Annotated in this window: 55 protein-coding genes and 3 tRNA genes (1 of these 58 cut by a window edge); 23 read left to right on the top strand and 35 right to left on the bottom strand. The window is 66.0% G+C overall.

All coding sequences use genetic code 11. The features are described from left to right. Together IEX43_RS06375 and IEX43_RS06370 are read right to left on the bottom strand one after the other, a co-directional pair. Nucleotides 1–120: the 5' end (the start) of a MaoC family dehydratase gene (locus IEX43_RS06375; protein WP_188809578.1), read on the bottom strand. It extends 318 nt beyond the left edge of the window; 120 of the gene's 438 nt are visible here — the first part of the coding sequence; it begins with the start codon at nt 118–120; its stop codon lies beyond the left edge, outside the window. 2 nt (nt 121–122) lie between these two features. After that, nucleotides 123–584, bottom strand: coding sequence for an FAS1-like dehydratase domain-containing protein (locus tag IEX43_RS06370; protein ID WP_188809577.1), 462 nt, complete (start codon nt 582–584; stop codon nt 123–125). Nucleotides 585–722: 138 nt separating this feature from the next. Between IEX43_RS06370 and IEX43_RS06365 the strand changes: the two genes are divergently transcribed. Then, nucleotides 723–1,103, top strand: a complete 381-nt coding sequence (locus tag IEX43_RS06365) for an ArsR/SmtB family transcription factor (RefSeq protein ID WP_104184371.1) — start codon at nt 723–725, stop codon at nt 1,101–1,103. After that, the gene (locus tag IEX43_RS06360) at nt 1,100–2,764 is read left to right on the top strand and encodes a SulP family inorganic anion transporter (protein WP_188809576.1); all 1,665 of its coding nucleotides are present in this window, start codon (nt 1,100–1,102) and stop codon (nt 2,762–2,764) included. Before IEX43_RS06365 ends, IEX43_RS06360 begins: the two co-directional genes overlap by 4 nt. On the opposite strand, the gene IEX43_RS06355 is transcribed toward IEX43_RS06360, so the two are convergent. From IEX43_RS06355 to IEX43_RS06315, 9 genes are all read right to left on the bottom strand, one after another. Then, a complete protein-coding gene (locus IEX43_RS06355) occupies nt 2,761–2,985 on the bottom strand; it encodes a DUF3188 domain-containing protein (RefSeq protein ID WP_174176805.1) in 225 nt (74 codons plus the stop codon). The two genes, IEX43_RS06360 and IEX43_RS06355, sit on opposite strands and share 4 nt — an antisense overlap. A gap of 58 nt (nt 2,986–3,043) precedes the next feature. Further along, nucleotides 3,044–3,988: a DUF2797 domain-containing protein gene (locus tag IEX43_RS06350; protein ID WP_188809575.1), complete on the bottom strand. Its 945-nt coding sequence runs from the start codon at nt 3,986–3,988 to the stop codon at nt 3,044–3,046. 27 nt (nt 3,989–4,015) lie between these two features. Next, nucleotides 4,016–4,879 carry an HpcH/HpaI aldolase/citrate lyase family protein gene (locus tag IEX43_RS06345; protein WP_188809574.1) on the bottom strand — a complete coding sequence of 288 codons (864 nt, stop codon included), beginning with the start codon at nt 4,877–4,879 and terminating at the stop codon, nt 4,016–4,018. A 167-nt stretch (nt 4,880–5,046) separates the two neighbouring features. Continuing rightward, complete coding sequence (locus tag IEX43_RS06340; protein WP_188809573.1) at nt 5,047–5,988, bottom strand: aldo/keto reductase; 942 nt, start codon at nt 5,986–5,988, stop codon at nt 5,047–5,049. Nucleotides 5,989–6,022: 34 nt separating this feature from the next. Further along, nucleotides 6,023–7,735, bottom strand: coding sequence for a glycoside hydrolase family 13 protein (locus tag IEX43_RS06335; RefSeq protein ID WP_188809572.1), 1,713 nt, complete (start codon nt 7,733–7,735; stop codon nt 6,023–6,025). A 101-nt stretch (nt 7,736–7,836) separates the two neighbouring features. Beyond that, nucleotides 7,837–9,516: a glycoside hydrolase family 13 protein gene (locus IEX43_RS06330; protein WP_188809571.1), complete on the bottom strand. Its 1,680-nt coding sequence runs from the start codon at nt 9,514–9,516 to the stop codon at nt 7,837–7,839. A 50-nt stretch (nt 9,517–9,566) separates the two neighbouring features. Further along, on the bottom strand, nt 9,567–10,478 hold the full coding sequence (locus IEX43_RS06325) for a carbohydrate ABC transporter permease (RefSeq protein ID WP_188809570.1): 912 nt from the start codon (nt 10,476–10,478) through the stop codon (nt 9,567–9,569). Continuing rightward, complete coding sequence (locus tag IEX43_RS06320; protein ID WP_174176814.1) at nt 10,478–11,389, bottom strand: carbohydrate ABC transporter permease; 912 nt, start codon at nt 11,387–11,389, stop codon at nt 10,478–10,480. The genes IEX43_RS06325 and IEX43_RS06320 overlap by 1 nt, the downstream gene beginning before the upstream one ends. Before the next feature lie 23 nt (nt 11,390–11,412). Continuing rightward, a complete protein-coding gene (locus tag IEX43_RS06315) occupies nt 11,413–12,684 on the bottom strand; it encodes an ABC transporter substrate-binding protein (protein WP_188809569.1) in 1,272 nt (423 codons plus the stop codon). Nucleotides 12,685–12,904: 220 nt separating this feature from the next. Here IEX43_RS06315 and IEX43_RS06310 point away from each other — a divergent pair, with 220 nt between their 5' ends. Beyond that, the gene (locus tag IEX43_RS06310; protein WP_188809568.1) at nt 12,905–14,131 is read left to right on the top strand and encodes an ROK family protein; all 1,227 of its coding nucleotides are present in this window, start codon (nt 12,905–12,907) and stop codon (nt 14,129–14,131) included. A 12-nt stretch (nt 14,132–14,143) separates the two neighbouring features. Here the strand turns inward: IEX43_RS06310 and IEX43_RS06305 are convergent, their stop codons facing one another. The 8 genes from IEX43_RS06305 to IEX43_RS06270 all read right to left on the bottom strand — a co-directional run bounded on the left by IEX43_RS06305 (nt 14,144) and on the right by IEX43_RS06270 (nt 21,813). Next, nucleotides 14,144–14,800 carry an SDR family oxidoreductase gene (locus IEX43_RS06305; RefSeq protein WP_188809567.1) on the bottom strand — a complete coding sequence of 219 codons (657 nt, stop codon included), beginning with the start codon at nt 14,798–14,800 and terminating at the stop codon, nt 14,144–14,146. A 63-nt stretch (nt 14,801–14,863) separates the two neighbouring features. Beyond that, complete coding sequence (locus IEX43_RS06300; RefSeq protein ID WP_188809566.1) at nt 14,864–15,421, bottom strand: dihydrofolate reductase family protein; 558 nt, start codon at nt 15,419–15,421, stop codon at nt 14,864–14,866. 62 nt (nt 15,422–15,483) lie between these two features. Further along, on the bottom strand, nt 15,484–16,290 hold the full coding sequence (yidC, locus tag IEX43_RS06295) for a membrane protein insertase YidC (RefSeq protein ID WP_188809565.1): 807 nt from the start codon (nt 16,288–16,290) through the stop codon (nt 15,484–15,486). A gap of 128 nt (nt 16,291–16,418) precedes the next feature. Beyond that, entirely contained in the window at nt 16,419–17,741 is a 1,323-nt protein-coding gene (locus IEX43_RS06290; protein ID WP_377102817.1) for a YjiH family protein, read from the bottom strand. Nucleotides 17,742–17,935: 194 nt separating this feature from the next. After that, nucleotides 17,936–18,009 (bottom strand) — tRNA-Met (locus tag IEX43_RS06285). Between the two features lie 61 nt (nt 18,010–18,070). Next, a tRNA-Thr gene (locus tag IEX43_RS06280) sits at nt 18,071–18,142 on the bottom strand. 429 nt (nt 18,143–18,571) lie between these two features. Continuing rightward, the gene (locus IEX43_RS06275) at nt 18,572–20,752 is read right to left on the bottom strand and encodes a DEAD/DEAH box helicase (protein WP_188809564.1); all 2,181 of its coding nucleotides are present in this window, start codon (nt 20,750–20,752) and stop codon (nt 18,572–18,574) included. Nucleotides 20,753–21,156: 404 nt separating this feature from the next. After that, nucleotides 21,157–21,813 carry an MOSC domain-containing protein gene (locus IEX43_RS06270; protein WP_188809563.1) on the bottom strand — a complete coding sequence of 219 codons (657 nt, stop codon included), beginning with the start codon at nt 21,811–21,813 and terminating at the stop codon, nt 21,157–21,159. Between the two features lie 181 nt (nt 21,814–21,994). On the opposite strand from IEX43_RS06270, the gene IEX43_RS06265 reads away from it, so the two are divergent. The 4 genes from IEX43_RS06265 to IEX43_RS06250 are packed head-to-tail and all read left to right on the top strand — an operon-like array spanning nt 21,995 to nt 26,517. Beyond that, nucleotides 21,995–22,612 (top strand): Tat pathway signal protein, encoded by a 618-nt coding sequence (locus IEX43_RS06265; RefSeq protein WP_188809562.1) that lies wholly within the window; start codon nt 21,995–21,997, stop codon nt 22,610–22,612. A 2-nt stretch (nt 22,613–22,614) separates the two neighbouring features. Next, nucleotides 22,615–23,826, top strand: coding sequence for a glutathionylspermidine synthase family protein (locus tag IEX43_RS06260; RefSeq protein WP_188809561.1), 1,212 nt, complete (start codon nt 22,615–22,617; stop codon nt 23,824–23,826). 13 nt (nt 23,827–23,839) lie between these two features. Continuing rightward, nucleotides 23,840–25,345, top strand: coding sequence for an APC family permease (locus tag IEX43_RS06255; protein ID WP_188809560.1), 1,506 nt, complete (start codon nt 23,840–23,842; stop codon nt 25,343–25,345). Next, nucleotides 25,342–26,517, top strand: a complete 1,176-nt coding sequence (locus tag IEX43_RS06250; RefSeq protein ID WP_188809559.1) for an acyl-CoA dehydrogenase family protein — start codon at nt 25,342–25,344, stop codon at nt 26,515–26,517. The genes IEX43_RS06255 and IEX43_RS06250 overlap by 4 nt, the downstream gene beginning before the upstream one ends. 81 nt (nt 26,518–26,598) lie before the next feature. Here the strand turns inward: IEX43_RS06250 and IEX43_RS06245 are convergent, their stop codons facing one another. Both IEX43_RS06245 and IEX43_RS06240 read right to left on the bottom strand, forming a co-directional pair. Continuing rightward, nucleotides 26,599–27,366 (bottom strand): SDR family oxidoreductase, encoded by a 768-nt coding sequence (locus tag IEX43_RS06245; protein WP_188809558.1) that lies wholly within the window; start codon nt 27,364–27,366, stop codon nt 26,599–26,601. A gap of 4 nt (nt 27,367–27,370) precedes the next feature. Next, a complete protein-coding gene (locus IEX43_RS06240) occupies nt 27,371–28,033 on the bottom strand; it encodes a TetR/AcrR family transcriptional regulator (protein WP_188809557.1) in 663 nt (220 codons plus the stop codon). A gap of 146 nt (nt 28,034–28,179) precedes the next feature. On the opposite strand from IEX43_RS06240, the gene IEX43_RS06235 reads away from it, so the two are divergent. Genes IEX43_RS06235 through IEX43_RS06225 form a run of 3 tightly spaced genes read left to right on the top strand, consistent with a single transcriptional unit; the run spans nt 28,180 to nt 31,396 of the window. Beyond that, nucleotides 28,180–29,520, top strand: coding sequence for an ABC transporter substrate-binding protein (locus IEX43_RS06235; protein WP_188809556.1), 1,341 nt, complete (start codon nt 28,180–28,182; stop codon nt 29,518–29,520). Next, nucleotides 29,517–30,482 carry a carbohydrate ABC transporter permease gene (locus tag IEX43_RS06230; RefSeq protein WP_188809555.1) on the top strand — a complete coding sequence of 322 codons (966 nt, stop codon included), beginning with the start codon at nt 29,517–29,519 and terminating at the stop codon, nt 30,480–30,482. The genes IEX43_RS06235 and IEX43_RS06230 overlap by 4 nt, the downstream gene beginning before the upstream one ends. Continuing rightward, nucleotides 30,479–31,396 carry a carbohydrate ABC transporter permease gene (locus tag IEX43_RS06225; protein WP_188809554.1) on the top strand — a complete coding sequence of 306 codons (918 nt, stop codon included), beginning with the start codon at nt 30,479–30,481 and terminating at the stop codon, nt 31,394–31,396. The genes IEX43_RS06230 and IEX43_RS06225 overlap by 4 nt, the downstream gene beginning before the upstream one ends. Nucleotides 31,397–31,483: 87 nt before the next feature. On the opposite strand, the gene IEX43_RS06220 is transcribed toward IEX43_RS06225, so the two are convergent. Continuing rightward, entirely contained in the window at nt 31,484–32,647 is a 1,164-nt protein-coding gene (locus tag IEX43_RS06220; protein WP_188809553.1) for a cystathionine gamma-synthase, read from the bottom strand. A gap of 42 nt (nt 32,648–32,689) precedes the next feature. Continuing rightward, nucleotides 32,690–34,075 carry a cystathionine beta-synthase gene (locus IEX43_RS06215; protein ID WP_188727321.1) on the bottom strand — a complete coding sequence of 462 codons (1,386 nt, stop codon included), beginning with the start codon at nt 34,073–34,075 and terminating at the stop codon, nt 32,690–32,692. A gap of 124 nt (nt 34,076–34,199) precedes the next feature. On the opposite strand from IEX43_RS06215, the gene IEX43_RS06210 reads away from it, so the two are divergent. Then, a complete protein-coding gene (locus IEX43_RS06210) occupies nt 34,200–35,387 on the top strand; it encodes an ArsB/NhaD family transporter (RefSeq protein WP_229666339.1) in 1,188 nt (395 codons plus the stop codon). Between the two features lie 2 nt (nt 35,388–35,389). Here the strand turns inward: IEX43_RS06210 and IEX43_RS06205 are convergent, their stop codons facing one another. Further along, nucleotides 35,390–35,797 carry a VOC family protein gene (locus IEX43_RS06205; RefSeq protein WP_174176884.1) on the bottom strand — a complete coding sequence of 136 codons (408 nt, stop codon included), beginning with the start codon at nt 35,795–35,797 and terminating at the stop codon, nt 35,390–35,392. A gap of 239 nt (nt 35,798–36,036) precedes the next feature. Here IEX43_RS06205 and IEX43_RS06200 point away from each other — a divergent pair, with 239 nt between their 5' ends. The 3 genes from IEX43_RS06200 (at nt 36,037) to IEX43_RS06190 (ending at nt 38,927) form a co-directional block, all read left to right on the top strand. Continuing rightward, on the top strand, nt 36,037–37,020 hold the full coding sequence (locus tag IEX43_RS06200) for a DNA-3-methyladenine glycosylase family protein (RefSeq protein ID WP_188809552.1): 984 nt from the start codon (nt 36,037–36,039) through the stop codon (nt 37,018–37,020). Nucleotides 37,021–37,149: 129 nt separating this feature from the next. Further along, a complete protein-coding gene (locus IEX43_RS06195; protein WP_188809551.1) occupies nt 37,150–38,118 on the top strand; it encodes an ATP-binding cassette domain-containing protein in 969 nt (322 codons plus the stop codon). Then, a complete protein-coding gene (locus IEX43_RS06190; protein ID WP_188809550.1) occupies nt 38,118–38,927 on the top strand; it encodes an ABC transporter permease in 810 nt (269 codons plus the stop codon). Before IEX43_RS06195 ends, IEX43_RS06190 begins: the two co-directional genes overlap by 1 nt. 2 nt (nt 38,928–38,929) lie before the next feature. Here IEX43_RS06190 and IEX43_RS06185 read toward each other — a convergent pair whose 3' ends face one another. Then, nucleotides 38,930–40,606, bottom strand: a complete 1,677-nt coding sequence (locus tag IEX43_RS06185) for an AMP-binding protein (protein WP_188809549.1) — start codon at nt 40,604–40,606, stop codon at nt 38,930–38,932. A gap of 103 nt (nt 40,607–40,709) precedes the next feature. Between IEX43_RS06185 and IEX43_RS06180 the strand changes: the two genes are divergently transcribed. Further along, nucleotides 40,710–40,988: a putative quinol monooxygenase gene (locus tag IEX43_RS06180; RefSeq protein ID WP_066278079.1), complete on the top strand. Its 279-nt coding sequence runs from the start codon at nt 40,710–40,712 to the stop codon at nt 40,986–40,988. Nucleotides 40,989–41,051: 63 nt separating this feature from the next. Here IEX43_RS06180 and IEX43_RS06175 read toward each other — a convergent pair whose 3' ends face one another. Next, entirely contained in the window at nt 41,052–41,477 is a 426-nt protein-coding gene (locus IEX43_RS06175; protein WP_104184401.1) for a thioredoxin family protein, read from the bottom strand. Nucleotides 41,478–41,634: 157 nt separating this feature from the next. Between IEX43_RS06175 and IEX43_RS06170 the strand changes: the two genes are divergently transcribed. Both IEX43_RS06170 and IEX43_RS06165 read left to right on the top strand, forming a co-directional pair. Beyond that, complete coding sequence (locus IEX43_RS06170; RefSeq protein WP_188809548.1) at nt 41,635–42,558, top strand: ABC transporter ATP-binding protein; 924 nt, start codon at nt 41,635–41,637, stop codon at nt 42,556–42,558. Continuing rightward, on the top strand, nt 42,555–43,352 hold the full coding sequence (locus IEX43_RS06165) for an ABC transporter permease subunit (protein ID WP_188809547.1): 798 nt from the start codon (nt 42,555–42,557) through the stop codon (nt 43,350–43,352). Before IEX43_RS06170 ends, IEX43_RS06165 begins: the two co-directional genes overlap by 4 nt. A 4-nt stretch (nt 43,353–43,356) precedes the next feature. Here IEX43_RS06165 and IEX43_RS06160 read toward each other — a convergent pair whose 3' ends face one another. Then, on the bottom strand, nt 43,357–43,905 hold the full coding sequence (locus IEX43_RS06160) for an acyl-CoA thioesterase (RefSeq protein WP_188809546.1): 549 nt from the start codon (nt 43,903–43,905) through the stop codon (nt 43,357–43,359). 69 nt (nt 43,906–43,974) lie between these two features. Between IEX43_RS06160 and IEX43_RS06155 the strand changes: the two genes are divergently transcribed. Then, nucleotides 43,975–44,706, top strand: coding sequence for a potassium channel family protein (locus tag IEX43_RS06155; protein WP_188809545.1), 732 nt, complete (start codon nt 43,975–43,977; stop codon nt 44,704–44,706). A gap of 368 nt (nt 44,707–45,074) precedes the next feature. After that, nucleotides 45,075–46,100: a LysM peptidoglycan-binding domain-containing protein gene (locus IEX43_RS06150; RefSeq protein WP_188809544.1), complete on the top strand. Its 1,026-nt coding sequence runs from the start codon at nt 45,075–45,077 to the stop codon at nt 46,098–46,100. Between the two features lie 200 nt (nt 46,101–46,300). Here the strand turns inward: IEX43_RS06150 and IEX43_RS06145 are convergent, their stop codons facing one another. The 3 genes from IEX43_RS06145 to IEX43_RS06135 all read right to left on the bottom strand — a co-directional run bounded on the left by IEX43_RS06145 (nt 46,301) and on the right by IEX43_RS06135 (nt 47,526). Next, nucleotides 46,301–46,732 (bottom strand): CBS domain-containing protein, encoded by a 432-nt coding sequence (locus IEX43_RS06145; protein ID WP_188809543.1) that lies wholly within the window; start codon nt 46,730–46,732, stop codon nt 46,301–46,303. A 289-nt stretch (nt 46,733–47,021) separates the two neighbouring features. Further along, nucleotides 47,022–47,103, bottom strand: a tRNA-Tyr gene (locus IEX43_RS06140). 168 nt (nt 47,104–47,271) lie between these two features. Further along, the gene (locus IEX43_RS06135; protein ID WP_104184408.1) at nt 47,272–47,526 is read right to left on the bottom strand and encodes a hypothetical protein; all 255 of its coding nucleotides are present in this window, start codon (nt 47,524–47,526) and stop codon (nt 47,272–47,274) included. Between the two features lie 186 nt (nt 47,527–47,712). Between IEX43_RS06135 and IEX43_RS06130 the strand changes: the two genes are divergently transcribed. After that, nucleotides 47,713–48,204: a YajQ family cyclic di-GMP-binding protein gene (locus IEX43_RS06130; protein WP_188809542.1), complete on the top strand. Its 492-nt coding sequence runs from the start codon at nt 47,713–47,715 to the stop codon at nt 48,202–48,204. A gap of 49 nt (nt 48,205–48,253) precedes the next feature. Here the strand turns inward: IEX43_RS06130 and htpX are convergent, their stop codons facing one another. After that, complete coding sequence (gene htpX, locus IEX43_RS06125) at nt 48,254–49,123, bottom strand: zinc metalloprotease HtpX (protein ID WP_188809541.1); 870 nt, start codon at nt 49,121–49,123, stop codon at nt 48,254–48,256. 32 nt (nt 49,124–49,155) lie between these two features. Then, entirely contained in the window at nt 49,156–50,427 is a 1,272-nt protein-coding gene (locus tag IEX43_RS06120; RefSeq protein ID WP_188809540.1) for an MFS transporter, read from the bottom strand. A gap of 95 nt (nt 50,428–50,522) precedes the next feature. Here IEX43_RS06120 and IEX43_RS06115 point away from each other — a divergent pair, with 95 nt between their 5' ends. From IEX43_RS06115 to IEX43_RS06105, 3 genes are all read left to right on the top strand, one after another. Beyond that, nucleotides 50,523–51,008: a Fur family transcriptional regulator gene (locus IEX43_RS06115; protein WP_104184769.1), complete on the top strand. Its 486-nt coding sequence runs from the start codon at nt 50,523–50,525 to the stop codon at nt 51,006–51,008. 16 nt (nt 51,009–51,024) lie between these two features. Then, nucleotides 51,025–52,521, top strand: a complete 1,497-nt coding sequence (locus tag IEX43_RS06110; protein ID WP_188727288.1) for a catalase — start codon at nt 51,025–51,027, stop codon at nt 52,519–52,521. Nucleotides 52,522–52,663: 142 nt separating this feature from the next. Continuing rightward, nucleotides 52,664–53,299: a DUF2461 domain-containing protein gene (locus tag IEX43_RS06105; RefSeq protein ID WP_188809539.1), complete on the top strand. Its 636-nt coding sequence runs from the start codon at nt 52,664–52,666 to the stop codon at nt 53,297–53,299. Between the two features lie 26 nt (nt 53,300–53,325). On the opposite strand, the gene IEX43_RS06100 is transcribed toward IEX43_RS06105, so the two are convergent. From IEX43_RS06100 to IEX43_RS06090, 3 genes are all read right to left on the bottom strand, one after another. After that, complete coding sequence (locus IEX43_RS06100; protein ID WP_188809538.1) at nt 53,326–54,171, bottom strand: ABC transporter ATP-binding protein; 846 nt, start codon at nt 54,169–54,171, stop codon at nt 53,326–53,328. After that, nucleotides 54,161–54,934 (bottom strand): ABC transporter permease, encoded by a 774-nt coding sequence (locus IEX43_RS06095; RefSeq protein WP_188809537.1) that lies wholly within the window; start codon nt 54,932–54,934, stop codon nt 54,161–54,163. The genes IEX43_RS06100 and IEX43_RS06095 overlap by 11 nt, the downstream gene beginning before the upstream one ends. Further along, nucleotides 54,931–55,719 (bottom strand): ABC transporter permease (locus IEX43_RS06090; protein WP_229666338.1); only part of this gene is annotated, 789 nt, incomplete at its 5' end. The genes IEX43_RS06090 and IEX43_RS06095, both read right to left, overlap by 4 nt.

Genomic DNA, 55,719 nt, shown 5'->3' with positions numbered 1-55,719 from the left:
GTGGATGGGGTTGAAGTCGCCGGAGGCGCCGGCGTACTTGACCAGGTCGGTGCGCGTGACCTCGATGGTGCGGCTGCCGATCTCCTGGCCGGCGCTGAGTTCGTGGATGCTGAGGCTCATGGTTACTGTCCCTCTCCGCGGACCAGGATGGACGACGACGTGGTGGTGACGGGTTCGCGGGAGTCATCCGCGCCGAGGGCGAAGATTTCCGACCGGGTGGTGATCATCGCACCACCGCCCATGGCCCGGACGCCGTCCACGTGGAGCTCCGCGACGAGGCGGTCTCCGGCGAAAATCGGCCGGTGGTGGATGAAGCGCTGGTCTGCGTGGACCACGCGGGAGAAGTCGATGCCGGCTTCCGGATCCTCGATGAGCTGGGCGTCGGCACGCTGGGCAATGATGATGGCGAAGGTGGGCGGAGCCACCAGGTCGCCGTGGCCCAGGGCCTTGGCGGCGTCGACGTCGAAGTGTGCGGGGTGGGTGGCTTTCACGGCGCGGGCGAACTCGCGGATCTTCTCACGGCCAACGTCGTACACCTCTGCGGCAGGGTAGCTTCGGCCCTGCAGGTCCGGATAGATAGTCATGGCCTCAAGCCTATCGTTGCGCACCCGGCAGGGGGCTTGCTTAGCACTGATATGATGAATTTATCAATCCATCAATTCACAGTGCTTTGATTCACCCTGACTAAGTCCACACGTCACTGTCACGTTGAGGAGCTTCCCATGCTGCCTTCCGCCCAGGCTCCGCTGTACGAGATCAAGGCCAACCTCTTCAAGGGGCTGGCGCATCCTGCAAGGATCCGCATCCTTGAGCTGCTGGCGGCGGCGCCACAGGAAACCGCAGCAGTGAGCTACCTCCTGGCGGAGACCGGGCTTGAAGCCTCGCACCTCTCCCAGCACCTGGCCACGTTGCGCAAGCACAAGGTGGTGACCTCTGTGCGTACCGCCAATGCCGTGACCTACCGGCTGGCGCACCCCGGGATTTCCCAGCTGCTTGCCATCGCGCGGACGTTCCTCCTGGACACCCTTGCCGATTCAAACGAACAGCTCCGGCTGGCGCAGCAGCTGCCTGCAGAACACCTGGCCGGCGGGGCCGCCTCGTGAACCCGGGCGTCAGCACCGCCAGGCGGCGCCCCAACCGATTCCTGCCCTCGAAACTGGATTACGCGGGACTTGGAACATCGTGGCGGACCGACCTGCTGGCCGGCATCACGGTGGGCATTGTGGCCCTGCCGCTGGCCCTCGCGTTCGGCGTCAGCTCGGGAGTGGGTGCGGAGGCCGGGCTCATCACTGCGATCGTCGCCGGTCTGGTGGCAGCCGTGATGGGCGGATCACCCGTCCAGGTCTCCGGCCCCACCGGTGCCATGGTTGTGGTGCTGGCGCCCGTGGTGGCAGTCCACGGCGCCGGCAGCGTGGCCCCGTTGTCACTGATGGCGGGGCTGCTGGTCTGTGTCCTGGGATTCAGCGGCCTGGGCCGGGCGGTCGCCTTCATCCCATGGCCCGTGGTGGAAGGCTTCACCCTGGGGATCGCCGCCATTATCTTCCTGCAACAGGTTCCGCTCGCCACCGGAACGTCCGGCGTCCCGGGACACAACACCCTTGTCGCCGCCGTTGAAGCGGCGTCCGCCGCAACTCTTCCGACAGCCCTGCTGACACTCGCGGTCGTGGCGGGAGTCGCCGTCGTAATGGTCCTGGTGCAAAAGCTGCTCAGGGCACTGCCGGCCAGCCTGATCGCGGTGCTCCTCGCCACGGCGGCCGCCGAGCTGTTCCGGCTGGACATCCCCAGGATCGGCCCCCTGCCGCATTCCCTGCCCGCTCCGGCGGTTCCCGCCTTTGACCTGGATCTGCTGGGCAGCCTGGCCATGCCCGCGGTGGCGATCGCCTGCCTTGCGTCCATCGAGTCGTTGCTGTCTGCCCGGGTTGCGGCAGGAATGACCGGGCCGGACGGCAGACCGAGTGGACCGTACAGCCCGGACCGGGAGCTGACAGGCCAGGGCCTGGCGTCAATCGCTGCGGGCCTCTTCGGCGGCATGCCTGCCACCGGGGCCATCGCACGGACAGCCGTGAACGTCAGGTCCGGTGCAAAAACCCGCCTGGCTGCCGCTGTCCACGCCGTGGTGCTGCTGGCGATTGTCTACCTCGCCTCAGGCATGGTCAGCCGGATTCCGCTGGCAGCCCTCGGCGGGGTCCTGATGGTCACTGCGGTGCGGATGGTGTCCCGGCGGACCGTCGCGGCGATCCTCCGCTCCACCAGGTCCGACGCCGCCGTCTTCATCCTGACGGCGATCATCACGGTGGCGTTCGACCTGATCATTGCCATCCAGATAGGGCTCGCGGCGGCGGCCCTCTTTGCCCTGCGCACGTTCGCCTCGCTGAGCAGCGTGCAGCGGGAGCAGATCCCCGGACCGCCTTCCGAGGGTGACGAGCACATAGCCGTCCTCCGGCTGGACGGGGCCATGTTCTTCGGCGCCGCCGAACGGATCCTGCAGGAGATCAGCCAGGTTAAGGACGTCCAGGTGGCCATCATCAGGCTTTCCCAGCTGCGGATGCTCGACGCCACGGGCGCGCATGCACTGGTGGAGGTGGTCTCCGCGCTTGAGCTCCGGGGCATCACCGTATTACTCAAGGGTGTCCGGCCGGACCACCTGCAGCTGGTGACGAACGTGGGAGTGATCCGGTCCCTGCGGCACCACAAGCACCTCTTCGAGCACCTCGGGGACGCGGTGGAACACGCCCGCAGCCACGTCCGCCGTAACGCCGCCTAGCGCTTGTAGCCTTTCCTGATCGCCTGGCCGCGGACCACAATCCCGGCGATGTGCAGGACCAGGCCCAGGCCGATTACCGGAAGGGACGCAGTGGCGAGTCCTGAGTTGCCGCTGGTGTTGCCTACCAGGTTGAGGATAATTCCGACGGCGATCAGGCCCATCGCACTGAAAACCAGGACTTTGTAGCGGGTTGGCGCGGTGGCCCAGAATTCGTTCAGCACCCTGCCAGTCTACCGGGGGCCGCACGGGCAGCTGCAGGCTGGTCGCCGGGACGCAGGCTCAGAACAGCGCCTCCTGGACGGCAGGCACCTCGGAAGTGAACTGGCCCAGTTCGATGCTCCGGCCCTTGAGCTGGCCGAGATCCACCACGAACTCCAGCCCGGTGCCATCGATGGTCGCCAGGGCGAAGCTGCCGCACAGTGAAGTTATGGTGAAGCCGTGGGAGCCGGCCGCGAGGGCGTGCGGATACAAGTGCCGGCGGCTCGCGGAGCACAGCAGGCCGGCCAGGTCCGGCCTGCTCCAGGCCTCCTCCACCACTTGGAATCCTTCAGCGCCGGACCGCGAGACTACTCCGCGGGCGGAAGCGGCGAGGGCCGCGTTATGGCCTCTGAGCCAGCCTGCCGGGGCCGGGGAAGCCAGCGCCGCAGCCTTGGCTGCGGACCGGACCTGCTGCGGAAGCCCCGCCTCGCGCGTGACCAGGTCCTCGAGGATCCGCACCACGCGGCCGTCTGCGGCGTGGGCAACATAGCCCGCCGCCACGGCTCCCTGCTCCGCGAGGCGTTGCCATTTGCGGAGTTCCGCGGCCGTGCCCACCTTGCTGGCACCGTTGGCGAAGGTGGCGACGTAGAGCCAGTGGGGCTGCATCAGGTAGCTGCGCAGCCCGGGCGGGACCCGGCCGCCCCGGTGGAAGTCGTGGATGAGCCGGGAGTCGTCCACCACGAAGCACCGCTCGCACTGGTGTCCGCGGACTGCGGAGGCCCGCCTGGCGCAGAGGACGTGGTCCCGGTGGGCGGGGCCGTGCACCACATGGTGGCCGAGGCAGTGCTTCCCCTCGCCGGCGAGCCGGAAGCCCAGGCGCGTCCCGGCGTCGAGCGTTACCTCGCGGAAGGTGCCGTCCGGCGCCTGGAGGCGGAGGTACGGGCTCGGGCCGGCACTTCCGCCCGCTGCCGCCTCCGGAGGCGCAGGCCAAAAGACCCCGTGGACCAGATAACGGGTATCGGTCACGGGGTCTCCTGAAGTGAAAGCGGTGGACTACAGCGCCGGCTGCACCCCAAAGGCTACCGCGAGCTTCATGATCTTTTCGGCGCGGCCCAGGCGGGGCAGGTCGGAGCCGTCACGGATAACGCGGCCGTTGGCCTCGAAGTCCGCCATGAAGTCCGTGGCCCAGGCGACGTCCGAGGGCGTGGGGCTGATGACCTCGTTGATCACAGGGGTCTGGTCGATGGCCAGGCAGAGCTTGCCGGTCATGCCCATCATCACGGTGATGCCCGTCTGCTCTCGCAGGATGGGGTGGTTGGTGCCCACAGTGGGCCCGTCGATGGGGCCGGGAAGGTTGCCCACGCGGCTGGCGACGACGAGCTTGGCGCGGGGGTAGGCCATGGCCTCGGGCGTGGCTGCCATGCCCGTGTCGCGGCGGAAGTCGCCGGAACCGAACGCCAGGCGGAAGGCGCCCTGTGCCTTGGCGATGTTGTTTGCTTCCTCGATGCCCAGCGCGGACTCCACCAGCGGGATGACCGGCGTCTTGCCGTCCATCCGGTGGAAGCTCTCCGTCACCTGGTCGGCGGACTCGGTCTTGGCCAGCATGACACCCAGGAGCCCCGGCATGCCGCGGAGGCCTGCCAGGTCATCAGCCCAGAAACGGCTGGTGGCATCGTTAATGCGGACCCACGCCTTGCCGCCGGCGGTCAGCCAGTCAACCACGTTGTTCCGTGCGTGGTCCTTCTGCGACGGGTCCACGGCATCTTCAATATCCAGGATGATCGAGTCAGCACGCGACACCGCGGACTGATCGAACAGCTCTGTCTTCATGGCATTGACCAGAAGCCAGGAACGGGCGATTTCTGCTGGGATATTGCGTTCCGGCCTTACGGTCTCGGTGGCGATGGTAGACGTCATGTATCTACCGTATCCGCCCCGCAACCCCGACGCCGAAGAAAATGGCCTGCTTGTGGGGATCAATACGAACTAAACCCCATATGACCGGACCTTGCCGGAAAGTAGGTAGCAGCAGGTGTCGTTTTGAGCGCTCAAAACGACACCTGCTGCGACTTAGTTGGGATGGGTCAGGGGATGTTGCTGCCCCGCGCCGTCACCCAGAGCCGGTACCAGTCAGCCCGGGTCATCTCCCGGGCCACGCGGGCAGCGTCGGCACACGCACGGATCCGTTCCGGATTGACGGTCCCGATCACCGGCGCGATGCCCGCCGGATGCTTCATCAGCCATCCCAGCAGGACAGCTTCGCCGGTGCTGCCGTACTCCCCAGCCAGTTGGGCCACGAGCTCGGCGGTGGCGGCATCTGCTGATGCGGGACTTTCCGGTTCCGCCCCCGTGTAGAGGCCGCGCGCCAGCGAACCGTAGGCCTGCAGCGTGATGGAGTTGCGCACGCAGTACTCAAGGGTGCCGTGCGGGAAGCTGTAGTCCAGGTGCTCGGCGTGGTTGACCAGCACCTGGCTTTCCAGCCAGGCACGCTTGAGCAGGCTCATCTCCAGCTGGTTCGCCACCACCGGGGTTTCCAGCCGGTCCTGCAGCGCCTCGATCTGCGACCCGGACATGTTGGACACGCCCAGTTGCCGGACCTTGCCCTCCGCCATCAGCTGCTTGACGGCGGCGGCCACCTCCGCCGGGTCCGTCAACGGGTCCGGCCGGTGGAGCAGGAGGATGTCCACATAGTCGGTCCGCAGCCGATGCAGGCTTCCGTTGACCCGCTCCAGGATGGCATCCCGGCTGAGGTCATAATGCGTCTGCAGCCCGCGCTCGTTCAGCCGGATGCCGCATTTGGTCTGCAGCCTGATGCGGCCGCGCAGCCCCGGCTCAGCGGCCAGGACCTCGCCAAACACGGCCTCCGACTTGCCGCTGCGGTAGATGTCCGCATGGTCGAACAAGGTGATCCCGGCATCAAGCGCGGCCCCGACGGCGGCCGCAGCCTGGTCCACATGTTCAGTGCCATGCGGCTCGTCGGACCAGCTGCCGCCCAGGCCCATGCAGCCATAAATGAGTTCCTGCATCAGGCAGGCCGTCCTTCCGGGACGGGTACAGGCATCAGCGCAGCCATGCGGTGGTGTTGCCGGGCAGCCTGCCGTCTTCCAGCGGTGCGCTGCTGACAAGCACGGTCCCTTCGGGAAGGTCGACGGCGGTGTCCCCGAAGTTGGTCACGGACTGCCAGCCCCCCGGGCGGCGGAAGTGCAGGACCTCAGGGTTGGCGTTCTCCACCCATTCCAGGTCCTCATCCGCCTGGAGCTCGTGGCGCAGCCTCAGGGCGGTGCGGTACAGCTCCAACGTGGAGCCTTCGGTGCCGTCCTGCGCCTCCACGGCGTACTTGCTGAACCAGTCCGGCTGCGGCAGGTGCGCGCCGCCGTCGCCAAAACCGAAGGAGGTGCCTTCCACCTTCCAGGGCAGGGGCACGCGGCAGCCGTCCCGGCCAATCTCCACTCCCCTGTTCCGGAAGAAGGAGGGGTCCTGGCGTTCGGATTCGGGGATCTCCGCCACTTCCTGCAGGCCCAGTTCCTCACCCTGATACAGGTAGGCGGAGCCCGGAACCGCCAGCATCAGGAGAGTTGCGGCGCGCGCCCGGCGTTCACCGAGCTCCACGTCCAGCTGTTCCTTGGGGCCGCCGGCAAGCAGCCACTCCTTGCCGTCCTGGCCCTTGGCGCCCGCCTTGCTCCTGGAAACCTGCGGCAGGCCGTAGCGGGTGGCGTGCCGGACAACGTCGTGGTTGGAGAACACCCAGGTGGAGGAGGCGCCGGTGGCGGCGGCCTCGGCCAGGTTGCGGGTGATGATCTCGCGGAACTCGTCGGCGTCGAAATCGGCCTGCAGGAGGTCGAAATTGAAGGCCTGGCCGAGCCCCTCCGGGCTGGCGTAGCGGGCGCGGCGGGTGGCGTGCACCCAGGCTTCGGCCACGGCGGTGCGCGGCGGGTTGTACTCGTTGAAGACCTCACGCCACTCGGCGTACACCTCGTGGACCTCGTCGCGGTCCCAGAACGGGTGCGTCCCGTCGTGGAAACCGTCCACACCGGTGTTGGCGGCGCTCAGTTCCAGCTTGGACAGCAGCGGCTCGGTGAGGTCCTTGGTGAGGGCGTGCGCCACGTCCACCCGGAAGCCGTCCACGCCGCGGTCGGACCAGAAGCGCAGGGTCTTGAGGAAGTCGTCGCGGACCTCGCGGTTGGACCAGTTCAGGTCCGGCTGCTCCTTGGCGAAGATGTGCATGTACCACTGGCCCGGAGTGCCGTCGGGTTCGGTGATGCGCTCCCAGGCGGGGCCGCCGAACACGGAGTCCCAGTCCGACGGCGGGAACTCGCCGTCCGGGCCCTTGCCGTCACGGAAGATGTATCGGTCCCGGGCGGGCGAGCCCTTGGGCGAGGCCAGCGCTTCCTTGAACCACTCGTGGCGGTTTGAGGAGTGGTTTGGGACGATGTCCGCGATGAGCTTGATGCCGGCCCCGTGCAGCGCTTTGGCCATCTCGTCGAAGTCATCCAGGGTGCCCAGCTTGGGATCGACGTCGCGGTAGTCATCCACGTCGTAGCCGCCGTCTGCGAGCGCCGAGGGGTAGAACGGGCTCAGCCACACGGCGTCGATACCCAGGGACTTCAGGTACGGCACCTTTGACGTAATGCCCTTGAGGTCGCCGATGCCGTCTCCGTTGGAATCGGCAAAACTGCGCGGGTAGATCTGGTAGACAGCTGCCTGCCGCCACCAGTTCGGATCGGACAGGTGGCCGGAATCGGACAGGGTTGCCAGGGTGGCGGTGGTGCTCACAACACTCCTTTTATTTAGTATCTAAATTTTCTAGTGACCAGTATGTTCCGGCCGGGCGGGGAAGGTCAACAGTCCGCTAGCTGCCCCAACCGGACGCCGCATCAGGCCCTGAGCCAGGCTGTTGATTCTCCCGGGAGCTTGCCGCCTTGGAAGCCTCCGCTGGAGATCAGGACCTTGCCGTCAGGAAGTTCGACGGCGGCCGTACCGAAGTTCGCCACGACGTGCCAGCCGCCCGGGCGAACGAAGTGCAGCACCTGTTCATCTCCGCTGCCGCTCCATTCCAGGGTCTCGGCACCCTGGAGTTCGTGGCGCAGGGCCAAGGCCTGGCGGTAGAAGTTCAGGGTTGAGGTGTCGCTGGCTTCCTGGCTGCTGGCTGCATATTCGGCGAACCAGTCCGGCTGGGGCAGGTGGGCACCGTTTGTGCCGAAGCCGAAGGATGGACCCGAGGGTTCCCAGGGCAAAGGCACTCGGCAGCCGTCCCGGCCCAGGCCGTCGTACTCCGCGCCGCGGAAGAATGACGGGTCCTGGCGCCGGCCAGCGGGAATGTCAGCCACCTCGTGCATGCCCAGTTCCTCCCCCTGGTAGAGGTACGCGGAGCCGGGAAGGGCGAGCATCAGCAACGTGGCGGCCTTGGCGCGGCGGAGGCCCCCTTCCACGTCCAGTGCTTCGCGGGGACCACCCGCTTTGACCCAGTCCACCCCCGGCTTCCCCGGCCGCCCGTTGAGCGGTTCCAGACCGTAACGGGTGGCGTGGCGGGTGACGTCGTGGTTCGAAAAGACCCAGGTGGTGGTGGACCCGGTGAGACGTGCCTGGTCGAGGTTGTCCGTGATGATGGTGCGGAACTGGGCAGCGTTGAAGTCAGCCAGGAGCAGATCGAAGCTGAAAGCCTGGCCCAGTCCTTCAGGGGAGGCGTACTTGGCGCGCCGCTCGGCGGTTTCCACCCACGCCTCCGCCACGGCAAACCGCGGCGGGTCATACTCGTTGAATACCTTGCGCCATTCTGCGTAGATCTCATGGACTTCATCGCGGTCCATGAGCGGGTGCGTCCCGGAGGCGCGGTCCATCGCGTCCAGTTCCTGCTTGCTGGGAAGCTCGGCGGGCAGGTCCTTGACCAGAAGGTTGGCCACGTCCACGCGGAAGCCGTCAACGCCGCGGTCAGCCCAGAAACGCAACGTCGTGAGGAAGTCCGCACGGACCTCGGGGTTGTCCCAGTTCCAGTCCGGCTGCTCGGGAGTGAAGGTGTGCAGGTACCACTGGCCGTCATCCACCCGGGACCAGGCCGGGCCGCCGAAAGCGGCTGTCCAGTCCGACGGCGGCAGTTCGCCGTGCTCGCCCCTCCCGTCCCTGAAGTGGTACCGCTGCCGGGCCGGTGACCCCTTGGGCGCGGCCAGGGCTTCCAGGAACCAGGCGTGCCGGTTGGAGGAGTGGTTCGGAACAATGTCCACGATCACTTTGATACCGGCGGCCTGCAGGGCCGCGGCCATTGCATCGAAATCTGCCAGGCTGCCGATCTTGGGATCGACGTCGCGGTAGTCATCAACGTCGTAGCCGCCGTCAGCCAGGGCCGAGGGATAAAACGGGCTCAGCCAGACGGCGTCGATCCCCAGGTCCTTCAAGTACGGCACCTTCGCAGTGATGCCCTTGAGGTCCCCAATCCCGTCTCCGTTCGAGTCGGCGAAGCTGCGTGGATAGATCTGGTAAACCGCGGCCTGGCGCCACCAGTTGGTGGCGTCCGCGGGTCCGTTGTCGGCATGGTGCGTCTGGCTGGCGAGGATGGACAAGCGGTTTCCCCTTTCCGGGGGTTTAGTGATGGCTTACAGTCTGGCTGCGATTAGCCCTTGACGGCACCCTGTGTGACGCCGGCCATGACCCACCGCTGGGTAAAGAGGTAAGCCACGATGGCCGGTGCCATGGCCATCAGATAGGACGCAAAGGACACGTGGTAGTTGTTGCTGAACTGGGTCTGGAACAGGTTCTGCCGGACCGGAAGGGTTTGCAGTGCCGGGTCGGAGATGATCAGGGAAGGCATCATGAAGTCATTCCAGGCGTAAAGGAAGGCAAAAATTCCGACCGTGGCGCTCATCGGCGCCAGCAGGGGGAAGATCAGTTGCCAGAAGGTCTGCCAGGTGGTGGCGCCGTCAATGCGGGCGCTCTCTTCCAGTTCCATGGGGATGGACCGCAGGAACGCCGTGAACAGCAACACGCTGAAGCTCAACTGGAACATAGTGGCGAGCAGGATAACGCCCAGCGGGTTGTCCAGGCCCAGGCGGCCGGTCATCTGGATTTGCGGCAGGGCTACGACCGGAAACGGGATGAACATCGCTGCGAGCAGGTAGTAGAAGGAGTACCGGAAGAGCCTGCGTTCCCAGTTGCGCACAATCGCATACGAGGCGAATGCGGCCAGCACGATCGTCGCTACGACGGTCCCGGCCGTGACCAGCAGCGACATTGCGGCGCCGACGGGGAAGTTCGTCAAAGTCCACGCCTGGACAAAGCCGTCGATGCTGAACGGTGCAGGGAATGAGAAGGCGTTGCCGTCCACAGCCTGCCCCTGGGTTTTCAAAGCCATGGACACGGTCACGTAGAGCGGGAGCAGAACCGTGACGGCACAAAGGACCAGGATGATGGTCCCCGGCCAGTTCACCCGCTCGACCTTTATACCTGGGCGTCGTCGTCCGCTCCCGGCGGGGACTGGTTCGGTGCGGTGGAGTTCCTCGGCGGTGAGGGTGGATGGTGTGGTCATTAGAGTGTGTTCCGTCCGCGAGTCAGCGAAAGCTGCAGGAGAGAGATGAGGACAGCGACGACGAAGAAGATCGTGGCGTTGGCCATCTGGTAGGCGTAGTCGCCGCCGTTGAAGCCGGCGATGACGGTCATCGCGATGCTTCTTGTTGAGGTTCCCGGGCCGCCGTTCGTGAGTCCGACGATGATGTCGTACGCGTTGAGGAAGCCCTTGAAGCCGAGGATGATGTTGATGACCACATAGCCGGCCACGAGCGGAGCGGTGATCTTCAGGAGCTGCTGGAACTTGCTGGCGCCGTCGATCTCCGCAGCCTCATACACGTCCCCCGGGATTGAGACGAGGCCGGCGATATAGATCAGCAGCGCCCCGGGCACGGCCTGCCAGGCGGTGACCACAACAATGGCGATCCATGCAAGGTCGGGGTTTGCCAGGAGGCTCGTCTCCAGCCAGGAGATTCCTGCCGCCGCACCTGCAGAGGGCAGCGAATTTGAGAACAGGAAATTGAAAACGTAGGCGATGATGATGCCGGAGACCACCATGGGGATAACAAAGATGGTTCGCAGGGCTGTCTTCATGCGGATCTGCGAAGTGAGCCCCACGGCGAGGAGGAAGGCGATGACGTTCACCACAAGCACGGTGACGATCGAGAAGCCGAAGGTGAACAGATAGCTCTGCAGAATGGCTGGATCGCTGAAAATTGCAATGTAGTTGGTCAGGCCTGCGAACTCCCAGTCGCCGATTCCGATGGAATCCGTGAAGCTGAAGAAGATGCCAACGAGGCCTGGAACCGTGATCGCCAGCGTAAAGAGAACGAGGCTTGGCAGGAGGAAAAAGTAGAAGATCGGTTCGACCCTCCGCCTGCTGCGGCTTTCGGGGCGTCCCTGCCCGCGTCTGGTTGCTGTGGTGGTGGACATGTGTCTGGCTCCCTTGTTCTGGGCTACTGGCGAAACGCCAGGCGCGCCCAGTCTGCGTCGAGTGTTCGGAAGGTGGCTGCAGGATCTGCGCCCAACACGAGCGCCTGGGTGTAGTTCATGATGGGGATGGTGCGCGGTACCAGCACCGACGGTCCCTGATAGACGGAGCCCTTGTCGTAGTACTCCACCATCCCCTCGATACGCGGGTCCGGGGCTGCGTCCGCATCGGTGGTGGGCGTGAAGCCCAGCTGCGACTTGTTGTACGCCTCGATGATTTCCGGCTGGTAGAGATACTCCAGGAAGGCGCGCGCAGCCTCCTTGTGCTTGGATTCCTCCGGAATCCAAGCCGCGAGATCGACGTTGACCCGCACGCGCAGGTCCTCGGGGTTCTCCGTCATCGGCAGTGGAAAGGTTCCGAGCTGGAGATCGGGCGCAGTCTTCGCGATCTCGCTGAACGCCCACGGGCCCTGCAGGTACATGGCTGCTTTGCCCTGGGAAAACGCGAGGTTCCCGTCGCCGTAGCCGCGGCTCGCGGCGTCCTTATTGACGTAGGTGCCCGCCAGTTTCAGCATCTTCTCGACAGGCTGTTCAAAGTCTTTTTGAAATGACGCCGGCGAGTCGGGTCCGACGTCCGTGCCGGCTTCGGCAAGCTTGTCAAAGAAGTCGAGGGTGTCCAGCTGGCCGCCCACAGAGTAGTCAAACCATCCCTGGGCCACCGTCCAGTCGTCCTTCCACGTGGCGTAGAACGGCGTCACACCCGCGGCTTTCAGCGCGTCACACGCTGCGAGCAGCTCACTCCAGGTCTCTGGCACCTCAATTCCGTGGGCGGCGAAGATCTCCTTGTTGTAAATCACGGAGGACGCCATGACCGAGTACGGCAGGGCGCTGGTCCGGTCAGGGTACGAACCGTACTGGTCCATCAGTGGCTGCAGGTCCTTCCGGACCCGGGTGGCAGCCTGGGTTCCGGACAGGTCACTCAGCGCACCGCGCTGCACGAACCTGGCCGTTTCCATGTTGTAGTTCGCCAGCGCGATGTCCGGCGGGTTGCCCCGGACGAAGCTCGCTGAAACGACGTCGACCCCGGAAGTGTCCAGGATGACCTCCGTGCTGTCCTGCGAGGCGTTGTAGTCGGCCACCAGCTTGGTCATGAAGCCTATTGCTTCCCGCTTGCTGAACGTGAACCGGATGGTCTCCTTGCCGGAGTCTCCCGTGCAGCCTGAGAGGAGGCCGGCGAGCAGTGCCAGGCATAGGCCCAGCACTGCGGTACGTGGTGTGCGCGTCAATTTCAAAGACACCCTCGTCCTTTCGTGGTGCGGCAGAACGCCGCATGGCGGCGGGGACGGCTGATACTTCGCCGCAGAGTTTATATAGGGCGTAAATTTAGCTCCTATCGTTAGTATGCGCGGTGTCGGCCACACCGTCAAGCACTGGGGCGATTGTTTCCTCGGCTATATTTATGACCTAAATTTAGAATCGCCTTCACGTCCTGTGAGCAGGCCAGAATGGGAGCGCCCAATGAGGACTGAGACTGCACCGTCTACGCAGTTGGTGCGGAGGGTCAACGCCAGTGCGATGCTCAAGGCAATGCGCGGGGCCGGCATCATGACAGGCACGGACCTCATGGCTGCCACCGGGCTTTCCCGGGCCACGGTGATCTCGATTTGTGATGAGCTGGTCCGGCTCGGTTGGCTCCGGGAAATGGAAACCCAACGGGGCGCGGAGGGATATATCAAAGGCAGGCCGGCGCGCAGGTTCGTTTTCGACGACCGCGCGGCCAGCGTCCTGGGCATCGATATTGGGGCCAACAAGATCACCACCATCGTCGCCGACATGGGGGGAAACGCCCTCGCCAGGGTAACCACGCCCTTCCGGGCCTTCAACGTAAGCGCTGACGAGCGCGCCGATGTCCTGGACCGGATTGCCGCGGAGGCCCTGGAGAAGGCGGCAGTGTCCGCGGACTCTGTCCTGGCTGTAACGGTTGGAGTCGCCGCCCCGGTGAGTCGCGACGGCGAAGTCCTCACGGTCCAGGAATTCTGGAAGTCGTTCGATGTCCGCCGGCTTGTCTCCGAGAGGCACGGCTGGCACGTGCTCCTGGAGAACGATGCCAATCTGGCGGCACTGGCTGAACGCTGGCGGGGCACGGCCCAGGGCGTCGACAACCTCGTCGTTATGCTCACCGGGGGCCGTCTAGGCGCCGGCGTCCTGGAATCGGGGCGTCTGCTGCACGGGCAGCTTGGCGGCTTTGGCGAGCTGGGATACCTGGACAATGTCGAAGGTGTCGGTGACACCCTCGGCATTGCGCACTATGTGGCGCTTTGGGGCCAGGAAGCGCTCGCCTCAGGCGCCGACACGCAGCTGCGTGAGCTGTGCGGCAACGCCCCGGACCGCCTCACGGCCGGGATGGTCTTTGCCGCAGCCAAGAACGGCGACCACGTCGCACAGGACGTCCTCAACCGGATGGCACAGCGCATGGCCCGTGTCATCGGTTCCGTGAGCACCCTGGCAAACCCGGAGCTCGTCGTCCTCGCAGGAGGCGTCGCAGCCTCTGCGCGCGCGCTCATTCCCGTCATCGAGGAGCAGCTGCCGAAGTTTACCTTCACTCCGCCCCGGGTGGAGGCCTCCTCCCTTGGAGACGGCATCGTTTCAATCGGAGCTATCCGCCTAGCCCTGGACTACGTCGAAGAGCACGCACTGGACCTGTATCCCGCTTCGTTCCCGAAGCCTGCCCAACCCGTTTCCTAACAGCGGTTCAGGTTACGCCTGCGGCTGCAGTGCGGCGGCGATAGGCAGGCTGCCGTCACAGAACTCGATGGTCCTGCCCGCGGTCTCCGACATTTCCAGGACTGCCGCGGCGACGCTTGCGGTGTTGCTGCGGGAGGTTTCGCGGCTGCCCTCCGGTGACGGGTCGACGTCGATCAGGCCGCTCCCCGGCCTGTCTGTCAAGGCTCCGGGGCCCAGGATGGTCCACGCCAGGCCCGTGCTGCGCAGGTAATCGTCGGCAGCGGCCTTGGCCTCGGCGTAGGCATAGAAGCTGTTGCTTTCCGGCACGCCATGGTTCCTGCCGGCTCCGAGGTAGGAAACCATCACGTAGCGCCCCACCCCGGCCTCCGCTGCGGCATCCATCGACCTGATGGCAGCATCGCGGTCCACCGCGTACGTCCGCGCCGGGTCCCCGCCACCCGCGCCTGCGGACCAGACCACGGCGTCGTGGCCTTTCAGCGCAACGGCTATCTCCGCCGTCGTCGCATTTTCCACGTCAAGGACCGACGGCGTTGCGCCGGTTTGCGCAACGTCGCCGGCATGGTCCGGGTTGCGGATGAACGAGGTGACACTGTGCCCCTCGTCCGTGAGGAGGCTGGACAGGTGCAGAGCCACTTTGCCATGGCCGCCGATGATTGCGATTCGGGTCATGGCCCTATTCTGCTCCCCCGGCCCGCCGATGCCACGCCACCGGCGCGTCGGCGGCTGCCGGCGTCAGCCCGCGATGCGGTAGCGCAGGTACATGACGCCGTTCCCGAACCGCCGCTCGTCCAGGAGTTCGAGCCGGAGGTTAAGGCCGTCCGGAAGGAAACGCAGGCCGCCACCCACGGCCACCGGGTTGAGGAAGATCCGGCATTCGTCCACCAGCCCGGCCCGGAGCGCAGCGGCGGCAAGGGTCGCGCCACCCACGCCGATACTGCCGCTGGCATCCGCTTTCAAATCCCTGACCATGGCGGGATCGAAGGAGCGCCGGACTGTCGTCCGCGGAGCGGGTGGTTCCTCCAGGGTTTCCGAGAAGACAATCTTGTCCGCCGCCCGCCAGATCCGTCCGTAGTCCTGGATCACAGGCGGGTCGTCCGGCCCTCCCAGCGTTTCCCACACGGACATGACGCCGTACATGCGCCGCCCCAGAAGGTAGGTCCCGGCGTCGCGCTCCAGATCGTTGACAAAGGCGTGGACTTCCTCATCGGGCGCGCTCCAGTCGAAGTTGCCGTCGCTGTCCGCCAGGTAGCCGTCCAGGGATGCGATTCCGGTGTAAATCAGGTCAGCCATTGGCCCATTCTGCCTGCGCCTGCGGCATTGCGTAAGAGCTGCCACGCTGGTTCCGGGCGGGGCTAGGCAGTGCCGGATGTCCGCCGGTCACGGACGAGGAGCTGCTGGGCCATTGTCCAGAGGTTGGTGACCATCCAATAGACGAGCACCCCGATTGGAAAAAGGATGCCGCCCACGCCAAACACAAGCGGCAGGATGTACAGGATCAGCTTTTGCTGCCTCATATACGGGCTTTCCGGGGCGCCGGCGGCGTCGCTTCTCGCCATGGTCCGCTTTTGCGCGATGAACTGGGCCGCGATCATCACCAGGATCATCAGGAGGGTCAGGACAGCCACGGCAGTCTGGTTGCCATCGCCTCCGTGCAGCACCGACGCGGACAGCGGTGCGTCGAAGATCCTGGACTGATCGAACTGCAGCACCTGGGCATGGGACATCGCGCCGATCCCCTGCTCCTGCCGGGCGCTCGTGCTGATACCGGAGAGGACCAGGAACAGGGCCAGGAAGAACGGCACCTGGATCAGCACTGGAAGGCAGGCCGAGAACGGGTTGGTGCCGTGCTTCCCGTACAACGCCATCTGCTCCTCGGCCATGGCCTGGCGGGATAACGCGTCGGTTTTACCCCTGTACTTTTCCTGAAGCTCCTTCAGGTCCGGCTGCAGTAGCCGCATCCGGCGCTGGGCATCGAGCTGTTTCAGGAACACCGGGATCAGTGCCGCCCGGATCACCAGCACCAGCCCAATAATGGACAACGTCCAGGTCCAGCCGTCCGCTGGCGGCATGCCGATGGCACCCAGGGCATCGTGGAAGCCAACCATAACCACGGACACGAGCCATCTGAACGGAACCATGATTTCGTCAAGAATGTCCACGCACTTTCCCCCAACCTCAGTTGCCGCAAAGCTACGGCGAAACGGGGAAGTTGTCACGCACGTGAGGGCGGGGCCGGCCAAGGCCGCCGGCCCCGCCCAGGACCTTCAGCTGAATCCAGCCCCGAGCTCTAGGACGGAAACAACAGGAACGCTATGGGGGTCACAAGGATCAGCGTCAAGACAACCCGCTGGAACCAGATGACCACCAGCTTCCAGACCGGAATCGGGATGTCCGTGGCCATGATGCACGGGACCAGCGCGGAGAAGAAGATGATCCCTGATACGGAAACAACACCCACAACAAACTTGACCACCGGGACCGCTTCGGCGGCGAGGAGCGCGGGAAGGAACATCTCTGCAACACCCACGGCGCTGGCTTTGGCCACCAGCATGGGTTCCGGCAGCTGCAGCGCCCAGGTGAAGGGATAGAAGAGGAAGCCCAGCCAGTCGAACACGGGAGTGTAGGTGGCAAGGACCAGTCCCAGCAGGCCGATGGAAAGGATTGAGGGGAGAATGGCCATGGCCATCACCACGCCGTCCCGGACGTTGGTCCACACGTTCACTGCGAGCGAGGGCGCTGCTTCCACTGTCTGCCGGGCCTCACGCCAGGCGACCGACAGCCGGCGCCCGGTAACGTCCTCCTCCGGCTGCGGCACGGCCTCCGGGTGATACTCGTCGGGGATGCTGTTCAACGGCCAGATCCTGACGGTGATGGCGGTGACAACGAACGTGACCAGGAACGTGACCCAGAAGTAGGCGGCCCACTGGCCCATCAGGTCAAGCGTCTTGGCCACTATCACCATGAACGTGGCGGACACGGTCGAGAACCCTGTGGCAATGATGGCAGACTCGCGGGCGGTGTATTTGCCTTCCTTGTAGACCCGGTTGGTGATGAGCAGGCCCAGGGAGTAGCTGCCCACAAAGGAGGCGACGGCGTCGATGGCGGACCGACCAGGGGTTCGCCAGATGGGGCGCATCACGCGCTGGACCATGACACCGATGAATTCCAGCAGGCCATAGCTGACCAGGAGCGCCAGGAACACCGCGCCGATGGGGACAAGCAGCCCCACGGGAATGACGAGCTTTTCAAACAGGAACGGCCCCATGCCCGGTTCAAACAGCCACGCCGGCCCTACCTTGAAGACCATCATGAAGCCCACCACCATCCCCACCACTTTCAGCAGGGAGAAGACCACCTCAACCGCGGACCTTTTCCAGGTTCCGGCGATGAAGGGGTATGCGGCGCCGGCGATAATCACGGCCAGCGCATAGAACGGCAGGACCGGGGCGATGCCCGCTTGGAGGACCGAGACGATGTGGTCCAGCATGATGGTGTTCTTGCCCGCTATCGTCACCGGCACGAAAAACATGAATGCGCCGATGCCGCTGTAAACAAACAACTTCCACATGTGCCGCGACGCTGTGCGCGGGGCTTCCGAGATGATGGCCAACGGTGTATCTCCTGACTACGTGGCGGCCCCCCGAGCCGGCATTCTTGTGTATAGAACCATGGCACCGTAGATCCCGGGCAGGAACAATGGAATGCACGGCATAGCAGTCTTGGATAGGAGACACGGCTCAAGGAGGCCTTGGTTAAACCAAAAAGGCCCCCTGGATTCCCAACGAATCCGGGGGGCCTAGCCTGTAGCGGTGGGGAGGCTCGATCTCCCGACCTCACGATTATGAGTCGTGCGCTCTAACCAACTGAGCTACACCGCCACGAATGAGAAAAACCTGCGCCAAGCCGGTCAAAACCGCCTTGACACAGGCCCTCATCCAGAGCCCCCCACCGGAATCGATCCGGTGACCTCGTTCTTACCAAGAACGCGCTCTACCACTGAGCTAGGGGGGCAACGAGTAAATACTCTACCGGAAGATTTACCCACCAACAAATCGGCGTCCGGGCAGGCGGAAAGGGGCTGGAACAGGTGTCTGACGAGCGCCCTATCAGCCGAAAAATGCCGGAAAATCAGGGGAACGGGAACCCTGCAACCAGCGCGGGCTGCCCGGGCCGGAGCCTTTTCCTGGGGGCCCGCAACAAGAATGTGTCGATCCCCACACTCCCCCTCGAGTTTTTGTCCAGATATGCAGACTTTGGCGCACTCGGAGTCTGCATATCTGGACAAAAACTCACGGGAGGGGGCAGGTGAAGAAGGGGCGGCCGGAGGTTCACACTCCCCCGCCACTGTCCGCCGTCGGACATTCACTACTGCACGCCTTAAACGCCTGTGGGCCGGCTCGAAAGCCGGCCCACAGGCGCCTTGTCAGCAAGCTGACGGATTTACCACTTGCCCTTGCGGTTGAAGTCGCGCTGGCCGCCCTCGTTGCCGTGGCGCGGCTTGCGGGAGCCGTCGCCGTGGCCGCCAAAACGGGAGTCGCTGGCCTGGCCGCGGCTGGCGCCGCTGTCAGCACCAAAGGAGGAACGCTCGCCGTAGGAGCGGCCGCCGCGGTCAGCGGAGGAACGCTCGCCGTCGGACTTCCGGAATTCCTTCTTGAACCCGCCGTTGCCCTTGAAGTTGCCTCCACGGTCACCGCCGCGGTTGCCCTGGTAGGAGCCGCGGTCGCCGGAGGGCTTGCGGCCGTTGTCCAGCTCAAGGTGGATCAGCTCGCCGCCGATCCGGGTGCGGGACAGGGCGCGCAGCTGCTCGGGGCTCAGGTCCGCCGGGAGCTCCACGAGGGAGTGGTCCGAGCGGATGTCGATGCCGCCGATCTGGGCCGAGGAGATGCCGCCCTCGTTGGCAATGGCGCCCACGATGGAGCCCGGCATGACGCGCTGGCGGCGTCCCACGGCGATCCGGTAGGTAGCGTTGCCCTCGGTGAGCGTACGGGTCGGTCCACGCGAGCCGAAACCGTCCTTGGAGCGCTCGCGCTTCTGGAACTCGGGAGCTGCGGGCAGTTCCTTCACCAGCAGCGGCTGGCCGCCCTGTGCCATGACGGCAAGGGCTGCAGCGATCTCCGCAGCGGGAACGTTGTGCTCTTCCTCGTAGGAGGCGATCAGGTCGCGGAAAGGAGCAACGTCCTCGGACGCGAGGGTTTCCGTGATGCGCTCGGCGAACTTGCCCAGGCGCAGCGTGTTCACGCTCTCGGCCGTGGGCAGGTGCATCTGCTCCACCGGCTGGCGGGTGGCCTTCTCGATGGAACGCAACAGGTACTTCTCGCGCGGCGTCATGAACAGGATGGCGTCACCCGAACGGCCTGCACGGCCGGTGCGGCCGATGCGGTGCACGTAGGACTCGGTGTCGTGCGGGATGTCGTAGTTGATGACGTGGCTGATGCGCTCCACGTCAAGGCCGCGGGCCGCGACGTCGGTGGCCACGAGGATGTCGATGCGGCCTTCCTTCAGTGCGTCCACAGTGCGCTCGCGCTGCTGCTGCGGGATGTCGCCGTTGATGGCGGCGGCCTGGAAACCGCGGGACTTCAGCTTGTCAGCCAGGTCCTCGGTAGCCATCTTGGTGCGCACGAACGCGATGACGCCGTCGAACTCTTCAACCTCAAGGATGCGGGTCAGGGCATCGAGCTTGTGCGGGCCCATGACCTGCAGGTACCGCTGGCGGGTGTTGGCGCCGGTGGTGGTCTTGGACTTGACGGAGATCTCGGCCGGGTTGTTCAGGTACTGCTTGGACATGCGGCGGATCTGGCTCGGCATGGTGGCCGAGAACAGGGCAACCTGGCGGTCAGACGGAGTCTGCTGGAAGATCTGCTCCACGTCTTCAGCGAAGCCCATGCGCAGCATCTCGTCGGCCTCGTCCAGCACCAGGTACTGGAGTTCGGACAGGTCCAGGGAACCCTTCGAGATGTGGTCGATCACGCGGCCGGGGGTACCGACGACAACCTGGGCACCGCGGCGCAGGCCAGCGAGCTGGGGGCCGTAGGCGGAGCCGCCGTAAACCGGGAGGACCGTGAAGTCGTCAATGTGCTTGGCGTACGAGGTGAATGCCTCGGCAACCTGGAGCGCCAGCTCGCGGGTCGGAGCGAGGACCAGGGCTTGCGTCTTGCGGGACGGGCCGTTGAGGTCGTGGAGCTCGGCCAGGCGGGACAGTGCCGGTACTGCGAATGCTGCAGTCTTACCGGTGCCGGTCTGGGCCAGGCCCACGACGTCGCGGCCTTCAAGCAGCAGCGGAATGGTTGCTGCCTGGATGGGGGACGGCTTCTCGTAGCCGACGTCCTGCAGTGCGGCGAGGACTCGGCCGTCGATGCCGAGGTCGGCGAAACGGATGCCTTCTTCTTCGTCTTCCTCAGCCTTGGCGGCGGGAGCGGCGGGAGCTTCCACAGCGGGAGCGGCCGGGGCGTCGTCAGCCTTGGCGGCGGGAGCGGCCGGGGCTTCGTCAGCCTTGGCGGCGGGAGCTTCTTCGGGGGCTTCGGCGGGTGCCGGTGCGGCCTCGGCTGCGGGGGCAGCGGGCTCAGTGAATTCGATGCTGGCAGTTGCTGCTTCAGCGGTGGCGTCGTTGTGATTTTCGGGCATAGGGAAGTATTCCTCATCCATAGGGGGCCAGGCGGCACTACCCGAGGTGAGCGGAGCCGCAGTACGTGTGCCGTGGATGCCGGGCAAACATTGACCGGCCGGTCACAGAAGTCCGGCGCTTTCGCAATCCCGTGGCAGGACTTCCCGCTGCATCTCTTGGCTGCTATCCCAGCAGTCTGTACAGCGTTTTCTTTAGCCGGCTCTCCCTATGAAAATGCCCGCATCGCTTGTGCGGGCCCCAACACTTGCCAGTCCTGCCTCAAAAATTGGGCAGGAATAAGGGATTTCCGGAGTGGGGGATGTTTCAAGTGTAAGGTACGCACCTGCCGCAGCGGAAATTGAACGTACGACGACGGCGGTGAGCTTGCGCACACCGCTTCCCTTCCAGCCGCTTCAGCCTGTGGCTACCGGCCCAGCTGCCGTTCCAGCGCCTCGAACTTTTGTTTGAACTCGGGCTGCTGCAGGCGGATCTCGCCGTCGGCGTCGGCGTCGCGCAACGCTTCCATCGACTCTCCGTCCGGTTCGCTGAACCACCTGCCCACGGTAACGCCGTGCTTCGGAACATACAGCCGGTGGATATGGTCCCCGGCTTGGATGGTGCCGGTCCTGATAACGCGCAGGTAGGTGCCCACGCGGCCCTCCTCGGTGAACCTCTTGACAAAGTGCGGCTCCCGCATCCGGCGCTGGAAGGTGGCGCAGGGCGTTCGCGGCGAGGTGACTTCGACTTCAAGGCTGAGGCCGATCTTCCACCGTTCGCCAATCACCGCTCCCGTGGCGTCGATGCCCGCCACCCGGAGGTTTTCGCCAAAGATTCCAGGCGGCAGTTCCCGCTGCAGCTCCCCGGCCCAATAGTCCGCGTCCTCTTGCGAATAGGCATACAGGGCCTGGTCCGGACCGCCGTGATGTACCCGGTTCGCCTGGATGTCGCCCTGGAGGCCCAGCCGGTGAACCTTGACCGGCCCCTCGGCCGGACGCTTGTCGATGGCCGTCACGCCCACGTTGGATGTATCCGGCAGGAGCTGGTGGACACGGCAGACGGCAACTACGGAGGCGGTTTCCATGGCACCAGTGTAGGGTCCGCGACCCCCTGCAGGCCGCAGCTGCCGGCATGGGGACTTCTCCCCCATGCGCTATCCGCTGTGCTGCTCGCAGCCGGCACCGGCAGGGACTACGCTGAGTTCAGGATTGCAATTGGGGGTGCAGCGCTGTGCCCAATTCACGTGGACTACTGAAGGGGACGCCATGGACCCGAACAAAGACCCGGAGCACGGGCGGGCAAGCGGCAACCAGCCTGACGGCGGCCGGGCCGGCGGGCACGACGACGGCCGGGCCGGCGCGAAGCCTCCGCCCTGGCAGGTACCCAAACCGGAGCTGCGGCCTGAACTGCTCAGCGAGCCTGTTACTCCCGTGGACCCGTTTGCCCGCGACCGGGAGAGGCAGCTCAACGAGGCGGCGGCCAAGAAGAAACGCTCGCAGCGGCGCACCGTGGTGGTGGGCCTGGGCGTGACGGCGCTGCTCGCCGGCACCATCACGGCTGTGGTGGCCAGCAACCAGGATGATCCCGAGTACGCCCAGGTGTGTTTCAACGACGAAACCGGCGAGCGCGTGGAGGACACCAACTGCAACAGCTCTGCCGGCCGAAGCGGCGGCATCTACGCCTGGTACTTCTTCTCCCGCGGCGCGTTCGTTCCCGCCGTCGGGCAGAACCGCTCAACCGCCCCCACCTACACCAGGACCGTTCCCAGCGGCGCAAAGGCCTCCACCGGGTACAGCACCCAGGGCGGCACCGTCAGCCGCGGCGGTTTCGGTACCACCGCGAAGAGCGGCACAAGCGGCGGCAGCAGCAAAGTGGGGGGCTGAGTGTGAAGCGGCTGTTGTCGGAGCCCAGGCCCGACTGGAAGCAGAAGATCCAGGAACAGGGCCTGGTCTTTTCCACCACCACCATGGACGACGGGCGGCGGATCGAGTACTGGAACGAGTCCGCGTACTACGAATTCACCACGGACGAGGTGGAGGACCTCGAGCTGGCGGCCGAGGACATGCACAGGATGTGCGTGGAAGCGGCCAAGTTCCTGGCCACCGGCGCCATGGGCGATATCGGCATCGGCCCGCAGGCTTTGGAACTGGCTGCAGAGTCCCTGCAGGCCGGGGACGTAGACGTCTACGGCCGCTTCGACTTCATCTATGACGGCCAGGGCGGGCCCGCCAAGATGCTCGAATACAACGCGGACACCCCCACCGGGCTCATCGAGGCGGCAGTGGCGCAGTGGTTCTGGCTGCAGGACGTCTTCCCGGAAAAGGACCAGTGGAACGGCATCCACGAGGCCCTGATCCGGCAGTGGAAAAAGGTCCAGTACCGCACCGGCATGAGCACCCTGCACGTTGCCCACTCGGAGGTGGAGGAATCCGGCGAGGACTGGATGACGGCTGCCTACATGCGGGACGTGGCCAGCCAGGCAGGCTGGACCACCATCGGCATCAACATGTCGGACATCGGCTGGGACCCCAACCTGAACCGGTTCGTGGACCTGGACAACTTCATGATCAGCACCATCTTCAAGCTCTACCCCTGGGAGCTGATGATGAAGGAACCCTTCGGGCACCGTCTTCTGGAACGCGCCCACAATCCCCGCTGGGTTGAACCCGCCTGGAAAATGCTCCTCTCCAACAAGGCGCTCCTGGCCGCCCTCTGGCATCTGTACCCGCAGCACCCCAACCTGCTGCCGGCCTACCTTAACGAGCCGGGTCCCCTCCAGGAATGGGTGGCCAAGCCCCTGCACGGCCGCGAAGGGGACAACATCAGAATCCATGCCCAGGGCATCAGCCTTGAGCAGCCCGGCGGCTACGGCCGCGAGGGCTGGTGCTACCAGCAGTACCAGGAACTGCCCGACTTCGACGGCAACCATCCCGTCCTGGGCCTGTGGGTGGTGGACGGCGAGTCCGTAGGCTGCGGCATCCGGGAATCGGATGGCCCGGTCACGGACTACTTCTGCCGTTTTGTGCCCAACACCGTTGACGCGCCGGCGCCGCTTTCGGCCGAGGCCTCCTCCAACAAAGCAGGTATCGCACTATGAACCCGGTGACAGCATGAGCACAGGAACCACGACGACGGGCGGCCCGGGCGGCGCACCGGGCGCCACCGTCCCGGCCAAGGGGCTCCGCGCCGGGATCCTGGACCTCGGCGACTCTGTGATGCTGGGGCTGGCCTCCACGGCACCCGTCTACTCGCTGGCCGCAACCCTGGGCCTCATCGTGGCCGTAAACGGCAACTACACTCCCCTGATCCTGCTGCTCGGCTTCATCCCCGTGCTCTTCATCGCGTATGCGTTCCGCGAACTGAACAGCGCCATTCCGGACTGCGGCACCACCTTCACCTGGTCCCGGCGGGCGTTCGGACCCTGGGCGGGCTGGCTGGGCGGCTGGGGCGTGGCGCTCGCCGGCATCGTGGTCCTGGCCAACCTGGCACAGGTGGCGGGCCAGTACCTGTGGCTCCTGGTGGGCGACGGCTCCCTGGCTGACAACACGGCAGTGGTGACCGCAACGGGCGTCCTGTTCATCGCCGTGATGACGCTGGTCAACTACCGGGGCATCCGGCTGGGCGAACACGTCCAGCGGGTGCTGACCTATGTGCAATACATCTCCCTGGGCATCTTTGCCCTGGCCATCGTGGTGCGGATCGTTGCGGGTTCCGCCGCCGGAGACACCTCTATCCAGGCCTTCGACCTTGAATGGTTCAACCCGGTGGGTGCCTTCGCGGATCCCGGTGCCGTGGTGCACGGCGCGCTCCTGGCGCTCTTCATCTATTGGGGCTGGGACACCTGCCTCGCGGTCAATGAGGAAACAGAGAACCCTTCAACCACCCCCGGCCGCGGCGCGGTGATCTCCGCCTCCATCCTCGTGGCCATCTATGTCTCCGTGGCGCTCCTGGTGATGATGTACGCCACGGTGGGCACGGAGGGCATTGGGCTGGGCAACGAGGCCAACCAGGACGACGTCTTCCTGGCCATGCGGGACGTGGTGCTGGGCCCCTGGGGCTGGCTGATCGTCGTCGCCGTCCTTGCCTCGGTCCTGTCCTCCACCCAGACCACCATCCTCCCCACGGCACGGGGCACCCTGTCCATGGGCGTCCACGGCGCCCTGCCGGCCAGGTTCGGCCAGGTGCACCCGAAGAACCAGACTCCGGGGTTCTCCACCCAGGTCATGGGGGCGGCCGCCATCGCCTATTACGTGGCCATGAGTTTCCTGAGCGAGAACCTGCTCTCCGATTCCATCAGCGCCATCAGCCTGTTCATCGCCTTCTACTACGCGCTCACCGGCTTCGCGTGCTTCTGGTACTTCCGCGGCACCCTCCGGCATTCGGCGCGCAACCTGTGGTTCCGGGGCATCCTGCCGCTCGTCGGTGCGCTCCTGCTGACGGCCGCCTTCTTCATCTCGGCGGTGCAGATGTGGGACCCGGCCTACGGCGACACCCAGATCTTCGGGATCGGCGGGGCATTTGTCAGCGGCGTGCTGCTGCTGGCCCTGGGTGTGGTGCTGGCTGTGGTTTGCCGGTTCCTGCCGGCAACCCGAGGTTACTTCCTGGCGAAGCCATGAACCCGGATCCCTCGGACGTCCTTGCCCTGGATACCCTGCTGACCCCCGGCGAGCAGGAAATCCAGCAGAAAGTCCGGGACTTCACGGCCCAGAGGATCAGGCCAAACATCGCCCGGTGGTACGACGACGCCGTGTTTCCCCTGGAGCTCGCGCCGGAACTGGGCGAGCTGGGGGTGCTCGGAATGCACCTGGAGGGCTACGGCTGCCCCGGCCGCACCGCCGTCGAATACGGCCTGGCCGCAATGGAACTTGAGGCCGGCGATTCCGGGATCCGCACCTTTGTCTCGGTGCAGGGCTCGCTGGCCATGACCGCCATCCATAAGTGGGGCTCCGAGGACCAGAAACAGGAGTGGCTCCCCCGGATGGCTGCTGGCGAGGTCATCGGCTGTTTCGCCCTGACCGAGCCTTCAGCCGGCTCCGATCCTTCCTCCATGGCCACGCTCGCCCGGCGGGACGGTGCCGGGGACAACGCCGGCTGGGTGCTGAACGGCGCCAAACGCTGGATCGGCCTCGCTTCGGTGGCCGGGGTGATGGTGGTCTGGGCCATGACCGACGACGGCGTGCACGGCTTCCTGGTGCCGGCGGGGACCCCCGGCGTCGCCGCCGTCCCCATCACGCAGAAACTGTCGATGCGCGCGTCCATCCAGTGCGATGTGGTGTTCGACGACGTCAGGCTGGGTCCGGAGGCGCTGTTGCCGGCGGCGCGTGGCCTGCGCGGCCCATTTACCTGTTTGAACGAGGCACGGTACGGCATCGCTTGGGGCGCCATGGGAGCCGCCCGGGATTCCTACCAGTCAGCACTGGCCTACTCGCAGGAGCGGCTGCAGTTCGGCAAGCCGCTGGCCGCCTACCAGCTGACCCAGGAGAAGCTGGTCAACATGCTGGTGGAGATCCAGAAGGGGACCCTGCTGGCGCTGCACCTGGGACGGCTCAAGGACGCCGGCGTCCTGCGGCCCGAGCAAATCTCACTGGGCAAGCTGAACAATGTCAGGGAAGCCCTCACGGTGGCCCGGGAGGCACGGTCCATCCTCGGCGGAAACGGCATCACGCTGGACTACTCCCCACTGCGCCATGCGGCCAACCTGGAATCGGTGCGCACCTATGAGGGCACAGACGAAGTCCACACCCTGGTCCTTGGCCAGCACATCACCGGCATCAACGCGTTCCGCTGACCCTGACTTCCCCTCCCAACTAGGTAGCGCTAAGTGTCGTTTTGGAGCCCCAATACGACACTTAGCGCTACCTAGTTGGGGTCAGGCGGAGAAGCCGCCGTCGGACTTGATGAGCTGGCCGGAGACCCAGCGGCCGGCGGGCGAGAGCAGGAACCCCACGGTTCCTGCAACGTCGGCGGGTGTTCCCAGCCGTCCCGTGGGCTGTTGGGCCGTCAGCGCTGCCCGGACCTCGTCGTCCATCCAGCCGGTATCCACCGGGCCCGGGTTCAGCACGTTCGCCGAAATGCCCTGCGGTCCAAGCTCCCGCGCGGCGGCAATAACGATCCTGTCCAGCGCGCCCTTCGAGGCACCGTAGGGAAGGTTGAACGCTGTGTGGTCACTGGTCAGCGCAACGATTGCGCCGCCGTCGTCCGTTGCCTGCCGAGCGAACGCGGCAATCAGCTGCCAGCTGGCCCGCGTATTCACGGCAAAATGCCGCTCAAACGATTCCACGCTGGTGTCCAGGATCCCCGAGTCCACGGACTCGGCATGGCTCAGGACCATGCCCTGCAGCGGGCCCGCCAGCTGCACGGACTCCGCCACCAGCCGGTCGGGCACGGCGGGGTCCTGGAGGTCCGCGGACAGCACGTGGACCTGGGCGCCGATGGCTTCGAGCTCGGCAGTCAAACGCACGACGTCGTCCGGTTCAGTCCCCCACGGCATCCGGGCGTCGTAGTCCTGCCAGTAGGCCAGCACCAGGTCCCAGCCCTCGGCGGCGAGGTGCCGGGCGATGCCGGCGCCGATGCCCGCGAGCCGGCCCGCCCCGGTGATGAGGGCGGCGGGGCGGACGGCTGCGGGGGAAGAATCCATGGGATCAGCCTAGCGGCGCCAATGGAAGTGCCCCGGCTGAAGCACGCTCCGGGTTCTCCTCAGGCACCAGGACCAGGTCCAGGTAAGCGCGGAGACAGCCGGCCATGTCCACACTCCCGGGCGCCAGGAGCCACTGCGTCTGGATGCCGTCCCACAGAGCGATCAATGAGGCAGCGGCAGTGTCCGGATCCACACCAGGGCGCAGCCGGCCTTCCCCGGCCAGCTGCGCAAGCTGGCGCGCGTAGCTCCGCCGCAGCCGCTCAAAGCGCTGCGTAAAGTAGTCCCGCCCGGGATGCCCCTCCGTGACCGCTTCCCCGCACAGGACGGTGTAGAGCTCAAGGACTCCCGGGACATCTTCATTGAAGCGCGCCTGCCGGAGGACGGCATCAGAAAGTGATTCCTCCGGGTCCGGCGGCGCGGTACCGTCTCCCGTGATGGAATCCCGCCAGTTGAGTACTGCCAGGAGCAGATCGCTTTTGGAGGGGAAGTAGTGGAGGAGGCTCGTCTGGCTCATGCCCGCGAGGTTGGCCACGTCCTGCAGCGAGCTGCCGCGATACCCATGGGCGGCGAAGACGGCGTGGGCTGCGGTCAGGATGGCCCGGCGCCGCTCCGCCGACTTCGCGTAGGGTCCCCGGCGGGAAGTTTGAGGCCCCTCCTTGGTGCTCATGGCAAGCCAGTGTACCCGCCGTAACGCCCGATAAACCAAAACTCGAGCGACCACTCGAGTTTTCGTGTTAGCCTTTCTCGAACCGAACAAAAAGTGCCATGCTTCACACTTTTAGGCACATATCCGACACAATGAGGTGAAGGCAAATGTCCCAATTCACGCGAAGACAGCTCCTGAGTGCGGGCCTGGGCACCGCAGCGGTGGGGCTCCTGTCCGGCTGTGCCACGCCAGGCATACGCTCCGTCAACACAGCACCGGTGCTCGCTCCGGCCGCCAGCGGGGAAAAGATCACCCTGACGTACTGGTGCTGGCTCAAAGACGCCCAAAAAGTGGCCGATATCTGGAACGCCTCCCATCCGCAGGTCCAGGTGGAGGTCGTGTGGATTCCCGGCGGCAACGCCGGCGGGTACCAAAAGCTCTATTCGGCCCTGGCCGCCGGCGGCGGACCCGACCTTGCCCAGGTGGAGATGCGGTCCCTCCCCGAATTCATGCTGGTCAACGGCCTGGTGGATGTTGCCCGGTACGGCGCCCAGGACTACGCGCACCTGTACGACCAGACCCTGTGGGGCCAGGTCAGCTTCTCCGGCGGCGTGTACGGCATTCCCCAGGACTCCGGCCCCATGGCCATGTTCTACCAGCCGGCAGTCCTGGACCAGGTGGGCGGCACAAACCCCGGCACGTGGGACGAATGGGCAGCCCTGGCACGCGAACTGCGCCAAAAGGATGTCTACCTGGACTGCTTCCCGCTGGGCGACGCCTCCGTGTTCACAGCCTTCGCGGCCCAGGCCGGTGCCAGCTGGCTCCGGCCTGAGGAGGACGGCTGGGTCATTAACATGACCGACGACGCCACCATGAAGGTTGCCCGCTTCTTCGACCAGGCCATCGATGAGGACCTTGTGCAGACGGCGTTCGGCGCCTACTCCCCCGGCTGGTTCGCTGCAGCCGCCAAGGGAACCATTGCCTCCGTGGTGTCCGGCAGCTGGGGAGACGCCCTCATTGAAGGCGTCAGCGGCGGCAGCGGCAAATGGCGGGTGGCACCCATGCCCACCTGGGGCGGGAGCGGATTCGGGTCAAGCTACCTTGGCGGTTCCACCGCAGCGGTCCTGGCCAACAGCAAACACCCCCGCGAAGCACTCGAGTTCGCGGTCTGGATGACCACGTCCAGGGAAGGCATCGACGCCGAAATCACCAACAGCGGCATCGGCTGGTCGCCGTCGCCGGACTTCATCGGCACTCCGCGGCAGGCGCCGTCGGAGTTCTTTGGCGGCCAAAGCTACCACCAGGAAATCTTCGTGCCGGCGGCCCAGCAGCAGAACAAGGACTGGTCCTGGTGGCCCGTCACCCAGCAGTCCTTCAACATCCTGAGCGACGGCTTCCGGAAGAAGGCGTCAGTAACCAGCCTGGTGGATTCGGTGGCGGCGGCGGAACAGCAGATCATGACCGTCTTCAGGAACAAGGGCCTCAGCATTCGAAAGGAAGCGTCATGACAGCGACATCACCCACCGCGCGGACGGGGCAGGTTGCGTCCGCGCAGCCTTCCGCCCGGCCGGGCAAGCGCGGCGACCGGACAGGCGCTGCGTCCCGCGCGCCCTGGCTCCTGCTGGCACCCTTCCTGGCGTTGTTCATCCTGACCTTCGTCCTTCCGATCTTCGTTGCCGTTGGCTCGAGCTTTACCAAAGTGACCCGGAGCGGGCTCTTTGGCGAGGCCGGGGTCAAGAGTGAGTTCGCCGGGTTCAGCAACTACGCCCAGGCCCTGGCTGACGGGAGTTTCGTCGCCTCGATCGGGCGGATGCTGCTCTTCGGCGTGGTGCAGGTCCCGGTGATGATCGTCCTCTGCACGGTGCTTGCCCTCATGCTCGAATCAGCGTCCGCCAAATGGCCGGGCTTCTTCCGTGCCGCGTACTTCCTCCCCTACGGCGTTCCGGGGGTCATTGCCACCATCCTCTGGTCGTTCCTCTACGTCCCCGGGCTGAGTCCGCTGTTCGACGTCGCGGCCCTGGTGGGACTGACTCCGGATTTCCTGGGTGCCAACACCGTTCTATGGTCGATTGCGAACATCGTCACCTGGAGCTACACCGGCTACAACATGCTGATCATCGTGGCCCAGCTGAAGGCCATACCCGGGGAGCTGTATGAGGCCGCGAAGGTGGACGGCGCCTCCACCTGGCGGGTGGCCCTCAGCATCCAGCTTCCGCTGATCCGGCCCGCCCTCGTCCTGACAACTGTCTTCTCCATTATCGGCACCCTGCAGCTCTTTGCCGAGGCGCAGGTCCTGAAGACCGTGGCCCCCACCATCGACAGCCAGTACACGCCCAACCTCAGCGCCTACACCACCGCGTTTGCCTACAACGACTACAACGTGGCCGCTGCGCAGGCCGTGCTGATAGCCGTGGCCGCCTTCGTCCTGTCCTTCGCCTTCCTCAAATTCACGAACAGGAAGTCATCATGACCGCTACCGTGACCCCGACGTCGACATCGGCTTCCCCGGCCCGCACCTCCGCTGCAGGGACCAGGCGTTCCGGCAGCAAGGGCCGTCCGTCCACCATCATCGTCACAGCGGTGCTGGTGGTGGTGGCCCTGTACTTCCTCATTCCCGTGTACTGGGTGGTGGTCGCTGCCACCAAGTCCACGGAGGACCTGTTCTCCACCAACGGGTTCTGGTTCGCCCCCACCGTTGCGCTGTGGGACAACCTTGCGCAGGTTCTCAGCTATGACAACGGCATCTTCATCCGGTGGTTCCTGAACTCGGTGCTGTACGCCGGCATCGGCGCCCTCCTGGCCACCTACTTTGCGGCGGCGGGCGGCTACGCGCTGGCGAAATACGAGTTCCGCGGGCGGAACCTGGTCTTTGGAACCATCCTGGGCGGAGTACTGGTACCCGGCACGGCCACAGCCCTGCCGCTCTTCCTGCTCTTCAGCCAGCTCGGCCTGGCCAACACGTACTGGAGCGTGCTGCTGCCGTCCCTCGTCTCGCCGTTTGGGCTGTTCCTGTGCCGGATCTATTCGCAGGCCACGGTGGACACCTCACTCATCGAGGCGGCCAGGCTGGACGGCGCGGGCGAACTGAGGATCTTCCACACCATCGGGCTGCGCGTCCTCACCCCCGCCCTGGTCACCGTGTTCCTCTTCCAGCTGGTGGGAATCTGGAACAACTACTTCCTGCCGCTCGTGATGCTGTCCGACTCCGGGCTGTACCCGATCACGCTCGGCCTGAACAACTGGCTGAGCCAGGTGGACCGGCTGCCTGAGTTCTACGAGCTGACCACCGGCGGCGTGCTGCTCTCGATCATCCCGCTCAGCATCGCCATGGTGGTCCTTCAGCGCTTCTGGCGCGGCGGCCTCACCGAGGGTTCCGTCAAGTAGGAACCTGCCTAACGCGGGACGGCACGCCGCAGCAACCCCTCAATCCGGGGACTGCCGCGACGTGCCGTCCGGGTTCAACCGGCCGGGCTAGGGGATGGCGGCGAACGCCTGGTCCAGGTCCGCCAGCAGGTCCTCCACGTCCTCGATGCCGCAGGACAGGCGGAGGAGGTTCACCGGAACCGCCAGCTCGGTGCCTTTGACCGAGGCGTGCGTCATTTCGGACGGGTAGTTCATCAGCGATTCGATCCCGCCCAGGGACTCCGCCAGGGTGAACACGGACGTCGATTCAGCCACCTTCCGGGCAGCAGCCTCGCCGCCCTTGAACTGCACCGAAACCATGCCGCCGAAGCTCCGCATCTGCTTCCTGGCGAGCTCATGGCCCGGGTGGGACGGCAGGCCCGGATACAGGACGGCCTCCACCTCGGGGCGTTCCAGGAGCCACTCCGCCACGGCCTGGCCGTTGAGGCTGTGCCGGTCCATGCGGACCCCCAGGGTCTTCAGACCGCGGGTGGTGAGGAAAGCGTCCATGGGACCGGAGACTGCGCCCACGGCGAACTGCACGAAGCCGATCTTCTCCGCGAGCTCCGCATCCTTGACCACCACGGCGCCACCCACAACGTCCGAATGCCCACCGATGTACTTCGTCGTGGAGTGGACCACGACGTCGGCACCCAAGGCGAGCGGGTTCTGCAGGTAGGGGGAAGCGAAGGTGTTGTCCACCACGAGGAGGGCACCGGCGTCGTGCGCTATTCCTGCGAGCGCCGCGATGTCCGTGATCTTCATCAGCGGGTTGGACGGCGTCTCCACCCAGACGAACCGGGTCTTGTTGGCGGCCACCGCCGCCCGGACGGCGTCGAGGTCTGCCATGTCCACCGGGGTGTTGCCGATTCCCCAGCCGCCCAGTACCCGGCTGATGAGGCGGTAGGTGCCGCCGTAGGCGTCGTTGCCCAGCACAATGTGGTCGCCGGGGCGGATCAGGGCGCGGATGAGCGAATCCTCGGCGGCCAGCCCGGAGCTGAAGCTGTAGGCGTGGGTGCCGCCTTCCAGCGCCGCGAGCTGTTCCTGCAGGGCGTCCCTGGTGGGGTTGCCGCCGCGGCCGTACTCGTAGCCCTCGCGGAGCCCGCCGATGCCGTCCTGGGCGTACGTGGAACTGAAGTGCAGGGGCGGAACCACAGCGCCGGTGCGGGGCTCGAAGGCCTGGCCGGCGTGGACGGCGCGGGTGTTGAAACCTTGGTTTCCGGGAACGGACATGATGCTCCTTGTCTGGGTGAAGCAGTATCAGGGTGAAGCGGTTTAGTTGCTGAGGTAGGCCAGGAGGTCGTGCCGGGTGAGGATGCCTACCGGCGCGCCGACGAACGTGACCATCACGGTGTCCACGTCCGAGAGCAGTTCCCTGGCTGCGGAAATGGTTTCCAGCGATCCGATGACGGGCAGCTTGGGGCCCATGTGCTCGGAGATCTTGTCCGTCAGTTTGGCTTCACCGCGGAACAGTTTGGCGGTCAGGGTGCGTTCGTCCACGGCACCGAGCACCTCGCCCATCACCACCGGCGGCTCCTGGGACAGGACCGGGATGTGGCTGACGCCGAACTCGTTCATGATGTTGATGACATCGCGCACGGACTCGTTGGGATGGATGTGCACCAGGTCCGGCAGTTCGCCGTTCTTGGAGCTGATGACCTCCCCCACGGAGGTTTCCTCGCCGCCGGAGAGGAAACCGTAGGAGCGCATCCACTGATCGTTGAAGATCTTCGCCAGGTACCCCCGGCCGGAGTCCGGCAGGATCACGACGACGACAGCGGACTCCGGGAGGTCCCGCGCCGCCTTCAGCGCAGCCACCACGGCCATGCCCGAGGATCCGCCCACCAGGAGGCCCTCCTCACGGGCCAGGCGCCTGGTCATGGCGAAGGAATCGGCATCGCTGACCGCGATCACCTGGTCCGGGACGGACTTGTCGTAGTTCGCCGGCCACATGTCCTCCCCCACGCCTTCGACGAAGTACGGGCGTCCGGTGCCGCCGGAGTACACCGAGCCCTCCGGGTCAGCAGCGATGATCCGGACCACGCCGCCGTCGGACGCCGGCCGGCCCGCCGAGGCTTCCTTCAGGTAGCGGCCGGTGCCGGTGATGGTTCCGCCGGTTCCAGCACCGATGACGCAGTGGGTGATCTTGCCCTCCGTATCGCGCCAGATCTCCGGGCCGGTGGTCTGGTAGTGGCTTCCGGGCGCTGCGGGGTTGGAGAACTGGTCCGGCTTGTACGCACCGGGGGTCTCCCGGACAATCCTGTCCGAGACGCCGTAGTAGCTTTGGGGGCTGTCCGGCGGCACGGCAGTGGGCGTCACCACTACCTCAGCGCCGTACGCCTGCAGGACGGCGCGCTTGTCCTCACCCACCTTGTCCGGCACCACAAAGACGCACTTGTAGCCTTTTTGCTGGGCCACCAGGGCCAGGCCCACCCCGGTGTTGCCGGACGTGGGCTCAACAATGGTCCCGCCGGGCTGCAGTTTGCCGTCCCGCTCGGCGTCCTCGATCATCTTCACCGCAATGCGGTCCTTGATGGACCCGCCCGGGTTCAGGTACTCCAGTTTGACCAGGACGGTGGCTTTGATGCCCTCGGTCACGTGGTTGAGTTTGATGAGCGGGGTATTGCCGATGAGGTCCAGGATGGACTGGGCGTACTTCATGGATACAAAGCTACCGCTTCCCTGCCGCAGGCACCTTCCCTGCACTGTGCCCCCCGGGGGCACGCCACGCGGGTGCAGCCGCTTCCAACAGGTTCCACGCAGGCACGGGTGGGATCATGGGGTAGTGCAGCAGTTCGCCTGGTTGACGAAAGTTCGGAGCTACCTCCTTCCCGGAGCGATGCTCCTGGCCGGTGTTGCCTCCCTCGTCTCCGGGGCACTGCCCCTGCCCGCTTTCGACGCACTGGCGGGCCGCACCGTTCCCATCCTCGCGTTTGTGCTCGCGATGTCCCTGCTGACTGAACTGCTGGACGAAGCCGGGCTCTTCAAGGTTGTTACAGACCGGCTCGCAGGACTGGGCCGGGGCCGCGTGTTCCTGTTGTGGCTCCTTGTCGTGGCGCTGGCCACGGTTACAACTGTTTTCCTGTCGCTCGACACCACTGCCGTGCTGGTGACACCGGTGGTGGTCCTCCTTGCAGTCCATGCCGGCATCCAGCCGCTCCCCTTCGCTTTGACCACCATCTGGCTCGCCAACACCGCCTCCCTCCTGCTGCCTGTGTCAAACCTGACGAACCTGCTGGCCCAGGACGCGCTGGGGCTCAGCCCCCTGGGCTTTGCAGGGACCGTCTGGGCACCCGCCCTGGTGGGGGTGGTTGTTCCGCTGGCCCTGTTGTGGCTGGCGTTCCGCAAGGACCTGCGGGGACGGTACCGGCCGCAACGGTCCCCCGCCGTGCGGGACCGCCCGCTGCTGGTCATTGCAGCGGCCACCCTGCTGGTCCTGCTGCCCGCCCTGGTGTCCGGCGTACCCGTGCAGTATCCGGCCATCGTGGCGGCGGCTTTCCTGCTGATGGTCTTCCTCTGGCGGCGGCCCTCCGTGCTGCGGTGGTCCATGGTTCCGTGGCGTCCGCTGATGCTCACGGTTGGACTGTTCATGGTCGTTGAAGCACTGCATGCCAACGGGTTGACGGCGCTCCTGGCCGGCACGGCCGGCCAGGGCGAGAGCCTGCCCGCCCTCCTGCACCTGGCTGCGCTGGGAGCCGGTGCGGCCAATGCAGCCAACAACCTGCCCGCCTATCTGGCCCTTGAGCCGGTGGCCGGGTCTCCGGCCCGGGTGGCCGCCCTGCTGATCGGTGTCAACCTGGGGCCGCTGGTCACTCCGTGGGCGTCCCTGGCCACCCTGCTCTGGCATGAGCGGCTGCGGGCGCTGAACGTCCGGATCAAGTGGAGCGGCTTTGCCCTGGCCGGGCTGGTGGTGGCAGCCCTGACTGTCCCGCTTGCGGTGGTGGCCCTGTGGCTGGCCTCGGGGATGCCCTGACGCTACCCGGCGGACTGGGCCTGCTGGTCGGCGGGCAGGTTCTCCCACAGGCCCATGACGTTGTCCTCAGGATCCTTGAAGTAGGCGAAGTAGCCCATCCCGGGGATCTCGTTCTTGGGCATCACAACAGAACCGCCCAGCTCCTCGACGGTTTTCAGCGTGGCATCGATGTCCGGCACGTCCACCGTAATGACGGGGTTGGCGATCTTTTCTTCCCGGGCCATCATGCCGCCGTTGATCGCACCGGCGGTTGTGGGCTGGCCGGTGGCCTCGTCCATGGGGGTGGTGATCACCATGTTGTAGTCCATTCCAGGGACGGGTTCTATCCGCCAGCCCAGGGCCTGCTGGTAAAACTTCTTGGCCCGCTCCTGATCGTCCGCGGGGATTTCGAAATGCACTACTCCACCCATTGCGCTCACCTGGAATCTCTGGAATCTCGAAGGAAAGGGCACGGACGCCCCGCGCCACACCTGGGATTCTAGTCTTCCTTCCGCTCCCCGATAAGGGCCGGGAACAAGCCGAGTTTTTGTCCACTTATGCAGGGTTCCGGGGCGCGCAACCCTGCATATCTGGACAAAAACTCCGGCCCCGGAACCGGCACGGCGGAGCTGGCGGGCAAATTGTCGGGGCACCGTGGGACGATGGTTCCATGACGATCGCAGAGGTTCCCGCGCGGCTGGCGGCCGCTGCGGACGCCTCCCTCCGGTGGTATCCGGACGGCCCCTACGACCTGGCGCGGACCCTCCGCCCGCTCCTGCGCGGCAACAGTGATCCGTCGTTCGCGGTGGACGGCGGCGTCATCTGGAACGCCTTCACTACAGCCGAGGGTCCCGCCACCATCCGGCTCAGCCCGGCAGGCAGCGCGGAGGTGGAGCACCGGGTGGACGTCCAGGCCTGGGGCCCGGGCGCCGCGGCGGCGGCAGCGGCAGTGCCGCGCCTCCTGGGGGCACACGACGATTGGTCGGCATTCGACGAGCCGGTGTTCCATGCCACGCTCCCCCGCATGGTCAGCGAAGCGCGGCGGAGAAGCCTGGCCGTCCGGCTTCCCTCCAGCGGCCGCATGGTGGACCAGCTCGTGCCCATCATCCTGGAACAGAAAGTCACGGTCATCGAGGCCCGCCGCGGCTACCGGTACCTCCTGCACCGCTACGGGTCCCCCGCGCCGATGGCTGGATCGTTGGCTCCCGCCGGCCTGGTGCTGGCGCCCACGGCGGCGCAGTGGCTGCAGGTCCCCAGCTGGGAGTGGCACAAGGCCGGGGTGGGCCCGCAGCGCTCCGCAACGGTGATGCGGGCGCTGCGCTCCGCCGTCGCGCTTGAACGGCTGGCGGAGCTGCCGGCGCTGGAGGCTGCCGCAAAAATGCAGACCATCCCCGGCATCGGCATCTGGACTGCCGCGGAAGTGGTGCAGCGAACGCACGGCTGCCCTGACTCGATCTCGGTGGGCGATTACCACCTGGCCGCGTACGTCGGTGCTGCGCTGACCGGCCGGCGGACTGATGACGCCGGCATGCTCCGGCTGCTGGAACCCTGGACGGGACACCGCCAGCGGGTGGTGCGGATGATCCAAAGCAGCGGTTTCCGCAAACCCACGTTCGGCCCGCGGATGACCATCCAGGACCACCGCCGGCACTGACGCCCGCCGGGCACACGGCCCCCAACGCACGCGCACGATTTCCCGTGGACTCGTGCCGGGGATGGGTATAGCGTGGCGCCAGGGAGCCCGTTCCAGAGCTCCGGCACGCCGCATCCTCTGGAGTCACGCATGATCCACACGGACAAACTGGCAAAGACGTTCACGGTCAAGAAAGAAACCGTGGACGCCGTCAAGGGCGTCGACATCGACGTCGCACCCGGCGAGCTCGTGGCCTTCCTTGGCCCGAACGGGGCAGGCAAGTCCACCACCTTGCGGATGCTCACCACGCTGCTGACGCCCACCTCGGGGACGGCCAGGGTGGCCGGCGTGGACGTCACCGCGGATCCTGCGGGAGTACGGGCAAGGATTGGCTACATCGGCCAGGGCAACGGCGGCGGCCACAGTTTCCGGGTGATCGATGAGCTGGTGATGCAGGGCCGCTTCTACGGCATGAACTCCGCGGACGCCCTTGCCCGGGCCCGGGAGCTCCTCCAATCCCTGGACCTCGCGGACCTCGCCAAGCGGACGGTCATCAAGCTTTCCGGCGGGCAGCGGCGAAGGATGGACGTGGCGCTGGGGCTGATGCACTCGCCGCGGCTGCTCTTCCTGGACGAGCCGTCCACCGGGATGGATCCGCAAAACCGGGCCAACCTGTGGGAGCACATCATGCGGATGCGCGAGGAACACGGCACCACCATTGTGCTGACCACGCACTACATGGACGAGGCCGATTCCATGTCCGAGCGGGTCATCATCATCGACCACGGCAGGATCATCGCCGATGACACCGCCGCGCGGCTGAAGGCGAACCTCGCCGGCGACCTGCTGGCGGTCGAAGTGGCGGCGGCCTCCGCGGCCGGGGTGCGGGGGCTGCTGGGGCGCGCCGCGGCGGGCGGGGAGGTCAGCGAGAATTCGTACGACGGCGTTGTCCGCTTCCGCCTCCGGCTCCCCGAAGGTGCCCGGCTGGCGCCTGGGCTGCTGCTAGAGATGCACGACGCCGGCGCTCCCGCCCAGTCCCTGGAGCTGAAGCCGCCCACCCTGGACGATGTGTTCCTGGAACTGACCGGGCGCAACCTGCGGGAAGGGGCGAACCGCTGATGGCCGCGCACGGCACCATTGCCGGCACCCGGGAAAAGCACGGGCTGGGAAGGGTCCTGCATGACACCAGGTACGTGTTCTGGCGGGAAATGCTGCTGCCGCTCAGGGACCCGTTCTCGCTGGTGTTCTCGCTGCTCCAGCCGCTGGTCTTCCTGGGACTGTTCGGCCCGTTGCTGGGCGCGGCCGTGGGCGCGCCCGCGTTCGGCGGACAATCCACGCTCCAATGGTTCCTCCCGGGCGTGGTGGTGATGATCGCCCTCTTCGGAACATCCATGACCGGTTCAAACCTGCAGTACGAGCTCATGACGGGCTCCTACGAGCGCATCCTGGCAACGCCCCTGTCCAGGTCCTCGCTGATGATCGGGCGGGCATTGAAGGAGTGGGCGCCGCTGGTGGTCCAGGGGCTCCTCATCGCTCTGGTCTGCATCCCCTTCGGCTTCGTGTTCCACCCGCTGCACGTGGTGGCCGGGCTGGTCATCCTGGGGATCTTCGGGATAGGACTCGGAGCCCTGTCGTATGCGCTGGCGCTCGTCTCCCAGAACAAGGAGTGGATCTTCTGGGGAGTCCAGCAGACGCTGCTGTTCCCGCTGATGATCCTCTCCGGCATCATGCTTCCCATCGAGGCGGGACCCGGCTGGATGCAGACGGCCAGCCTGTTCAACCCCCTGACCTACCTGGTGAACGCCGAGCGCGAACTATTCGCGGGCAGCGTCGGGACGGACACCCTCCTGGGCCTGCTTGCCGCCGCGGTGACAGCCGCCGTCGGCCTTGCCGTGGGTGTGAAAGCCATCAGCCGCAACATCCGCTGACGTCACAACCCCAGCCGGGCCACGGCCTCCTGGCGCATCTCCACCTTGCGGACCTTCCCGGACACGGTCATGGGGAACCGCTCCCGGACCTCGACGTAGCGGGGAACCTTGTAGTGGGCCAGCTTCCCCCGGCAGTACTCGGCAAGCGAGCCTGCGTCCAGCGGCTGGGCGCCGGGCTTGAGGATGATGCACGCCATCAGCTCCTCGCCGTACCGGGCATCCGGCACCCCGATGACCTGCACGTCCTGGATCGACGGGTGGGCGAAGAGGAACTCCTCAATCTCCCGCGGATAGATGTTTTCACCGCCCCTGATCACCATGTCCTTGATCCGGCCCTCGATGACGACGTACCCGTCGTCGTCCATCCGGGCAAGGTCGCCGGTATGGATCCAGCCGTCGGCATCGATGGCCTCGGCGGTCTTGTCCGGCTGGTTCCAGTACCCCTTCATCACGGCATATCCCCGGGTGCAGAGCTCCCCGATCCGGCCCCGGTCCAGGATCTCCCCCGAGCCGGGATCAACGATCTTACTTTCCAGGTGGGGCATGGTGCGTCCCACCGTCTCGGTGCGCTGCCGCAGGCTGTCCCCCAGCCGGGTCATGGTGGACACCGGCGACGTTTCGGTCATGCCGTAGCAGATGGCCACATCCACCATGTTCATCTCCGACATCACCCGGTTCATCACCTCGATGGGGCACAGCGAGCCGGCCATGACACCCGTGCGCAGGCTGGACAGGTCGTAGGAAGCAAAGTCCGGCAGCGCCAGCTCGGCGATGAACATGGTGGGCACTCCGTACAGGGAGGTCCCACCGAAATCCTGGACGGCCTCCAGCGCTGCGGCCGGGCTGAATCCGCGGCCCGGGATGATGGTGGCAGCGCCGCGGCTGAGGGCATTCAGGTTGCCGATCACCATCCCGAAGCAGTGGTAGAACGGCACCGGGATCACCACCCTGTCGTGCTCTGTGTACCCGAGCAGTTCGCCGATCGAGAACCCGTTGTTGAGGATGTTGTGGTGCGTGAGCGTTGCCCCTTTGGGGAAGCCCGTGGTCCCGGAGGTGTATTGCAGGTTGATGGGATCGTGCGGGTCAAGTTCAGCCATCCGGGCCTGCAGTCCGGCATGTCCGACGTCGTCCGCCCGCCGAAGCAGCTCGGCGTACGTCAGCTCCGCGTCACCGAGGGGGACGCCGGCGTCGAACCCGTCCTCCGCCGGCGCGGGCAGGAAGACCAGCTCGCGCAAGTCCGGGCACTCCGCGAGCGCCTTCCGGGCCATCCCCACGTAGTCGCTGTTGGTGTCCGACGGGGCGGTGACCAACATCCGCATGCCGTTCTGCCGCACCACGAATTCCAGTTCGTGGCTGCGGTAGGCAGGGTTGACGTTGACCAGGATGGCCCCCGCCTTGGCGGTGGCGTACTGGAGGAGGGTCCATTCGGCGCAGTTGGGACTCCAGATTCCCACCCGGTCACCCTTGGCGACGCCCAGGGCGAGGAGCGCACGCGCGAGCCGGTCGACGTCGTCGTTCATCTTGGTGTAACTCCAGCGGCGGGCGTCGGCGCCCGGAACAGGTGCCGCCTCGATCAGCGCGTCGTGGAAGGGGAAACGGGCCGCCACCCGCTCAAAGTTCCGGCCGATGGTTTCATGGAGCAGCGGGACGTCAGTGTCCCCGGCTGTGAAGGCGCGCATGCTGGCACGCTACCAAGTGGCCACCTGCAATGAAAGCACCGGCGGAAGCGGTGTCCGCGCAACAGAACGCAAGCCGTCCGCAGGTGCCGGTATTGTGAAATCCATGACTTCACCCATTGACCTGCAGGCAACGTTCATCCCCAACGACGGCGAATTCCACCGCGTCAAGCTGGCCCTCGAAATCGCCATCGACGAGGTGGTGAACGAACCCGGCTGCATCCGGTACGAGCTGACGGAAGCCACCGAGGAGAAGCTGGTCCTGACGGAGCAGTGGGCGTCGGAGGAGGACCTGGCCAAGCACTCCAAGGGCATCGCCGTGCAGGACCTGAACGAATCACTGAGCGCGCTCCTGGCCGAGCCCGTCAAGGTGGAACGGATCTAACCGACTTAACAACAAATGCGGGACCTCCCAGTGGGAGGTCCCGCATTTTGCGTTGTAGAAGCCTTAGGCGTCCGGGATCTGCGTGCCGTCCTGCGGACCGGCCGGTTTACCGGCTGCGGCGGCGGCCTCTTCCCGCTGGCGTGCCACGTGGGCGTGGACTTCCTCCATGTCCAGGGCCTTCACGGCGTCCACCACCTGTTCAAGCTGCTGGGCGTTCAGCGCGCCGGGCTGCGAGAACACCAGCACCTTTTCGCGGAAGGCCATCAGGGTGGGGATGGACGAGATGCCTGCCTCGGCGGCGAGCTGCTGCTCCGCCTCGGTGTCCACCTTGGTGAAGAGGACGTCCGGGTGCTTCTCCGAGACGGCCGAGTACGTGGGACCGAACTGCTTGCAGGGCCCGCACCATTCCGCCCAGAAATCCACCAGGACAATGTCGTTGCCTTCGATGGTGGATGCGAACTGTTCTCCTGTGATGTCAAGGGTAGCCATGGGTCAACGGTACGCGTCGCTCCCCCGGCCTGTCCCGCCCGCGGCCCCTTGTTCGCTCCCCGCGTCATCGGGAATAACACGGGCAGCCGCAATGTACAGGGCAGCCGGCGGCGCCTAGTCTTGGGTCATCGCCGCGCGTGCGTACCCAGGAGGTCTGATGGCACCCGCTATCTCAGCGAAGTCCCTGACCAAAAAATTCGGGCGCCGCGAAGTGCTCCACGGCGTTGATTTCGAGGTGGAGGCCGGCTCCGTCTTTGGTGTGATCGGCCCGAACGGTGCCGGAAAGACCACCACCATGCGCTGCCTGCTGGACATCATCCGCCCCACCAGCGGAACCATCCGGGTGCTGGGGACGGATCCGCGGGCGGGTGGCCCGGAACTGCGGCGCCGCATCGGCTACCTTCCCGGGGAGCTGTTCCTGGCGGGCCGGGTAACGGGGCGCACGCTGCTGGCCCACTATGAGGCAATCAGCGGGCCGGTACCGCCGGGCCGGGTGGACCAGCTGGCGGAGCGGCTGGGGCTGGACCTCACCCGCCATACCCGCAAGCTGTCCAAGGGCAACAAGCAGAAACTGGGCTTGGTGCAGGCCTTCATGCACCAGCCCGAGCTGCTGGTCCTCGATGAGCCCACCAGCGGCCTGGACCCCCTGGTCCAGCAGGAGTTCCATGCCATGGTGCGCGAGGCGAGGCACCGCGGCCAAACCATCTTCCTCAGTTCTCACGTCCTGAGCGAGGTCCAGCAGACGGCGGACACGGTGGCCATCCTTCGGGACGGCAGGATCATCGCCGTCGAATCCGTCAGCGGACTCCGCGAAGGTGCCGTGCGCCGCGTCCGCTTCACCACGTCCGGCATTGCAGCGCACGACGCCGTTGCGCTGCTCAGTGGGGTGCCCAACATCGGACACGTGGAGGTGCTGGAGGCCGACGGCGCGGCGACGCTGTCCGCCACCATTGGCGGGGACATCCAGCCGCTGGTGAGGATGCTGGCTTCCCTCCGCCTGACCGACCTCGTCCTGGAGGAGCCGGACCTGGAGGAAGCAGTGCTGACGATGTACGCCGCCCCGCGGGAGGAGGCACAGTGACGGCTCTTCCACTGTTCCGCCGGGCCTTCTTTGACACCTGGCGCTCCACCCTGGGCTGGGCGCTGGGCCTGGCCGCGGCCATCTTCCTCTACCTGCCGCTGTACCCGTCCATCGGGGGCAGCGCGCAGATGCAGGACATGATCGATGCCCTCCCTCCGGAGATGACCAAGGCGCTGAACTATGACCAGATAGCCACCGGCCCGGGCTACACGCAGGCCACGCTGTTCGGGCTCCTCGGCTTCCTCCTGATGACCATCGCGTCGGTCTCCTGGGGCGCCGCGGCCGTGGGCGGGGACGAGGAGTCGGGCCAGCTGGAACTGACCCTGGCACACGGGGTGCGCAGGGTGCAGGTGGTGCTGGAACGCGCCCTCGCCCTGCTGCTGCGCGTGGTTCTGCTGGCGGCCGTGGTCTGCTCCCTGGTGTGGCTGCTGAACGGCCCGGCGCAGCTGGGCATCGAGCTGGGCCACCTGCTGGGCGCCACCGTGCTGTTCGCCGGGCTGGCACTGCTGAGCGGAACGGCTGCCCTCTGCGTTGGCGCTGTCACCGGCCGCCGCACGTACGGGCTGGCAGCCGGCGCCGGCGTGGGTGTGCTCGGCTACGTGTTCAACGCGGTGGGACGGCAGAGCAAGGACGTGGAGTGGCTGCTGAACCTCAGCCCCTACCACTGGGCCTACGGAAACTCACCGGTGGCGAACGGGGCGGACTGGCCGGCAGCGGCATGGCTGTGGGCCATCTCGGCCGCGCTCGTGGTGCTCGCCGCCGTCGCCCTGGAGCGGCGGGACGTGGGCGCGTAGGCCACTACGCTTTCCAGCTGTGCGGGGCAGGTGTCCGGCTCCCGGGCAGCGTGCTGGACGCACGCCATTCGTGGATCCAGTCGGGAAGCACCAGGTCCGCGGGCGGTTCGCCGAACTCCTTCAGGATGTCCGCCTGGCTGACGGGCCGCCCCTTGTGGACCAGCCGGGTGGCGATGTACGCGCGGGCGTACACCTCGCCGTCGGCCACCATGCGCTGTTCAAAGAAGATGGCTTTGGCATCCAGCCCGATAATGCGGGTCTCGATGGTGTAGTGCTGCCACAGCTGGAGGGACTTCCGGAAGGCGATAGTCTCCGCGGCCACCACCGGGCCCCAGCCGCGCCGGCGCATCCGCTGCCAGACTCCGCTGCGCACCATCAGGTCGAACCGGCCCAGGTCCATGAGGGACAGGTACATGCCGTTGTTGACGTGCATGGCGATGTCGATGTCCGTGGGCAGGACCCTCAGCGGGAGCGAGGAGCTGTCCCAGACGGTCAGGGGCGGGCGGCGCGACGAACGGACCAGCATCAGCAGGGTTCTCAGGAGGAGGTGCATTCCCCAATGCTACCCGCCAGTAACATTGAGGTCCGTGCGTGCCGTGGCCCTGCCAGTAGGATTTCCTGCATGACGCAACAACGCTACCGGGACCTGGCGGACTGGCCGCTGACGGTGACGGCACTCGTCTTCCTGGGAGCCTACGCATGGCAGGTGATTGGCCGGATCGAAGGCAGTGCAGCCCTCCTGCTCGAGGCTGTCATGTGGGCCACCTGGGGCATCTTCGCCGTGGATTACCTGGCCAACCTGTGGCTGGCAGCCAACCGCGGAAGCTGGTTTGTCCGGAACCTGCACGAGCTGGTGATTGTGGCGCTGCCGTTCTTCCGGCCGCTGCGCCTCCTGCGGCTTGTGACACTGTTGTCCGTGCTGCACCGGACACTCGGCGACACCCTGAGGGGCCGGGTGGTGACCTATGTGGTGGGCTCGGCCACCATGCTGGTGTTTGTGGGCGCACTGGCGGTCCTGGACGTGGAGCAGTCGGCCCCGGACGCGAAGATCATCACCTTTGGCGATGCCTTGTGGTGGGCCATGACCACCATCACCACCGTGGGTTACGGCGACATGTACCCGGTGACGCCGATCGGGCGGATGGTTGCCGCTGCCCTGATGATGAGCGGCATCGCCGTGCTGGGTGTGGTCACGGCGTCCATCGCCTCGTGGCTGGTCCAGCGGGTAGAGGATACGGCTGAGGCAGTCTCCGAGGCAGAGGAACCGGTCCGTGCGGAAGTGGCGGACCTCGCGGCCGAAATTGCCGCGCTGCGGCGTGAGATCGCGGCCCTCCAGGAACGGCGAACGCCCTAGCCCACGGCTGTCCGGAAAACACTGCTGCCCGGCAAGTACCGGGCCTTCCGCGGTTGAGTAGCAGGTTCCGCGCCACCAAGTACCGCACTTAAATATTCGGGTAATTCCTACTGGTGCCGCTAAGGTGCGCCCTTCCTAGACTCGGGATTCCTAGGACCGAACACAGTGCCGGCGGTCCCCCGGAATTGCTTCCCGGGGTCCCGCCCCTCGCGGAGCCTCCGTATTTTCTGGGTATGCGGATGCCTCCATCCCGCGCCTTTCCTGCGGCCCCGCATCAACGGAGGCTACTGGCGCGTTCCCCTCGATCCGTCCCGCCCGCCGAAGCGCACTGTTCCGGCCCGGCTGGACCGAGCCTGGACGGGCTACCCATGAACCAGCCATACCTTTCCACCCCCGAAGGTCCCAGCAGGAGCTTCGCCACGGATGAACCCCGCACCGAGATCACCACTGGACGGCCGGCCATCAGCAACAGGCTGTGGGCCGGCATGGCAACGGCCGCCGTGGTGGCGGCAGTGGGCGTCGGCGCCCTGGCGGCGCCTCCCGCGTCAGTGGACCAGGGCACGACGACGGTGGGCCAAGTTGCCGAGGCCGCGTTGCCGGAAGTGCCCAACGCCGCAGCAGCCGCAGAAGCCGCCGAAGCCCCGCCCGCGGTCGAGGCCGCCGCCGAGGCTGTTTCCGAGGCTCCCGCCCCGGCGGCGGTGGCGCCACCGCCACCGCCTGCGCCGGAGCCAGCACCTGCACCTGCTCCTGAACTCGCTCCGGCTCCTGAACCCGCGCCGGCTCCGGCGGGTGACCCAAACCTGTACACCGTGGTTCCGGGCGATACGGTCGGAGCCATCGCTGCCAGGCACGGCGTGGACATGAATGCCATGCTCGCAGCGAACGGACTGGGCCACTACAGCATCATCGTTCCGGGCCAGACGCTGGTGCTGACCGGACCGCCTGTTGCCGTAGCTGCGGACGTGCCCGCCCCCGTGCCGGCGCCGGCACCGGCTCCCGCACCGGCGGCCGCCGCACCCGCAGCAGCTCCCGCCCCCGCCCCTGCTTTCGTCCCGGCCGCCCCGGCTATCCGCACCATCTACGTGGCCGGCGCCGGCGGGCAGTCCATGGTGGACGCATGCATCGGGCCCATCCACTACACGCCCAACGACGGCTACTCGCTCTTTATCACTGAGCACGACTTCTGTGGCGGCTGGGCCCGGTTCTCCGGCATAGGCGTAGGGGAAACCGTCAGCATCCCGGGCTACGGAACCTATACCGTCTCAGCACGGGGACAGGTGCCCAACCCGGGGACCACCAACGACGTCATTGCTGTCTTCGGCGGTTTCCCCCGGGCGATCCTCCAGACCTGCATCCCCGGCACGAGCCAGATGCTCCTGATTGCGCTGAACTGACTTGCACTGAACTGACGGGAATGCCTCACTGGCACCCTGGCCCGAGTGGCTGAAGATCCCCCAGGTTTCCCAAGCTTGTCCGCGGTTCCTAGCCTTGACGGCGGGGAGCCGCGGACAAGGCCATGACCGGACACAAAGAAACGCCACGGAGGGGACCCCGTGGCGTTGGTAGCGGGTAATCCTGACGGGGGAATTCCCACCTACGCGTTCATCGGTTTGCGCTCCGAGATGTGCTCCACGAGCTCACCCACGCGCTGCTCGGAGTAGTTCCGGGCAATGTCGCCCTGGCTGATGATGCCCACCAGCTTGTGGTCGGCGATCACCGGGAGCCGGCGGACCTGGTGGGTTTCCATCATCTCGATCGCCGCGTCAACGTTCGCGTCCGCGTCGACCCAGTGCGGCCTGCCCGAGGCGAGGTCGCGGGCCATCATTTCGCGGGGATCGCGTCCTGCTGCCACGCACTTGAGCACGATGTCGCGGTCGGTGATCATGCCCTTCAGCTTGCCGTCGTCACCGCAGATGGGCAGCGACCCGCAGTCAAGGTCCATCATCATCTTGGCGGCATCCACCAGGGACTGGTTTTCCTTAATACACTGCGCGTCCGTCGTCATGAACTCACGTACGGCACTCATTGGTCCTCCTTCATCGATGGGGATATCGACGCAGGGTACCGGGGCACATGCGCCGATGCTGCCAGCCTACGCCGGGCTCCCAGTGATGTCGACGGCGGTTTTCCACGGCTTCGGAAGGGGGCTTCCGCGCACGACGCCGGGCCCGCTGCCTGGCTTCCCGGCCTTCCTCGCGGCCCAGGACCTTCCATGGGCAGGATTCGCGAACAAGCCCGTGACTCAGACGCTGGATCCGGGGCCCGGGCACAAAAAAGCCTCCGGAACCATTCGGTTCCGGAGGCTTTTCCTTGGGTGGCAGATGAGGGATTCGAACCCCCGTAGGCGTTGCCAGCTGATTTACAGTCAGCCCCCTTTGGCCGCTCGGGTAATCTGCCGAACTTCAAAAGAAGTACCCGCCGATGCAGTCTGCGAACCGTCCGTTTCCGGGCTGTTCCGCTTCCAGTAACCGCGGGCAAGACAACTTTACAGAACTTCCGCCGAAGAATCGAATCGGGCCGCGGACGCCTCGAAAACCCTTGCAATACCAGGGGAAAGGGACGGAATCAGGCCCCGCCCAGGATCCTGCCGGCGAGCCGCGCTTCGAACTTCACGGCCTGCTCCTCTGTGATCTGGTTCAGCTGGACAGCACGGAGCAGGTCCTCGTGGACACCTTCCATCCGGGCCGAGGCGTCCGGCACGGGACTGAAGATGATGGCCGCAGCAACTGCCGCGGCCGCGACGGAGCTGGCGGCGCCGGCAACCGCTCCAGCAGCTGCTGTGGTGGTTCGCGTGGCGTACCGGACGGCCTTGCGGTGCATGGTGTTCCCTTCGTGCAGCTTCCCAACTTTTCCAACTCTGCGGCGGCCTCCTTCGTTCCCTCCGGGTGTCCGCTGAGAGGGAACTGTGAACCCCACTCCCCCACCAACACCGGCATCCGTATTAGGCTTTTAGGCAGCGATCAAGCCCTGTCCGCGCACAGGGTTCCCACCAGCACAAGGAGAGTCATGGCAGGCGAGTCAACGTTCGACGTCGTAAGCAAAGTGGACAAGCAGGAAGTGGCCAACGCGCTGAACCAGGCACAGAAGGAACTGGCCCAGCGCTACGACTTCAAGGGTGTGGGAGCCGAGGTGGACTTCAGCGGCGACAAGATCCTGATGAAGGCCAACTCGGAGGAACGGGTGTTGGCGGTGCTGGACGTCCTCCAGTCCAAGCTGATCCGCCGTGGCATCTCACTGAAGTCCCTGGACACCGGCGAGCCGTACCCCTCCGGCAAGGAGTTCCGGCTCGAGGCCTCCATCAAGGAGGGAATCGCGCAGGACCTGGCGAAGAAGATCAACAAGCTCATCCGCGACGAGGCGCCCAAGTCCGTCAAGTCCCAGATCCAGGGCGACGAACTGCGCGTGACGTCAAAGTCCCGTGACGACCTGCAGGCCACCATGGCCCTGCTGAAGGACTTCGACGAAGCCGACCTGCAGTTTGTGAACTTCCGCAGCTAGTCCTTCCCGTCGGCTTTCGACGCGCAGGATCCAGGCCGCCAGCCGTACGTCAGGCTGGCGGCCGGCCGGCCATCCGCTCCAGCCGCGCAATCCTGTCCCGCATGGGCGGATGCGTGGCGAACAGCTTGTTCATCGCCCCGCCGCGGAACGGATTGGCGATCATCAGGTGCGAGGCGTTCACCAGGCGCTGGTCCTGGGGCAGCGGGGCGATACTGACGCCGCGCTCGATCTTGCCCAGGGCTGAGGCGAGGGCCAACGGATCGCCGGTCAGCTGCGAACCGTCCTCGTCGGCGTCGTACTCCCGCGTCCGGGAAATGGCGAGCTGGATCAGGGACGCCGCGAAGGGGGCGAGCAGCGCCATGGCGATCATGGCCAGCGGATTGGAGTTGCGGCGGTCCCCGCCGCCGAAGAACAGCAGCATCTGCCCCACCGAGGTGATCACGCCTGCGACGGCGGCGGCTACTGACGAGGTGAGGATGTCCCGGTTATAGACGTGCATCAGTTCATGCCCCAGGACCCCGCGAAGTTCCCGGGCGTCCAACAGTTGCAGGATGCCCTGGGTCACGCAGACCGCGGCATTGCGGGGGTTCCGGCCGGTGGCGAAGGCATTCGGGTTCATGGTGGGCGAAAGATAGATGCGCGGCATGGGCTGGTTGGCCCGGGCCGACAGCTCGCGGACCATCTGGTAGAGCTGCGGGGCCTGCGCCTCGGCCACGGGAATGGCCTGCATGGACCGGATGGCGATCTTGTCGCTGTTCCAGTATCCGTAGGCGGTGGTAAACACCCCCACCAGGGCCATGATCCAGATGGGCGCGGAGCTGCGGGTGCTGGTGCCGATCACCGCCCCGAGCCCAAGGAGCACCGCCCACAGCACACCGAAGAGCGCCGCCGTCTTGAGGCCGTTGTGATGTTTGTGCACGTCTCCTCCTTACTCACTAAGGGAACGGCTGTCTAGGGAACAGGGTTCCGTGCGTCGTATTCCCTGAAGCCGGGCTGCAGCTTTGCGGCCGCCCAGGCGCCGGCGGCGCAGAGGAAGCCGCCGATCAGCAGGACCCAGCCCTCTGCCACGATTTTAGTTGCGCCGCCTGCCAGCAGGTCACCGATCCTGGGGCCTCCCGCCACCACCACGATGAACACCCCCTGGAGGCGCCCGCGGAGGTGGTCCGGCGTTGCGGCCTGCAGGATGGTGTGGCGGAAAACGCCGCTGATGGAATCGGCGATTCCGGCCAGCGCGCAGCACAGTGCTGCGGGAAGCAGCCACAGCGTCACCGCTCCGTCCGGGACGCGCCCGGCCAGCAGCACCACAAGCCCGAACCCGGCGATGGAGGCGCCCCACCCCATCACCGAGAAAACCACGGCGCTCCCCTGCCGGCGCACATTCCCGAGCGGCCCGGAGAACAGCCCGGCCAGGAAGGCGCCGATGGCGGTGGAGGCAAGGAGGACGCCCACGGTGGCCTCGCCGCCGCCGATCATGACCGCGCCGATGGCCGGCATGAGCGCCCGCGGCTGGGCCAGGATCATGGCGATCAGGTCAATGACGAAGGTCATGCGCAGGTTGGGCCGGGTGCCCAGGAAGCGGAAGCCCTCGACGACGGAGCGGAGCCCGGGCCGGCGCGGAGTTCCCGACGGCGGGAGGGGCGGCAGCCGGTACACCGCCCACAGGACGAACGCGAAGCTGATGAAGTCGAGCGTGTAGGTCCAGGCGAACCCTATCCAGGCGACCAGCACGCCGGCCAGCAGGGGACCTGCCGTCATGGCGAGGCCGAAGGACATCATGCTGAGGGCGTTGGCTGCGGGCAGGAGTTCCTTGCGGACCAGCATGGGGAGGATGGCGCTGCGGGCCGGCTGGTTGATGGCCTGGGCTCCGCTCTGCGCCGCCACCAACAGGTACAGGAGCCACACATTGTCCAGCTGCAGCCAGGACTGCAGGGCAATCACGCCTGTCGTGAGCCACAGGACAGAGGTGGCGAGCAGGGCCACCTTGCGGCGGTCGTGGGCGTCGGCGATGGAACCGCCCAGCAGCCCGCCAATGACCAGCGGCACCAGGGCGAAAACGGCCAGCAACCCCACGTAGAAGCTGTCCTGGGTCAGGCGGTAGACCTGCAGGCTGACTGCCACCAACGTGAGCTGGCTTCCGACGGCGGACACGGCCGATCCCAGCCAGAGCCTGCGGAACGCCGGGCTCTCCCGGAGCGGCGTGATGTCAGCGAGCAGTTTCCCCACCCTGCAACCCTAGTGGTGCGGATGTGGCTGCTGGTTCCCGCGAGGTTAGTCCAGCCTTATTGTGAGATGTTCATAATAAGTGCTTGAATGGTGTCATGACGGAACACTTTGACGGCCACGAAGCATGGGCTGCCGCCCTGCGCGCCCACGGCCGCAGGGTGACCAAACAGCGGCTGGCGGTCCTGTCCGCCGTCGAACGCCATCCCCATTCCCCCGCCGAAAGCATCCTGAGCGCCGCCCGTGCCGAGCTTCCCGAGCTGACGGCCCAGTCCGTGTATGTGGTGCTGGGCGACCTGACTGACCTGCATATGCTCCGCAGGTTTGAGCCCCCGCACTCCCCCGCCCTGTACGAAACACGGGTGGGAGACAACCACCACCACGCCATCTGCATCAGCTGCGGCCGCGTGGAGGACGTCGACTGCGCAGTGGGCCACGCGCCCTGCCTCACCCCCCACTGGGATGAGGAAACCAAGCCGATGACCATCCAGATCGCCGATGTCATGTACCAGGGCATCTGCCAGGACTGCCAGCAGTCCCAACAACTTCCTTCCAATCGTCCCTCTGAAGAAACACAGAAATAAGAGAAATAGGAGAACAATGACTGCCATTTCAACAACCCAGTCAGGTGCCCCCGTTACGTCCGACGCGCACTCCAAGTCAACCGGTGCCGACGGTGCCATCATCCTGACTGACCACTACCTGGTGGAAAAGCTCGCCCAGTTCAACCGCGAGCGGGTTCCGGAGCGCGTAGTGCACGCCAAGGGCGGCGGCGCATTCGGCACGTTCAAGGCCACCGAGGACGTGTCCAGGTACACCAAGGCAGCCTTCCTCCAGCCCGGCGTCGAAACCGAGATGCTGATCCGCTTCTCCTCCGTGGCAGGCGAAAGCGGCTCTCCGGACACCTGGCGCGATCCCCGCGGCTTCGCCGTGAAGTTCTACACCTCCGAGGGCAACTACGACCTCGTGGGCAACAACACCCCCGTCTTCTTCATCCGCGACGGCATCAAGTTCCCGGACTTCATCCACTCCCAGAAGCGCCTCCCGGGCACCCACCTGCGCGACGCAGACATGCAGTGGGACTTCTGGACCTTGTCCCCCGAATCCGCCCACCAGGTCACCTGGCTGATGGGCGACCGCGGCCTGCCCGCCTCCTGGCGTGAAATGCAGGGCTACGGCTCGCACACCTACCAGTGGATCAACGCCGAGGGCGAGCGCTTCTGGGTCAAGTACCACTTCAAGTCCAACCAGGGCGTGAACTCCATGGGCAGCGAGCAGGCAGAGCAGCTGGCCGGCTCGGACGCTGACTACTACATCCGCGACCTGTCCGAGAACATCGAAGCCGGCAACTTCCCGTCCTGGGACCTGCACGTCCAGGTCATGCCGTACGAGGACGCCAAGACCTACCGCTTCAACCCGTTCGACCTGACCAAGGTGTGGCCGCACGGCGACTACCCGCTGATCAAGGTGGGCACCATGGAGCTGAACCGGAACCCGGAGAACTACTTCGCACAGATCGAGCAGGCCACTTTCGCGCCGTCGAACTTCGTTCCGGGCATCGCCGCTTCCCCGGACAAGATGCTGCAGGCCCGCATCTTCTCCTACGCGGACGCGCACCGCTACCGCGTAGGCACCAACCACGCGCAGATCCCGGTGAACCAGCCGAAGAACCAGGTCAACAACTACAGCCAGGACGGCGCCGGGCGTTACCACTTCAACGCCCCGTCCGTTCCGGTGTACGCCCCCAACTCCGTGGGCGGCCCGGCTGCCGTGGAGCCGCAGAACCCGGCCGGCGGCTGGGAGAACGACGGCGAGCTGACGCTGGCTGCGCACTCCCTCCACGCTGAGGACAGCGACTTTGTCCAGGCCGGCACGCTGTACCGCGAGGTTTTCGACGACGGCGCCAAGGCCCGCCTGCTCGAGACCATCACTGGTGCCGTGGGCGGCGTGAAGAGCCCCGGCATCAAGGAACGCGCCATCCAGTACTGGACGAACGTTGACGCCGACCTCGGCGCCAAGCTGCGCGCCAACCTCGGTGCCGCAGACGCCCCGTCAGCGCCGGCTTCGGACGCAGAATCAGCCAACAAGATCGGCTAATCCAGCCTTTCCTGAGGTTGCTCCAGGGGCCACCCCGTCACGGATTCCGTGGCGGGGTGGCCCCTTTTCCACATAGGGCAGCTTGTGCACATAGCGGATCCGGGCACTGTCCTCCGGTGCGGGGCGCCCCTAGGCTCGCACCATGACATCTTTCCAGGGCATCCCGGCCGGCGCTTTTGGGTTCTACGAAGAGCTTCAGGACAACAACAACCGGGAGTGGTGGCAGGAACACCGGGCGGGGTACCAGTCGCTGGTCAAGGAACCGCTGGCATCACTGCTCGCAGAGCTGGAGCCCCGGTTCGGTCCGGCGAAGCTTTTCCGGCCCAACAGGGATATCCGGTTCTCCGAGGACAAGTCCCCGTACAAGACGGCCCAGGGTGCGGTGGCGTCCGTCCAGGAGGGTGTTGGCTACTACCTGCAGATAAGCGCTGAAGGCCTGCTGGTGGGCGGGGGCTGCCACTCGCACACCCCTGCGCAGCTGGCCCGCTACCGCAACGCGGTGGACGCCTCGGGCACCGGTGAGGCTCTCCGCCACATTCTGGAGGCCGTTGCCGCAGCCGGCTTCTCTGTTGAGGGCGAGAAACTGAAAACAGTGCCGCGCGGGTACGCCCGCGAGCATCCGCGGGCGGAACTCCTGAAGCACAAATCCCTCTCAGCCAGCGTCAGCCTGGGCATGCCGGACTGGCTGGCCACCCCCGGCGCGGTCCATGAAATCGCGGAGCTGTGGGATGACCTGCGCCCGTTGGTGGACTGGGTCAGCCGGCACGCAGCCCCTTGAGCGGTGTACCCCCTTGTGCGAATTCCCTATTCGGTGCCTGCTCCCCCGGAGGTAGCCGCAGCCGGCCGGTGTCCCTTCTTGGCCAGCTGGATCTGTTCGTAGACGTGGTGGCGCAACTCGGTAAAGCGCGGCAGGGAACGGGTGTTCAGCTGGTCACGGTCCGCCGGGAGGTCGATCTGGATGTCCTCCTGGATCACCGTCGGAGAGCTCGACAGGATGATGACCCGCTCGCCAAGGTAGACGGATTCGTCAATGTCGTGGGTCACGAACAGCACTGTCACGCCGAGTTTTTTCCAGACAACCCGGATCAGGTCCTCAAGGTCGGCACGGGTCTGGGCATCCACCGCGGCGAACGGCTCGTCCATGAGCAGGACCTCGGGCTGGTAGGCGATGGCCCGGGCGATTGCGACGCGCTGCTGCATGCCGCCGGAGAGCTGCCAGGGGTAGGACCGCGGGACGTGGGAGAGGCCCACTGCTTCGAGTGCGTTGTCCACCAGCCGGTCGCGTTCGCCCTTGGGGACACCCTGGTTCTTCAGTGGCAGTTCCACGTTGTCCCGCACCCGCATCCACGGGAACAGCGAACGCCCGTATTCCTGGAAGACCACCGCCATCTTCTTCGGTGGGCCGGTCACGCGCTTGCCGTCAAGGAGCACCTCGCCCTCGGTGGGCGCCATGAGTCCGGAGATGCACTTGAGCAGTGTGGTTTTACCGGACCCGGAAGGCCCCACCAGGCAGGCCAGCTCCCCGGCGCGCAGGTCGAAGGTGAGGTTCCGGACAGCCTCGACGTCGCCGCCGTCGGTCTGGTAGACCTTCTTCAGCCCCCGTACGGAAAGCGTGGCCTCCGTGTTTGCTTGAGTGGCGTCAGGCTGCATTTTCTACCTCTTTCTGGCCGTGGTACCAGCGCAGGATGTTCCGTTCGGCCCACTGGAAGATGAAGGACATGGCCACGCCCAGCAGGCCCAGGACCACGATGCCGGACCACATCTCGGGGATGGCGAAGGACCGCTGGAACTGGACGATCGTAAAGCCCAGCCCGGAGGACGAGGCAAACATTTCGGAGATCACCATCAGGATCAGCCCGAGGGACAGCGACTGGCGGACGCCGGCCATGATCTGCGGGCTAGCGGAGGGCAGCACCAGGTACCGGACCCGCGCCCAGCCGCTGATGCCGTAGGTGTGGGCGGAGTCGGAAAGGACAGGGTCCACGGCCCGGACGCCTTCGATGGTGTTCAGCAGCACCGGCCAGACGCAGCCGGAGATGATCACCATGACCTTCATGGAATCGGTTATTCCCATGAGCAGCATGAGGACCGGCACCAGGACCGGGGGCGGGATGGCGCGGAAGAACTCAAGCGTTGGTTCCAGGAGGGCCCGCAGCCAGCGGACGGATCCGATCAGGACACCGCCCACCACCCCGATAAGGATGGCAACGGCGACGCCCACCACAAGCCGGCCCAGGCTGGGCAGGACATCGGAAAAGAAGCGCTCACCGAACCAGACCTCGCCAAACGTCTCCACGAGGTCTGCTGGCTTGGGGACAAAGAAGTTGACTGAGCCCAGGGTGGACACCCACCAGACCAGGACCAGCAGCGCCGGCAGTCCCAGGATGTAGCCGATGTTCCTGGCCGTCCTCATACGATCACCTCCGACCGGATGGACGAGTGCCAGCCCAGGATCCTTTTTTCGATCTGGCGCATCAGCATGTTGATGAGGACGCCGATCAGGCCGGTGGCCAACACCAGGGCGTACATGCCGGAGATGGCGCCGCCGGACTGGGCCAGGGCGATCTCCCTGCCGAGTCCCGGGGATCCGATGACGAGTTCCGCGGTGATGGCCAGGACCAGCGCCACGGCGGCGGCGAGCCGCACGCCCGTCATCAGGTAGGGCAGTGCGGTGGGAAAGACCACGTACCGGATCCGGGCCATCCTGCCCAGGCCGTACGTCTTGGCGGTGTTGTTGGCAACCATGTCCACATCGGCCACTCCGTACAGCACCTGGATCAGGACCTGCCAAAAGGAGGCGTAAACAATCAGGAGCAGGGACGACTCGATTTTCACGCCGAAGAGCAGCACGGCCAACGGGATGAGGGCAACCGACGGGATGGGTCGAAGGAACTCGATGGTTGAATTGGTGGCCTTCCGCAGGAAATCGCTGGAGCCGATGATAAAGCCCAGCAGGACGGCTGCCGCCACTGCCATCAGCAGGCCGAGGAACCACGCCTTCATGGTCTCGCCCACCGCAACCCAGAAGGCCGTCAGTCCGAAGTCGACGACCAGGGCGGCTATGACCTCGCTGGCGGGCGGGAGGAACCGTTCATCGATCAGGCCGAGCCGGGGAATGAGCTCCCACGTCGCCAGGAATCCGATAATGCCCAGGATCCCCAGCAGCTGCTTCGAGGCCCCCTTGCCCGCCTTCCGGCG

Origin of the sequence: Pseudarthrobacter polychromogenes (assembly GCF_014644495.1) — a bacterium.
Taxonomy (GTDB): domain Bacteria; phylum Actinomycetota; class Actinomycetes; order Actinomycetales; family Micrococcaceae; genus Arthrobacter; species Arthrobacter polychromogenes.
Note: the sequence above shows the minus strand (reverse complement) of the source record. Positions and strands in the feature narration are given on the sequence as shown.

Coding starts and splice junctions, on each gene's coding strand:
- IEX43_RS06305 (WP_188809567.1), bottom strand. CDS start 14,800: ATGACCCGAATCGCAATCATCGGCGGCCATGGCAAAGTGGCTCTGCAC.
- IEX43_RS06310 (WP_188809568.1), top strand. CDS start 12,905: ATGAGGACTGAGACTGCACCGTCTACGCAGTTGGTGCGGAGGGTCAAC.
- IEX43_RS06265 (WP_188809562.1), top strand. CDS start 21,995: ATGGACCCGAACAAAGACCCGGAGCACGGGCGGGCAAGCGGCAACCAG.
- IEX43_RS06340 (WP_188809573.1), bottom strand. CDS start 5,988: ATGCAGGAACTCATTTATGGCTGCATGGGCCTGGGCGGCAGCTGGTCC.
- IEX43_RS06155 (WP_188809545.1), top strand. CDS start 43,975: ATGACGCAACAACGCTACCGGGACCTGGCGGACTGGCCGCTGACGGTG.
- IEX43_RS06230 (WP_188809555.1), top strand. CDS start 29,517: ATGACAGCGACATCACCCACCGCGCGGACGGGGCAGGTTGCGTCCGCG.
- IEX43_RS06320 (WP_174176814.1), bottom strand. CDS start 11,389: ATGTCCACCACCACAGCAACCAGACGCGGGCAGGGACGCCCCGAAAGC.
- IEX43_RS06300 (WP_188809566.1), bottom strand. CDS start 15,421: ATGGCTGACCTGATTTACACCGGAATCGCATCCCTGGACGGCTACCTG.
- IEX43_RS06175 (WP_104184401.1), bottom strand. CDS start 41,477: ATGGCTACCCTTGACATCACAGGAGAACAGTTCGCATCCACCATCGAA.
- IEX43_RS06185 (WP_188809549.1), bottom strand. CDS start 40,606: ATGCGCGCCTTCACAGCCGGGGACACTGACGTCCCGCTGCTCCATGAA.
- IEX43_RS06345 (WP_188809574.1), bottom strand. CDS start 4,879: ATGACGTCTACCATCGCCACCGAGACCGTAAGGCCGGAACGCAATATC.
- IEX43_RS06250 (WP_188809559.1), top strand. CDS start 25,342: ATGAACCCGGATCCCTCGGACGTCCTTGCCCTGGATACCCTGCTGACC.
- IEX43_RS06275 (WP_188809564.1), bottom strand. CDS start 20,752: ATGCCCGAAAATCACAACGACGCCACCGCTGAAGCAGCAACTGCCAGC.
- IEX43_RS06225 (WP_188809554.1), top strand. CDS start 30,479: ATGACCGCTACCGTGACCCCGACGTCGACATCGGCTTCCCCGGCCCGC.
- IEX43_RS06160 (WP_188809546.1), bottom strand. CDS start 43,905: ATGCACCTCCTCCTGAGAACCCTGCTGATGCTGGTCCGTTCGTCGCGC.
- IEX43_RS06240 (WP_188809557.1), bottom strand. CDS start 28,033: ATGAGCACCAAGGAGGGGCCTCAAACTTCCCGCCGGGGACCCTACGCG.
- IEX43_RS06235 (WP_188809556.1), top strand. CDS start 28,180: ATGTCCCAATTCACGCGAAGACAGCTCCTGAGTGCGGGCCTGGGCACC.
- IEX43_RS06255 (WP_188809560.1), top strand. CDS start 23,840: ATGAGCACAGGAACCACGACGACGGGCGGCCCGGGCGGCGCACCGGGC.
- IEX43_RS06220 (WP_188809553.1), bottom strand. CDS start 32,647: ATGTCCGTTCCCGGAAACCAAGGTTTCAACACCCGCGCCGTCCACGCC.
- IEX43_RS06215 (WP_188727321.1), bottom strand. CDS start 34,075: ATGAAGTACGCCCAGTCCATCCTGGACCTCATCGGCAATACCCCGCTC.
- IEX43_RS06145 (WP_188809543.1), bottom strand. CDS start 46,732: ATGAGTGCCGTACGTGAGTTCATGACGACGGACGCGCAGTGTATTAAG.
- IEX43_RS06180 (WP_066278079.1), top strand. CDS start 40,710: ATGACTTCACCCATTGACCTGCAGGCAACGTTCATCCCCAACGACGGC.
- IEX43_RS06325 (WP_188809570.1), bottom strand. CDS start 10,478: ATGACCACACCATCCACCCTCACCGCCGAGGAACTCCACCGCACCGAA.
- IEX43_RS06195 (WP_188809551.1), top strand. CDS start 37,150: ATGATCCACACGGACAAACTGGCAAAGACGTTCACGGTCAAGAAAGAA.
- IEX43_RS06115 (WP_104184769.1), top strand. CDS start 50,523: ATGACGGAACACTTTGACGGCCACGAAGCATGGGCTGCCGCCCTGCGC.
- IEX43_RS06245 (WP_188809558.1), bottom strand. CDS start 27,366: ATGGATTCTTCCCCCGCAGCCGTCCGCCCCGCCGCCCTCATCACCGGG.
- IEX43_RS06130 (WP_188809542.1), top strand. CDS start 47,713: ATGGCAGGCGAGTCAACGTTCGACGTCGTAAGCAAAGTGGACAAGCAG.
- IEX43_RS06100 (WP_188809538.1), bottom strand. CDS start 54,171: ATGCAGCCTGACGCCACTCAAGCAAACACGGAGGCCACGCTTTCCGTA.
- IEX43_RS06095 (WP_188809537.1), bottom strand. CDS start 54,934: ATGAGGACGGCCAGGAACATCGGCTACATCCTGGGACTGCCGGCGCTG.
- IEX43_RS06200 (WP_188809552.1), top strand. CDS start 36,037: ATGACGATCGCAGAGGTTCCCGCGCGGCTGGCGGCCGCTGCGGACGCC.
- IEX43_RS06105 (WP_188809539.1), top strand. CDS start 52,664: ATGACATCTTTCCAGGGCATCCCGGCCGGCGCTTTTGGGTTCTACGAA.
- IEX43_RS06170 (WP_188809548.1), top strand. CDS start 41,635: ATGGCACCCGCTATCTCAGCGAAGTCCCTGACCAAAAAATTCGGGCGC.
- IEX43_RS06110 (WP_188727288.1), top strand. CDS start 51,025: ATGACTGCCATTTCAACAACCCAGTCAGGTGCCCCCGTTACGTCCGAC.
- IEX43_RS06205 (WP_174176884.1), bottom strand. CDS start 35,797: ATGGGTGGAGTAGTGCATTTCGAAATCCCCGCGGACGATCAGGAGCGG.
- IEX43_RS06190 (WP_188809550.1), top strand. CDS start 38,118: ATGGCCGCGCACGGCACCATTGCCGGCACCCGGGAAAAGCACGGGCTG.
- IEX43_RS06135 (WP_104184408.1), bottom strand. CDS start 47,526: ATGCACCGCAAGGCCGTCCGGTACGCCACGCGAACCACCACAGCAGCT.
- IEX43_RS06270 (WP_188809563.1), bottom strand. CDS start 21,813: ATGGAAACCGCCTCCGTAGTTGCCGTCTGCCGTGTCCACCAGCTCCTG.
- IEX43_RS06370 (WP_188809577.1), bottom strand. CDS start 584: ATGACTATCTATCCGGACCTGCAGGGCCGAAGCTACCCTGCCGCAGAG.
- IEX43_RS06150 (WP_188809544.1), top strand. CDS start 45,075: ATGAACCAGCCATACCTTTCCACCCCCGAAGGTCCCAGCAGGAGCTTC.
- IEX43_RS06365 (WP_104184371.1), top strand. CDS start 723: ATGCTGCCTTCCGCCCAGGCTCCGCTGTACGAGATCAAGGCCAACCTC.